The organism is Arthrobacter sp. E44, assembly GCF_041877125.1.
Lineage (GTDB): Bacteria > Actinomycetota > Actinomycetes > Actinomycetales > Micrococcaceae > Arthrobacter.
In genome coordinates, this window is record NZ_JBHDJA010000003.1 from 55336 (window position 1) to 113006 (window position 57671).

General features: G+C 66.7%; 54 protein-coding genes, 3 tRNA genes and 1 pseudogene (1 of these 58 running past the window's edge). 28 read left to right on the top strand and 30 right to left on the bottom strand.

What is annotated here, in order from left to right; translation table 11 throughout:
• From nusG to ACETK3_RS04040, 3 genes are all read right to left on the bottom strand, one after another.
• Entirely contained in the window at positions 1-813 is an 813-nt protein-coding gene (gene nusG / locus ACETK3_RS04030; RefSeq protein WP_373992564.1) for a transcription termination/antitermination protein NusG, read from the bottom strand.
• 112 nt (positions 814-925) lie between these two features.
• Complete coding sequence (gene secE / locus ACETK3_RS04035; RefSeq protein ID WP_237428652.1) at positions 926-1210, bottom strand: preprotein translocase subunit SecE; 285 nt, start codon at positions 1208-1210, stop codon at positions 926-928.
• A gap of 82 nt (positions 1211-1292) precedes the next feature.
• Positions 1293-1365 (bottom strand) — tRNA-Trp (locus ACETK3_RS04040).
• Positions 1366-1641: 276 nt separating this feature from the next.
• Here ACETK3_RS04040 and ACETK3_RS04045 point away from each other — a divergent pair.
• Positions 1642-2859: a pyridoxal phosphate-dependent aminotransferase gene (locus tag ACETK3_RS04045; RefSeq protein WP_306968863.1), complete on the top strand. Its 1218-nt coding sequence runs from the start codon at positions 1642-1644 to the stop codon at positions 2857-2859.
• 172 nt (positions 2860-3031) lie between these two features.
• Here ACETK3_RS04045 and ACETK3_RS04050 read toward each other — a convergent pair whose 3' ends face one another.
• Both ACETK3_RS04050 and ACETK3_RS04055 read right to left on the bottom strand, forming a co-directional pair.
• Positions 3032-3721, bottom strand: a complete 690-nt coding sequence (locus tag ACETK3_RS04050) for a LuxR C-terminal-related transcriptional regulator (protein ID WP_373992565.1) — start codon at positions 3719-3721, stop codon at positions 3032-3034.
• Positions 3718-5082 (bottom strand): PspC domain-containing protein, encoded by a 1365-nt coding sequence (locus ACETK3_RS04055; RefSeq protein WP_373992566.1) that lies wholly within the window; start codon positions 5080-5082, stop codon positions 3718-3720. The genes ACETK3_RS04050 and ACETK3_RS04055 overlap by 4 nt, the downstream gene beginning before the upstream one ends.
• 125 nt (positions 5083-5207) lie before the next feature.
• On the opposite strand from ACETK3_RS04055, the gene ACETK3_RS04060 reads away from it, so the two are divergent.
• The 5 genes from ACETK3_RS04060 to ACETK3_RS04080 all read left to right on the top strand — a co-directional run bounded on the left by ACETK3_RS04060 (position 5208) and on the right by ACETK3_RS04080 (position 9489).
• Positions 5208-6968, top strand: coding sequence for a PspC domain-containing protein (locus tag ACETK3_RS04060; protein ID WP_373992567.1), 1761 nt, complete (start codon positions 5208-5210; stop codon positions 6966-6968).
• A 1-nt stretch (position 6969) separates the two neighbouring features.
• Entirely contained in the window at positions 6970-7224 is a 255-nt protein-coding gene (locus ACETK3_RS04065; protein ID WP_306968869.1) for a hypothetical protein, read from the top strand.
• Positions 7225-7227: 3 nt separating this feature from the next.
• Positions 7228-7485: a PspC domain-containing protein gene (locus ACETK3_RS04070; RefSeq protein WP_142133071.1), complete on the top strand. Its 258-nt coding sequence runs from the start codon at positions 7228-7230 to the stop codon at positions 7483-7485.
• A 215-nt stretch (positions 7486-7700) separates the two neighbouring features.
• Positions 7701-8726, top strand: coding sequence for an ATP-dependent 6-phosphofructokinase (locus tag ACETK3_RS04075; RefSeq protein WP_236799129.1), 1026 nt, complete (start codon positions 7701-7703; stop codon positions 8724-8726).
• A gap of 46 nt (positions 8727-8772) precedes the next feature.
• Entirely contained in the window at positions 8773-9489 is a 717-nt protein-coding gene (locus ACETK3_RS04080; protein WP_373992568.1) for a GNAT family N-acetyltransferase, read from the top strand.
• On the opposite strand, the gene ACETK3_RS04085 is transcribed toward ACETK3_RS04080, so the two are convergent.
• The 5 genes from ACETK3_RS04085 to ACETK3_RS04105 form a co-directional block, all read right to left on the bottom strand.
• Entirely contained in the window at positions 9451-11001 is a 1551-nt protein-coding gene (locus ACETK3_RS04085; RefSeq protein WP_236799131.1) for a DHA2 family efflux MFS transporter permease subunit, read from the bottom strand. The two genes, ACETK3_RS04080 and ACETK3_RS04085, sit on opposite strands and share 39 nt — an antisense overlap.
• Positions 11002-11051: 50 nt before the next feature.
• Complete coding sequence (locus tag ACETK3_RS04090) at positions 11052-11477, bottom strand: ankyrin repeat domain-containing protein (RefSeq protein WP_236799132.1); 426 nt, start codon at positions 11475-11477, stop codon at positions 11052-11054.
• Positions 11477-12559 carry a folate-binding protein YgfZ gene (locus tag ACETK3_RS04095; protein WP_236799133.1) on the bottom strand — a complete coding sequence of 361 codons (1083 nt, stop codon included), beginning with the start codon at positions 12557-12559 and terminating at the stop codon, positions 11477-11479. Before ACETK3_RS04095 ends, ACETK3_RS04090 begins: the two co-directional genes overlap by 1 nt.
• Positions 12560-12623: 64 nt before the next feature.
• The gene (locus tag ACETK3_RS04100; protein WP_142133067.1) at positions 12624-13232 is read right to left on the bottom strand and encodes an FABP family protein; all 609 of its coding nucleotides are present in this window, start codon (positions 13230-13232) and stop codon (positions 12624-12626) included.
• Between the two features lie 173 nt (positions 13233-13405).
• Positions 13406-14173 (bottom strand): permease, encoded by a 768-nt coding sequence (locus ACETK3_RS04105; protein WP_236820186.1) that lies wholly within the window; start codon positions 14171-14173, stop codon positions 13406-13408.
• A 341-nt stretch (positions 14174-14514) separates the two neighbouring features.
• Between ACETK3_RS04105 and ACETK3_RS04110 the strand changes: the two genes are divergently transcribed.
• The 12 genes from ACETK3_RS04110 to asd all read left to right on the top strand — a co-directional run bounded on the left by ACETK3_RS04110 (position 14515) and on the right by asd (position 26360).
• Positions 14515-15213: a response regulator transcription factor gene (locus ACETK3_RS04110; RefSeq protein ID WP_236799136.1), complete on the top strand. Its 699-nt coding sequence runs from the start codon at positions 14515-14517 to the stop codon at positions 15211-15213.
• Between the two features lie 33 nt (positions 15214-15246).
• Positions 15247-16215, top strand: coding sequence for a mycothiol synthase (mshD, locus tag ACETK3_RS04115; protein WP_236799137.1), 969 nt, complete (start codon positions 15247-15249; stop codon positions 16213-16215).
• Positions 16216-16345: 130 nt separating this feature from the next.
• Positions 16346-18595: an RNA degradosome polyphosphate kinase gene (locus tag ACETK3_RS04120; protein WP_236799138.1), complete on the top strand. Its 2250-nt coding sequence runs from the start codon at positions 16346-16348 to the stop codon at positions 18593-18595.
• An 8-nt stretch (positions 18596-18603) separates the two neighbouring features.
• Complete coding sequence (locus tag ACETK3_RS04125) at positions 18604-19572, top strand: NUDIX hydrolase (protein ID WP_236820187.1); 969 nt, start codon at positions 18604-18606, stop codon at positions 19570-19572.
• A 74-nt stretch (positions 19573-19646) separates the two neighbouring features.
• Entirely contained in the window at positions 19647-21290 is a 1644-nt protein-coding gene (locus ACETK3_RS04130; RefSeq protein ID WP_306968878.1) for a hypothetical protein, read from the top strand.
• Positions 21268-22071: a thymidylate synthase gene (locus ACETK3_RS04135; RefSeq protein ID WP_306968880.1), complete on the top strand. Its 804-nt coding sequence runs from the start codon at positions 21268-21270 to the stop codon at positions 22069-22071. Before ACETK3_RS04130 ends, ACETK3_RS04135 begins: the two co-directional genes overlap by 23 nt.
• Positions 22068-22652: a dihydrofolate reductase gene (locus tag ACETK3_RS04140; protein ID WP_236799142.1), complete on the top strand. Its 585-nt coding sequence runs from the start codon at positions 22068-22070 to the stop codon at positions 22650-22652. Before ACETK3_RS04135 ends, ACETK3_RS04140 begins: the two co-directional genes overlap by 4 nt.
• A 4-nt stretch (positions 22653-22656) precedes the next feature.
• Positions 22657-22875, top strand: coding sequence for an NF038396 family protein (locus ACETK3_RS04145; RefSeq protein WP_018760496.1), 219 nt, complete (start codon positions 22657-22659; stop codon positions 22873-22875).
• A 113-nt stretch (positions 22876-22988) separates the two neighbouring features.
• Positions 22989-23978, top strand: coding sequence for a hypothetical protein (locus ACETK3_RS04150; protein WP_237428662.1), 990 nt, complete (start codon positions 22989-22991; stop codon positions 23976-23978).
• Positions 23979-24001: 23 nt separating this feature from the next.
• Complete coding sequence (locus ACETK3_RS04155) at positions 24002-24640, top strand: hypothetical protein (RefSeq protein ID WP_237428663.1); 639 nt, start codon at positions 24002-24004, stop codon at positions 24638-24640.
• Between the two features lie 2 nt (positions 24641-24642).
• Positions 24643-25059: a COX15/CtaA family protein gene (locus ACETK3_RS04160; RefSeq protein WP_236820191.1), complete on the top strand. Its 417-nt coding sequence runs from the start codon at positions 24643-24645 to the stop codon at positions 25057-25059.
• Between the two features lie 170 nt (positions 25060-25229).
• Positions 25230-26360 (top strand): aspartate-semialdehyde dehydrogenase, encoded by a 1131-nt coding sequence (asd, locus tag ACETK3_RS04165; protein ID WP_236799146.1) that lies wholly within the window; start codon positions 25230-25232, stop codon positions 26358-26360.
• 60 nt (positions 26361-26420) lie between these two features.
• Here the strand turns inward: asd and ACETK3_RS04170 are convergent, their stop codons facing one another.
• The 11 genes from ACETK3_RS04170 to ACETK3_RS04220 form a co-directional block, all read right to left on the bottom strand.
• Positions 26421-26795 carry a hypothetical protein gene (locus ACETK3_RS04170; RefSeq protein WP_373992569.1) on the bottom strand — a complete coding sequence of 125 codons (375 nt, stop codon included), beginning with the start codon at positions 26793-26795 and terminating at the stop codon, positions 26421-26423.
• 234 nt (positions 26796-27029) lie between these two features.
• Positions 27030-28133, bottom strand: a complete 1104-nt coding sequence (locus ACETK3_RS04175; protein WP_237428665.1) for a winged helix DNA-binding domain-containing protein — start codon at positions 28131-28133, stop codon at positions 27030-27032.
• Between the two features lie 46 nt (positions 28134-28179).
• Positions 28180-29247, bottom strand: coding sequence for a UDP-N-acetylmuramate dehydrogenase (locus ACETK3_RS04180; protein ID WP_237428666.1), 1068 nt, complete (start codon positions 29245-29247; stop codon positions 28180-28182).
• 59 nt (positions 29248-29306) lie between these two features.
• Positions 29307-30581 (bottom strand): MFS transporter, encoded by a 1275-nt coding sequence (locus tag ACETK3_RS04185; RefSeq protein WP_236820195.1) that lies wholly within the window; start codon positions 30579-30581, stop codon positions 29307-29309.
• 10 nt (positions 30582-30591) lie between these two features.
• Entirely contained in the window at positions 30592-31029 is a 438-nt protein-coding gene (locus ACETK3_RS04190; RefSeq protein WP_236820196.1) for a MaoC family dehydratase, read from the bottom strand.
• 2 nt (positions 31030-31031) lie between these two features.
• Positions 31032-31493 (bottom strand): MaoC family dehydratase N-terminal domain-containing protein, encoded by a 462-nt coding sequence (locus tag ACETK3_RS04195; RefSeq protein WP_236799152.1) that lies wholly within the window; start codon positions 31491-31493, stop codon positions 31032-31034.
• Between the two features lie 64 nt (positions 31494-31557).
• Positions 31558-31782 carry a DUF3188 domain-containing protein gene (locus ACETK3_RS04200; RefSeq protein WP_236799153.1) on the bottom strand — a complete coding sequence of 75 codons (225 nt, stop codon included), beginning with the start codon at positions 31780-31782 and terminating at the stop codon, positions 31558-31560.
• A gap of 40 nt (positions 31783-31822) precedes the next feature.
• Positions 31823-32797, bottom strand: a complete 975-nt coding sequence (locus ACETK3_RS04205; protein ID WP_237428667.1) for a DUF2797 domain-containing protein — start codon at positions 32795-32797, stop codon at positions 31823-31825.
• 27 nt (positions 32798-32824) lie between these two features.
• The gene (locus ACETK3_RS04210) at positions 32825-33688 is read right to left on the bottom strand and encodes a CoA ester lyase (protein ID WP_141942759.1); all 864 of its coding nucleotides are present in this window, start codon (positions 33686-33688) and stop codon (positions 32825-32827) included.
• A 167-nt stretch (positions 33689-33855) separates the two neighbouring features.
• Entirely contained in the window at positions 33856-34797 is a 942-nt protein-coding gene (locus ACETK3_RS04215) for an aldo/keto reductase family oxidoreductase (RefSeq protein ID WP_237428668.1), read from the bottom strand.
• Positions 34797-36512, bottom strand: a complete 1716-nt coding sequence (locus tag ACETK3_RS04220) for a glycoside hydrolase family 13 protein (RefSeq protein ID WP_306968896.1) — start codon at positions 36510-36512, stop codon at positions 34797-34799. The genes ACETK3_RS04215 and ACETK3_RS04220 overlap by 1 nt, the downstream gene beginning before the upstream one ends.
• Before the next feature lie 96 nt (positions 36513-36608).
• Between ACETK3_RS04220 and ACETK3_RS04225 the strand changes: the two genes are divergently transcribed.
• A complete protein-coding gene (locus ACETK3_RS04225; protein WP_373992570.1) occupies positions 36609-37808 on the top strand; it encodes an ROK family protein in 1200 nt (399 codons plus the stop codon).
• A 4-nt stretch (positions 37809-37812) separates the two neighbouring features.
• On the opposite strand, the gene ACETK3_RS04230 is transcribed toward ACETK3_RS04225, so the two are convergent.
• Entirely contained in the window at positions 37813-38469 is a 657-nt protein-coding gene (locus tag ACETK3_RS04230) for an NAD(P)H-binding protein (protein WP_236820202.1), read from the bottom strand.
• 104 nt (positions 38470-38573) lie between these two features.
• Here ACETK3_RS04230 and ACETK3_RS04235 point away from each other — a divergent pair, with 104 nt between their 5' ends.
• From ACETK3_RS04235 to ACETK3_RS04255, 5 genes are read left to right on the top strand one after another with little or no spacing between them, the layout of a single operon-like run.
• Positions 38574-42284 (top strand): nitrate reductase subunit alpha, encoded by a 3711-nt coding sequence (locus ACETK3_RS04235; RefSeq protein ID WP_237428672.1) that lies wholly within the window; start codon positions 38574-38576, stop codon positions 42282-42284.
• Entirely contained in the window at positions 42284-43978 is a 1695-nt protein-coding gene (gene narH / locus ACETK3_RS04240) for a nitrate reductase subunit beta (RefSeq protein WP_236820203.1), read from the top strand. The genes ACETK3_RS04235 and narH overlap by 1 nt, the downstream gene beginning before the upstream one ends.
• Positions 43975-44595 (top strand): nitrate reductase molybdenum cofactor assembly chaperone, encoded by a 621-nt coding sequence (gene narJ / locus ACETK3_RS04245; RefSeq protein ID WP_236799161.1) that lies wholly within the window; start codon positions 43975-43977, stop codon positions 44593-44595. Before narH ends, narJ begins: the two co-directional genes overlap by 4 nt.
• 2 nt (positions 44596-44597) lie before the next feature.
• Positions 44598-45395: a respiratory nitrate reductase subunit gamma gene (gene narI, locus ACETK3_RS04250; protein WP_373992571.1), complete on the top strand. Its 798-nt coding sequence runs from the start codon at positions 44598-44600 to the stop codon at positions 45393-45395.
• 39 nt (positions 45396-45434) lie between these two features.
• On the top strand, positions 45435-46655 hold the full coding sequence (locus tag ACETK3_RS04255; RefSeq protein ID WP_236799163.1) for a nitrate/nitrite transporter: 1221 nt from the start codon (positions 45435-45437) through the stop codon (positions 46653-46655).
• A gap of 1 nt (position 46656) precedes the next feature.
• On the opposite strand, the gene ACETK3_RS04260 is transcribed toward ACETK3_RS04255, so the two are convergent.
• The 6 genes from ACETK3_RS04260 to ACETK3_RS04285 form a co-directional block, all read right to left on the bottom strand.
• Positions 46657-47211, bottom strand: a complete 555-nt coding sequence (locus ACETK3_RS04260) for a dihydrofolate reductase family protein (protein ID WP_236820204.1) — start codon at positions 47209-47211, stop codon at positions 46657-46659.
• Positions 47212-47233: 22 nt separating this feature from the next.
• Entirely contained in the window at positions 47234-48037 is an 804-nt protein-coding gene (gene yidC / locus ACETK3_RS04265; protein ID WP_236799165.1) for a membrane protein insertase YidC, read from the bottom strand.
• A gap of 92 nt (positions 48038-48129) precedes the next feature.
• Positions 48130-48203: transfer RNA gene (locus ACETK3_RS04270), tRNA-Met, on the bottom strand.
• Positions 48204-48263: 60 nt separating this feature from the next.
• A tRNA-Thr gene (locus tag ACETK3_RS04275) sits at positions 48264-48335 on the bottom strand.
• 243 nt (positions 48336-48578) lie between these two features.
• On the bottom strand, positions 48579-50603 hold the full coding sequence (locus ACETK3_RS04280) for a DEAD/DEAH box helicase (RefSeq protein WP_236820205.1): 2025 nt from the start codon (positions 50601-50603) through the stop codon (positions 48579-48581).
• A 406-nt stretch (positions 50604-51009) separates the two neighbouring features.
• Positions 51010-51663 carry an MOSC domain-containing protein gene (locus ACETK3_RS04285; RefSeq protein ID WP_236820206.1) on the bottom strand — a complete coding sequence of 218 codons (654 nt, stop codon included), beginning with the start codon at positions 51661-51663 and terminating at the stop codon, positions 51010-51012.
• Positions 51664-51840: 177 nt separating this feature from the next.
• Here ACETK3_RS04285 and ACETK3_RS04290 point away from each other — a divergent pair, with 177 nt between their 5' ends.
• From ACETK3_RS04290 to ACETK3_RS04305, 4 genes and pseudogenes are all read left to right on the top strand, one after another.
• Complete coding sequence (locus ACETK3_RS04290) at positions 51841-52461, top strand: Tat pathway signal protein (protein WP_373992572.1); 621 nt, start codon at positions 51841-51843, stop codon at positions 52459-52461.
• Positions 52462-52464: 3 nt separating this feature from the next.
• Positions 52465-53676: a glutathionylspermidine synthase family protein gene (locus ACETK3_RS04295; RefSeq protein WP_237428677.1), complete on the top strand. Its 1212-nt coding sequence runs from the start codon at positions 52465-52467 to the stop codon at positions 53674-53676.
• Positions 53673-55168 (top strand): annotated as a pseudogene (locus tag ACETK3_RS04300) (APC family permease). Before ACETK3_RS04295 ends, ACETK3_RS04300 begins: the two are co-directional and overlap by 4 nt.
• A gap of 10 nt (positions 55169-55178) precedes the next feature.
• Positions 55179-56384 carry an acyl-CoA dehydrogenase family protein gene (locus ACETK3_RS04305; protein WP_237428678.1) on the top strand — a complete coding sequence of 402 codons (1206 nt, stop codon included), beginning with the start codon at positions 55179-55181 and terminating at the stop codon, positions 56382-56384.
• Between the two features lie 108 nt (positions 56385-56492).
• Here the strand turns inward: ACETK3_RS04305 and ACETK3_RS04310 are convergent, their stop codons facing one another.
• The gene (locus ACETK3_RS04310) at positions 56493-57170 is read right to left on the bottom strand and encodes an SDR family oxidoreductase (protein WP_373992631.1); all 678 of its coding nucleotides are present in this window, start codon (positions 57168-57170) and stop codon (positions 56493-56495) included.
• On the bottom strand, positions 57061-57671 hold the end of the coding sequence (locus ACETK3_RS04315) for an MFS transporter (protein ID WP_373992573.1). Its footprint extends 847 nt past the window's final position; only the last 611 of its 1458 coding nucleotides appear in the window; the start codon falls outside the window, past its right edge — the gene reads right to left on this strand; its stop codon occupies positions 57061-57063. The genes ACETK3_RS04310 and ACETK3_RS04315 overlap by 110 nt, the downstream gene beginning before the upstream one ends.

Consider the following 57671-nt stretch of genomic DNA (forward strand, 5'->3'; position numbering starts at 1 on the left):
TCAGATCTTGGTGACCTGGTTGAACGCCAGGGTGACGGGCGTTTCGCGCTCGAAGATGGAGACCAGCACCACAAGGGTCTGGGACTCGGGCTTGATCTCGGAGATCGTGGCGGGAAGGGTCTCGAACGGGCCTTCCTTGACGATGACGGACTCGCCGACCTCGAAGTCCACGGCCACGGGAGCCTGGTTCTGCTTGTTGACCGGCTTGCCCTTCTCGGCCTGTTCCTCTTCGAAGACGGGAGCGAGCATGGAGAAGACCTCGTCCAGGCGCAGCGGGACCGGGTTGTGGGCGTTGCCCACGAAGCCGGTGACGCCGGGGGTGTGGCGGACGGCGCCCCAGGAGGCGTCGGTCAGGTCCATGCGGACCAGGACGTAGCCGGGGATGCGGACGCGGTTGATCACCTTGCGCTGGGCGTTCTTGATCTCCACGACTTCTTCCATGGGCACCTGGATTTCGAAGATGTAATCTTCCATGTCCAGGGTCTGGATGCGGGTTTCAAGGTTGGCCTTCACGCGGTTTTCGTAACCGGCGTAGGAGTGGATGACGTACCAGTCACCTTCCTGGCGGCGCAGCTTGGCCTTGAATTCCTCGGCCGGGTCCGCAGCTGCAGTGGCTGCCGCGGCGGCAAGGGCGTCGGTCTCTTCGTCGCCGGCTTCTGCAGCGTCGGCAGCGTCTGCGTCGGCAACATCGGAGGCGGCGTCGTCGGATTCGGGCGCGGAGGACTCAACCTCGGACTCTTCGCCGGCTTCTGCCGTGACGTCCGGGGATTCTTCCAGCCCAGTCTCGGTTACCTCGAGCTCCTGCTCAGACACTTGGTCTCCTGCTTCCTCATTGCCTAACATGCCTATTTAAATGGCTCAATTCCGCACACCGGTGCATCCTTCCGGTTTCCCGGCGGAACACGCGGCCTGCGGACCCTGCAGCCTAGCTGTCCTTGGGACCGGTGCCGCCAAAGATCCAGCTGACAGCGGTTCCGAAACCTATGTCCAGCAGGCTGACGACGACCATCATGATGGCCACGAACACCAGCACCACGAGCGTGTAGTTGATCAGTTCCTTGCGGGTGGGGGCAACAACCTTCTTCAGTTCGCCGATGATCTGGCGGACAAAGAGTGCAATGCGGGCGAAGAAGTTCGCCTTGGCTTCCTTCTTAGCTGGGCGGCCCTTGGAGCTGCTGGCAGCTGTTTCGGTCACCTGGTCCTCGCTCATCTTTGCAATGGTGGATTACCCGGCCCTGATCAGAACCATGGTTGCTGCGCCTGCCCCGGGCTTTCGCCCGGAACAGCTTGCGCAGGGCAGACAGGACTCGAACCTGCAACCTGCGGTTTTGGAGACCGCTGCGCTACCAATTGCGCCACTACCCTATGGAGTGAATTGCACTCTGTGACGACCCAACACCAGCTTGAACTGGGGCACACGTCATCATCCGTGTTTCAACACCGGTGAACCAGTCTACGCAAGAACTTCGCGTAGGTAAAACCGGCCCGTTCCGGCCCATCCGTCGCCGGGTCTGAAACCTGCTGCGCGGGGCAGTCATAAATCAAAACCGGCACCCCGGAGGGTCCGGTGAACAGCATAGAGTAGAACTCGTCGAATCCCACATTCCAGCCTCCCGGCTGCAAGCGAAGAACGGACCTGCCATGTCTGCCGCCCGCGTTTCCCAACGCATTTCCGCAATTGCCGAATCCGCAACCCTGGCCGTTGATGCCAAGGCCAAGGCGCTGAAGGCAGCTGGCCGGCCGGTTATTGGCTTCGGCGCGGGCGAACCCGACTTCCCCACCCCGGACTACATCGTCCAGGCGGCCGTTGAGGCTGCGGGCCAGCCCAGGTTTCACCGCTACTCCCCCGCCGGCGGTCTGCCCGAGCTGAAGAAGGCCATCGCGGAGAAGACCCTGCGCGATTCGGGCTACAAAGTGGACCCCTCGCAGGTACTGGTGACCAACGGCGGCAAGCAGGCCGTGTACAACACGTTCGCCACCCTGGTGGACCCGGGCGACGAAGTCCTCGTGCCCGCCCCGTTCTGGACCACCTACCCGGAGGCCATCCGGCTGGCCGGCGGCGTCCCCGTGGAGGTCTTCGCCGGTCCGGAGCAGGACTACCTGGTGACCGTCGACCAGCTCGAAGCAGCCGTCACGGACCGCACCAAGATCCTGCTGTTCGTCTCGCCGTCGAACCCCACCGGCGCTGTCTACTCCCCGGAGCAGGTGGCGGAGATCGGCAAGTGGGCCGCCGCCAAGGGCCTGTGGGTGGTCACGGACGAGATCTACGAGCACCTGACCTACGACGGCGTCCCCTTCACCTCCATCGCCACGGCCGCCCCGGAACTGGGCGACAAGGTGGTCATCCTCAACGGCGTCGCCAAGACCTACGCCATGACCGGCTGGCGCGTGGGCTGGATGATCGGCCCCGCCGACGTCATCAAGGCGGCCACCAACCTGCAGTCGCACGCCACCTCCAACGTCTCCAACATCATGCAGATCGCGGCCCTCGCCGCCGTTTCCGGCCCGCTGACCGCCGTCGACGAGATGAAGGTGGCCTTTGACCGCCGCCGCAAGGCCATCGTGGCTGGGCTGAACGCGATCGACGGAGTGGAATGCCCGACGCCGAAGGGCGCCTTCTACGTGTATGCGGACGTCCGTGCGCTGCTGGGCAAGGAATTTCCGACGGCGTCCGGCACCGCCACGCCGCAGACCTCCGCCGAGCTCGCCTCGCTGATCCTCGACGAGGTTGAGGTGGCAGTGGTTCCGGGCGAGGCATTCGGTCCCTCCGGCTTCCTGCGCCTGTCCTACGCCCTGGGCGACGACGACCTCGCCACCGGCGTGCAGCGCCTGCAGGACTTCCTGGGCAAGGCCCAGTAGGACGCCCGCTCACTTTTCACAGGCAAAACCCAAACGCCCGCTCACTTCCTTAAGGAAAGTGAGCGGGCGTTTGGGTTTAAGCGACCAAAGGTGAGCGGGCGTTGGCGCCTAAGCCGCCAAAGGTGATGGGGCGTTGAGGGAACGGTTGCCAAAAGTGAGCGGGTGTTCGTCGCTAGAGGAGGCGGCGCTCCGCGGCCCACTTGGTTAGTTCATGGCGGCTGGAGAGCTGGAGCTTGCGCAGCACTGCCGACACGTGGGTTTCCACGGTCTTGATGCTGATGAAGAGCTCCTTGGCCACCTCCTTGTAGCTGTAGCCGCGGGCGATCAGGCGCATGACCTCGAGTTCGCGGGCGGAGAGTTTGTCCAGTTCGTCGTCGGCGATGTCCGCGGGAGCGGTGCCGAAGGCATCCAGGACGAACCCGGCAAGGCGGGGCGAAAAGACTGCGTCACCGCCGGCCACGCGGAACACGGCGTCCGTGATTTCGGCGCCGGAGATGGTCTTGGTGACATAGCCGCGGGCGCCGGCTCGGATCACGGCCACCACGTCCTCGGCGGCGTCAGAGACGCTCAGGGCCAGGAAGCGCGTGGTGGACAGCAACGCGGCGGAACCGGCGATGACCTCGCGGCCGCCGCCGCCAAGGCCGCCGGGCAGGTGTACGTCCAAAAGGACGACGTCAGGCCGCTGCTCTGCGATGACGGCGATGGCCTGCTCCACCGTGGCAGCCTCCCCCACCACCTGGATGCTGGCGTCGAGGTCGGCTTTCAGTCCGGACCGGAAGATGGCGTGATCGTCGACGATGACCACCCGCACCGAGTTGGCCGGCCGGGCGCTTCCGGCACCTGTCGCCTGCGTCGTGTTCATGATTTCCCTTCCGCATGTTCTGCTGTAGCCGGCAGTCGAAGCCGGACCTCGGTGCCGTCCCCGGTGCTGAGGATGGCAGCCGAGCCGCCGTGGCGTTTCATCCTGCCGATGATCGATTCCCGTACACCCAACCGGTCCGCCGGTACATCGCCCAGTTCAAAGCCCGGCCCCCTGTCCTTGATGAAGATCTCTGCCTGTCCATCCGATGCCTCGAGGTAGACCGAGACCGTCCCGCCGCCGTAGCGTGATGCGTTGAGCATGGCCTCACGGCTGGCCTGGACCAGGGCTTCGCGTGCCTCGGTCATGGCGGCATCGCCAACGGTGACCACCTCCACGGCATGGCCCAAGAGGTCCTCCACCTCAGCGGCGACGGCCTTGATCCGGTCCGACAGTTGTCCGCTTTCGCGGCCCGCGTCCTGGAACAGCCAGCCCCTCAGCTCACGTTCCTGGGCACGCGCCAGGCGGACGACGTCGTGCTCGTTGCCTGCCCGCCGTTGGATCAGGGCGAGCGTCTGCAGCACGGAATCGTGGAGATGGGCGGCAATCTCCGCCCTTTCCGTCTCCCGGATCCTGCCGGCGCGCTCAGCTTCCAGGTCCCGCCAGAATTTCAGTGCCCACGGCAGCAGGACCAGCACCACACCGCCCAGCACGGCCACGGAGGCAAGCAGCGCAAGCCACGTCTGCTCCCACGATCCTGAGCCGGAGACCATCACCAGGACGCCGGCCACCACCAGGGCCAGTCCGGCGGCGAGCCTGCCCCACCCGCCGGCCTGGTCGGCCTTGGTCTTGTCCACCAGCCCGGCTCTGCGGGTTTCGTCCAGCTGCATCCACGCGATGGAGGCACCGCCCAGGACGGCGGCGGCGGGGATCAGCGTGCCGAGGGAGACGTCCACGCCCAGCAGTTGGGCGATCATGATGCCGGCCACCAGCAGGAGCCCACAGCCCAGGAGGATTTCCTTGCCGTACCGCATACCGCGCGCCCGGAACCATGGTGGGGCAGCGGACGCCCGGCCGTCCGCAACCGAACCGGCGGCACCCGAATGAGGTCCGCCGTCGGGCGCTGCTCCCTGCGCCGGATCACCCGGAGTGCCCTGGCCCTGCACTGGATGGCTTACGGCGGGGGCAATGGGCGACGCCGGCCGGCGGGCATTGCGGCGGGCGGCCTCATCCGCCGTGGGAACCATGATCCACAGCCACGCGTAGAAGACCAGGCCTGCCCCGCCCGCGAAGGAGGCGAGGACCATGGCCAGCCGGACGTTCTTCACCGGCCAGCCCAGGTGTGCGGCGAGGCCCGAGCACACCCCGGCGATGACACGGTCGCTGCTCCGTGCCAGGGGCGGGCGCGCCGGGAGGGTTGTCATGGATCAATCCAAGCACGGATCAGGGTGGCCCGGACCGCATCCGGCCGGTTCCCGGGGACAGCTCAGGGACGGTTCAGGGTTTCCCCCAGTAGAGCGTGAACCCGGCCGGGCGGGAGGATCGAGGTATGAACTCGCAGACCCCCTCCCCCGACGACGAACACCCTGCCGAACCCCTCCCTGAAGGGCCGCACGGCACGGGCAGCGAGCAGCCCACCGAGCCACTGCCGTCTTCCGATTCAATACCTTCGGCCGGCGCGACGGATCCCTCCACCGCGCCCTCCGGGGGCCGCCCAATCGGGGCTTCAGACCCCATCGATCCAATGGCTCCGGACTATCCCTCCGCTGGCGGCCAGGCAGCCGGCCCGGGCAGCGGTGCTGCTCCGGGTTCGAGCGCTGGTCCGGGCCCTGGTGCCGGCTCCGGCCCTGACTACGCCTTCCACAACAACCCAGCTCCGGCTCCCTCCACGGACTTCTTTGGCTGGATCAGGAGCAATGGCATCTACCGGGGCAACGACCGGTGGATCGGCGGCGTGTGCAGCGGCATCGCCCACCGGCTGAATGTAGATCCCATCATCATCCGCGGGGTCTTCATCGTCCTGACCCTCCTGGCCGGTATCGGCGTGCTGCTCTACGGCCTGGCATGGGCCTTCCTCCCGGAACCCGACGGCAGGATCCACGTCCAGGAAGCCGGCGCCGGGCGCTGGTCCAGCGGCATGACGGGCTCCCTGATCGCCACGGTCCTGGGACTGACGGGCCTGGGCGGAGGCTTCTGGGGGTGGAGCCACAACGGCCTGAGCGGCCTGCTGTGGACCGTGTTCTGGGTGGGAGGTGCGATCTACCTGGTCTACTACCTTTCCCAGCGCAACAAGGCCCACCCCACCATGGCCGGGCACGGATCAGTCCACGGAACAACCCAACCCTCGGGGCACTCAGGCACGGGATACACGTCGTCGTTCTCCACCGGCACGGCTTCAGCGCCGGCACCTGGGCAATCTTCGGTGCCTACGTCCGGCAGCGGGGCTCCCACCTATGGCAGTGGGCCCACGTATCCCAGTGGCACGGGGTCCAGCGCCTACGGCCAGGGCGGCTACGGCAGCGCAGGCATGGGCACCGGCAGCGGGTATGGCGGCACGTTTCCCACTGGCGCGGTCCCTGGCGCGGGTGTGCCCGGCGGCAGCACACCAGGCGGACCCGGCAGCGGTGTCCCCGGCGGAGGCAGCTACCCGGCGCCCTGGGTCCCGCCGCGGCCGCCTAAGCCCCGCCCGTCCGGTCCCGGCGCCCCGGCCGTGGCCATCGCAACCGGCTGTGCCCTGCTGGTGGGCGGTGGGCTCAAAGCGCTGGACGCCGCCAACCTCATCAGCCTGGGCGGTTCTGCCAACGCCATTGTGTGGGCCAGCGCAGCCGTAGTCCTCGGCCTGGGCATCCTGATAGCGGGGCTGCGGGGCCGGAGCGCGGGCATCCTGAGCCTCTTCGCCGTGATCGCCCTTGTCACCGGGGGCGTCTACAACACCGTGGATGACGGCCGGATGCGTTTCCAGCAGGTGGACTGGAACCCGGCAAGCATTGAGGAGGCGCGCGGGGGCATCGACATCACCGCCGGCCGGGGAACCGTGGACCTCACGGACCTGTCCCCCAGCGCCCCCCTGACCTCCGACGTCGTGGTTCCCCTGGACGTCACCGCCAGCAACGTCACCGTGGTCATCCCGCACAACCTGCCCGTGGACATCAAGGCGGACATGACCATGGGGAACCTGAACGAGGTAAGCGGCCAGCGCGGCGGTACCACCACCCGCGAAAGCAGCTACAACACGGACAGGCCCGGCAACCACCTGGTGGTGCAGATCGACGGCACCTTCAGCAACGTCACGATCCAGGAAGGCAACTGACATGGACAGCAGCAACATTCCGACGGCGGAACCGGACACCGGGGGCCCGGCAACTGCCAGGGTGGGAACGGTGGTGTGGGGACTGATCGTCCTGGCGCTGGCCGTGCTGATCCTCGTGGCGCAGCTGGGAATCATCACCCTCAACGGCACCTACGTCCTGATCGGCCTCATGATCGGAGCGGGCGTGGCCCTGGTGGTCGGCGGCCTGCTCTCCGCCCGGAAACGTGACAACGAACCAACTACAGGGAAGTCTTGAACCATGGATAAGTTCTTCAGCATTGTCAGGGGCTTTGGCCTGAAGCGCGGCCCGCAGCGCTGGCTCGGCGGAGTGCTGGGAGGCATCGCAGCACAGCTCAACGTGGACGTGGCCTACGTGCGCATCGCGTTCCTGCTGTTCTGCCTCCTCCCCGGACCCGCCGTGATCTTCTACCTCCTGGCCTGGATCATCATTCCCGACCAGCGCAACGAGATCCTGCTCCAGACGTTCCTGGACCGCCGCTCGCTCAACCGGCCCTGAACGCTCGCTGAAACGGACCCGGCTTCCACCCGCCGGCCAAGGCCCCTGCCACCGCGAATGCTTCGCCAGGCAGGGGCCTTTTGCTGTTCTCCGCTCCCGGACAGCGGGCCCTAATGTAACCGGTTTGTGTCGTACCCCACACACCCCACTACACTTCTAGGTGAGCTCAGCGTGGCGCTCTGCCTGTAAACCTTCTCCCAGGATTTGAGCCGAACATGAAAATTGGAATCCTCACCAGCGGTGGCGACTGCCCCGGATTGAACGCCGTCATCCGCGGCGCCGTGCTGAAAGGCATCGCCGTCCACGGCCAGGAATTCGTCGGATTCCGTGACGGTTGGCGCGGCGTGGTGGAGGGCGACATCATCGACATTCCCCGCACCATGGTCCGTGGCATCGCAAAGCAGGGCGGCACCATCCTGGGCACCTCCCGCACCAACCCGTTCGAAAACGGCGGCGGCCCCGAGGCGATCAAGGCCCACATGGACCGGCTGGGCATCGATGCCATCATCGCCATCGGCGGTGAGGGAACCCTTGCTGCGGCCAAGCGCCTGACCGACGCCGGACTGAAGATCGTCGGCGTCCCCAAGACGGTGGACAACGACCTTGACGCCACCGACTACACCTTCGGTTTCGACACCGCAGTGCAGATTGCCACCGAGGCCATCGACCGGCTCCGGACTACCGGTGAATCCCACCACCGCTGCATGATCGCCGAAGTGATGGGCCGGCACGTGGGCTGGATCGCCCTGCACGCCGGCATGGCCGCCGGCGCCCACGCCATTCTCATCCCCGAGCAAAAAGTCAGCATTGAGCAGATCACCGAGTGGGTCAAGGAAGCCCAGCACCGTGGCCGTGCGCCCCTGGTGGTGGTGGCCGAAGGGTTCGTGCCGGAGCACATGGAAAGCCCGCACTCCGAGCGCGGCCTGGACACCTTCGGCCGGCCTCGCCTGGGCGGCATCGCCGACCAGCTCGCCCCCGAGCTCGAAGCCCGGACCGGCATCGAAACCCGAGCCACGATCCTGGGCCACATCCAGCGCGGCGGCGTCCCCTCCGCCTTCGACCGCGTCCTGGCCACCCGGCTGGGCATGGCCGCCATCGACTCCGTGGTGGAGGGCTACTGGGGCACCATGGTGGCGCTGAAGGGCACGGACATCCGCCACGTTGCATTCGAGGAAGCCCTGGGCCAGCTCAAGACCGTCCCGCAAAACCGGTACGACGAGGCCGCGGTCCTGTTCGGTTAGGCCTGTCCTGTTCGGCTAAGCCTCCGGTCCGCCCTAGGCTGGGACCATGACACTCGATCCCGGCTCTGCGGCCATCATCCAGCTTGCGTGGGCGCGCCGGCTGGGCCTTGACGACGACGCTTTCGGCGATGCACTCGCGTCCGGGAACCGGATTGTCCGCGCCGACGAATCATGCCGCACGGTGGAGTTCGTGCGGCTGTTCGGGAGTTCGGCGCTGGTGAGCCCGCAGAGCGTCATCGATGCCGCTGAGGACATTCCTGATGAGGAGATGGCCCACCACGTCACGCTCCTGAAACTGACCAGGGACCGTGGCGGCCATGGGCTGGGGTCGGCGGCTCTGTTCTTCGCGGACGACTTGCCGCTGCAACAACCGTCCGAGGAACTGACCGTCTCGCACGGCAACCCGGAGGCGATCGAGCTGGAGGGGCGCTGCCCGCCGGACGACGTCAACGAAGTGGGCCTTTCCGACCTGGAGAACCGCTTCACCATCGTGCACCAGCTGGACGGCAGGCGCGTTCCCCTGGCCTGCGGTGCCTACGGGGAATGGGAAGGCCTGCTGGCCAATATGGGCGTGCTGGTGGATCCCGAGTGGCGCCGGCAGGGCCTGGGCTCGCTCGCCGGATCCATAGCGGCCCACGAGGCACTCGCCGCCGGACTGACCCTGCAGTGGCGCGCCGACGTCAGCAACACCGGGTGCCTGGCACTGGCCCGAAAACTTGGACTCTCAGCCGGCGGAATCCAGACCAGCGTCCACCTTCGCTGACGCTTGGCCGCCCTGGCCGTGGCTCTCCCCGCCGTGCTGGCCCTGGGTGCTCCAGCCCTGGACCGGCTGGGGCTTGGCGAAGAACAGTGCCACCGCCGCCCCCACCAGGATTACCCCGGCGGGCAGCAGCATGGACTGGCCCATCGCCGTCGAGAATCCACTGTGGAGTAACTCGGGCAGCGGGCCGCCCATGGCAAGGCCTTCGCCCGCGGCCCCGCCGGGACCACCCGACGGAAGTTCGGCGGCAAGCCGGGACTGGATCAGCACAGCGATGGCGGCGCTGCCCAGGACCGCGCCGATCTGGCGGGTGGTGTTGTAGACACCCGACCCGGCACCGGCCTGGCGCGGGGGCAGGTTCCGGGTGGCCGTGGTGCTCAGCGGGGCCCAGATGCCGGCGTTGGCAAAGCCCAGCACCGCGCTGGGGAGCAGGAACATCAGGATGGGCGTGTCGGGCTGCATCAGTGAGGAGTTCCAGAGCAGCGCGACTGCCATGAGCACCAGGCCGGTGGCCGTAATGAATTTCGGGTTGACCCGGTCCACCAGCTTGCCCACCACGGGTGCAAGGCCGCCGGAAATCAGCGCCATGGGCACCATCATGAGGGCCGACTGCGTGGGGGTGAGGCCCCGGACCAGCTGGTAGTAGAAGATCAGCGGCAGGCTGAAGGCAGTCACGGTGAAGCCCACGGTGGTGATGCCGATGTTGGCGAGCGAGAAGTTCCGGTCCCGGAAGAGTCCCAGCGGCAGCAGCGGCTCGCCCTTGTTGAACCGCTGCCAGAGGACGAAAGCGGCCAGCACCACGATGCCGGCTATGATCAGGCCCCACACGCTGATGGGTCCAACGATGGTGCCCCAGTTGTAGGTCTCCCCCTCCTGGATGCCGAACACCAGCAGGAAGAGGCCGACGGCACTGAGCAGCACGCCGGGAATGTCGAACCGGTGCGGGTGCGTGCTGAGGGCTGGAACGTTGCGCAGCGCCAGGATGAAGCCCACGACGCCGATGGGCACGTTGATGAAGAAGATCCACTCCCAGCCAAGGCCGTCCACCAGGACGCCGCCGAGGATGGGGCCCACCAGGGTGGCCATGCCGGCAGTTGCACCCCAGACAGCCATGGCTGAACCGCGGCGGTCCGGCGGGAAGATGCGGGTGATCACGGCCATGGTCTGCGGGGTCATCATGGCCGCGCCAAGGCCCTGGAGGACGCGGGCGGCAATCAGGATCCGGACGTCACCGGACAGGCCGCACCACAGCGACGCGAGGGTGAAGACCACCAGGCCGGTGAGGTAGAGCTTCTTGGGCCCGAACCTGTCACCCAGGCGGCCGGTGATCAGCAGCGGGACGGCGTAGGCCAGCAGGTAGGCGCTGGTCACCCAGATCACCGAGTTAATGTCGGCGTGCAGGCCTTCCATGATCCGGGGGTTGGCCACGGACACGATGGTGGTGTCGATCAGGATCATGAAGAACCCGATCACCAGGGACCACAGGGCCGGCCAGGGCTTTTCTACGTTTTCCACTCGGTCATCCTTTTGAAGTTATGGCCGTGCCGCGCGGGCACTTGGTAAGGCTAGCCCAGCAGGTCCAGGATCTCCGTGCGGGCAAACATTTGCGCCGCGGCGCGCGCCGATGGCGCACCGGCGTCCGGATCCGCGCCGGCGCGCAGCAGGACCCGGGCCACGTCCGTGTAGCCCTTGAATGCCGCTCCGGCGAGGGGCGTCTGTCCCCGGTCATTGGCGGTGTTTGCGTCGGCCCCGTGCTGCAGGAGCAGCTCGACGGTGCCGGCGTGGCCATGGTATGCGGCCAGCATCAGCAGGGAGTCCCCCGCAGCGTTCGTCATGGTGGCGGGGGCGCCGGCGTCCAGGTAGGCACCAAGCAGTGCGTTGTTTCCTTCACGCGCAGCCTGGAAGAGCGCATGCGCCAAAGCCAGCGCGTCGTCGTCGTGTCCTTCCGCTGCTTCCGCCCCAATGTGGACGGGCGTGGTGTTCTCGGTCATCAGCGTGGCCCCCTCAGGAATCCGGTCTGGCGCCCCACAACCTGGCCGGCGTCGGGGGCGACAATGAGTTCCTGGGCGGCCGGATACGGCTCGTCGCCGTCCAGGACGGTCAGTATTTCATCTGGGGCAACGGAACGCTTTATGACCGCCAGGGCCACGGGCCCCATCTCGTAGTGCTGTGCCACGGAGGTCACCGCTCCCACTTTTCGCTCTCCCGCCAGGACCGGGCTGCCGGCGGCGGGCAGGGTGTGCTGCGAGCCGTCCAGCTGCAGGAACACCAGCCGGCGCGGCGGATGGCCCAGGTTGTGGACGCGGGCGATGGTTTCCTGCCCCTTGTAGCAACCCTTCGCCAGGTGCACGGCCGTGCGCAGCAGGTCCAGTTCGTGCGGGATGGTCTTGTCATCGGTTTCGGCGCCGATCCGGGGACGCCAGGCAGCGATGCGCAGGGCTTCCGCGGCGAGCACGCCTGCCAGCGCGCGTCCGCTGACAGCTTCCTCCAGCTCGGCGGCGGGGACGAGGTACTCGAACCAGGGACGCTCCACGCCCGGATGGTGCTCCTCCGAGACGGTGGCGTAGGAGTAACCCCCGGCTCCCACGTGCGGCCACGGATCCTGCCAGGCAAGGTAGCCGGACCATTCGGGAACTGCCCGGGTGCTCCCCACCACGGCCCAGTCCGCGGAGACGTCGGCGATCTCCACCCGCAGCATGAACTTCATCCGGTTGAGGTACTCAGCAAGGGGCGCGGCCTCCGCTGCCTCCACGATCAGCCAGGTGGTCCCGCCGTCGTCAACCACCCGGGCATCGAAGTCGATGCGGCCCTGGACGCTCAGGAGCAGCAGCTCGCTGGACTCGCCGGGCTTGAGGGCTGCCACCTGCTGCGAGGACAGGGTGTTGAGCCAGCTCAGCCGGTCCGGCCCGGTGACGGTGACCACGCCGCGGTGGGAAAGGTCGACGACGGCGGTTCCGGCTGCGAGGGCGCGCTGCTCGCGCAGCGGCTCACCGTAGTGGGCGGCGACACCGGCGTCAGGGCCGGCGGCCTCTACGGCGCCGGGGCGCGACAACAAAGGGCTGGGCGTAGTCATATGAAGTAGAAGTCCTTGGCGGTCAGCGGTATTCCGGATTTCCGGAATCGGGGTGAAACCCTGCTCAGGAGACCCGGTGCAGGAACGCGGAGGCGTGGGCCTCAAGTCCCTTGCCGGCTTCTCCGCCGGTGGCTACGTCCCACCGCCACAGCAGGTTGCCGTCCACCAGCCCGAAGATCCGGGTGGCGGCGCTGTAGTCCTTGGAGTGGCTGCCGCGCATCACCATGTCGGTGGTGAGCTGGATCTGCGGGCCCTTGATCTGGCCGTAGTACAGCTCCGAGATTCCGCCCGGATGCGAGATGGACACGGAGATGTCGAAGCCTCCGTCCTTGTTGCGCAGCGCTTCCACCTCGTCGGCGCTCTTCAATACCGGCACGATGTCTGCCGGCACCAGGCCGGGACCGCCGTCGGCATCCAGCTGCTTGCGCTCCAGCGCCCAGAACCCTGTCTCGACGGTGAGCGGCCGCAGCCGCGTCCCTTCGTCGTCGGTCAGCCAGCTCTCCGCACGGTACTGAAGGTACGGCAGGCCGTTGTGGGTGAAGGAGACGTGCTGCAGGAAGTGTTCGGAATCCTCGTCGCCGCTGCCGAGCCGGCCGCGGCCCTCCCACTCACCAATGAGCCAGGAAAGCGGGACGAGTTCAGGCGTCAGGTCTGTAGGAATCTCAATGGGCATTGGTCTTACCTCCAGATGCGGCTGGCTCCGGAAAAGGGGTGGCTACTTCTGGCCCTTGAAGAGGCGGTAGACCACGAAACCGGCGAACCAGGCCATGGACAGGCTCGCGATGCCGAGCAGGACAAGGAAGAAGATTTCAAAAGCAAGTACGGACATGGTGCCATCCTAACCCGTTAGTAGATGAGTAGTTTGTCTATGAAGTAGGCGAGGGATCCCACAGCCGACACCGGGGCAAGGCCCATGCCCAGTGCGGCGGGGATGTTCAGTGGGGCGCCGCGAAGCGTCGCAAGACGGCGGAAGCTGGCCAGGACCGCGCCCACCACCACGCCGAAGATCGCGGCCGGCAGGACTGCGATATCGGACAGGACCAGTCCCGCGAGCGGCCCTGCCAGTCCCGCAAGCACCACTCCCAGCGGGGCAACGATGCTGTCCGGCCAGCGGATGAGCCCCGCAAGCAGGGCCACTGCCGCGCTGATGGCCGCCACCAGGAGCATCTCGCGGACCCCGTTGAAGCGGGCGCCGGCAATCCAGCCGGCGCCGAGGCAGGACAGCAGCACGCCCGCGCAGCATCCGAGGGTGGATTCCAGCCGCTGCGCCTGGCCGGTGCCGCGGATCAGCTGCACCACGAAGACAGCCATCATCCCCAGCGCCACAAATGTCGGCGTCCAGTCCAGGTACCCCGGGGCCGGGGCCAGGGCGGCGGCCACTGCCGAGGCTGCACCGGGCAGGGCGATGACGGCGGCGAGGGTCTTCTTGGCGGGGATGCGCAGGAAGTGTGGCCACCCAATGCCCACAGCCGCGGCGATTACGATGCCGACGGCGACGAGCGCCTCCGGTGAGGCGTAGACCCCGGCGATGATGGCGATGAGGCCGGCGATCCCGACGACTCCGACGCTCCAGGATCCAAGCGAACGCACGGGCGCCTGCAATTCGGCCGTCATGTGCGGCCCGGCCTGAGGTTCGTCCGTGCACTCACTGCGCTGCTTTCCCATCCTGGCGTTCGGCCGGAAGGCTGGTCCGCCCCCTCATGGCAGGGCCGGTCAGCCCTGGTTCAATCCTGCCTTATATGAACCGCATATGTCGCAAATCGAGCCTCTCCACGGCCGCAATCTGTGGCCGGGAGGGACCTGCCGGGTATACTCAAGGTTCAGCTACGCTCCCTGCTGAGGTGGCTGGCCGGCGGCGCGCTGACGGTCTACAAACCTCCTGCAGGCAGCCAGTACCGGCCGGTGAGAATCCGGTTCAGTCGCCCAATGATGCGCGGACGGCCCTTGGAGGAACAATGTCGCACATCCTGTTACTGACCAACAGCACCGGTTCTTCGGTGGACATCCTGCCTGCCCTCGAGTTGCTGAACCACCGGGTCCATATCCTGCCCGCCGAACCCACGGCCCTGCTGGAAACGGACCCCTGCGACGTCGTCCTGCTGGACGCCCGCAAGGACCTGGTGGGCGCCCGTTCCCTTACCCAGCTCCTCAAAGCCACCGGCCTCAGCGCCCCGCTGGTGCTGATCCTGACCGAAGGCGGCATGGCCGCAGTCTCGTCGGCCTGGGCTGTTGACGATATCGTCCTTGATTCCGCCGGCCCCGCCGAGGTGGAGGCCCGCATCCGGCTCTCCGTCGCCCGTGCCGTCCCGGAGCAGGAAGACGCGCCGACCGAAATCCGCGCCGCCGGCGTCATCATCGACGAAGCCAGCTATACGGCCCGGGTAAACGGTGCGCCGCTGAACCTGACCTTCAAGGAGTTCGAGCTCCTCAAGTACCTGGCTCAGCACCCCGGGCGTGTCTTCACCCGCCAGCAGCTGCTCACCGAGGTCTGGGGGTACGACTACTACGGCGGCACCCGCACCGTGGACGTCCACGTCCGGCGCCTGCGGGCCAAGCTTGGGGCGGACCACGAGAACCTCATCAGCACGGTCAGGAACGTTGGCTACCGCCTCACCCTGGTCCGGCAGCAGGAAGACGAACTCACCGAAGCCTGAGCCCCGTCCGCCGTCGACGTATAGCCTTGGCTCATGACTCCAGCGCATCCGCAGAAGTGGCCCGTCCATGTCGTCCGTGGCGGAGTTGACCAGCAACTCCTGAAAGACTGCCGGGACCTCCTGGCCGCCGCCGAGGAATCGGACGGCAACCCGTCCATTTCCGAGCAGACCCTGGTGACCATGCGTGCCGGGGACTCCGCGGAGCACACGCTGCTGACACTGGCGCTGTACGCGCCGGACGAGGACTCCGATCCCGCCACCGCCCAGGACCTGGCAGGCTTCGCCGTGGTTGTTGAAGAGCCCGACGGCAACGGCGTCCTGGAAATCGCGGTCCATCCCTCCTACCGGAACCAGGGCGTGGCGGACCGGCTGGTCGGAGCGCTCAAGGAAGTCCGCGGCTTCGACGGGCTGAAGGCCTGGTCCCACGGGAACCACGAGGCCGCTGCCGACCTTGCCGCACGCTACGGCTACGCGCCCATGCGCGAGCTGTGGAAAATGCGGATGACGACAGCGGGCGCGGACCTGCCCGACGCCGGCCTCCCGGACGGGGTGGCCATCCGCACCTTCGTGCCGGGCAAGGACGAGGATTCCTGGCTGGCTGCCAACCGCGCGGCGTTTGCCCACCACCCGGAACAGGGCAACCTGACCAGGGCCGACCTCGAGGCGCGCATGGCGGAAGACTGGTTTGATCCTGCCGGATTCTTCCTGGCCGAGGACCGGGACGGCCGGCTGCTGGGCTACCACTGGACCAAGGTCCACCCGCGGCATGGTGCGCACCCCGCCATCGGCGAGGTGTATGTGGTGGGAGTGACGCCCCAGGCGCAGGGCATGGGCCTGGGCAAGGCCCTGACGATTGCGGGCATCAAGCACCTCCGTGACGCAGGGTTGAGCGCCGTCATGCTTTACGTCGACGCCGACAACAGCGCAGCGGTGGCCCTGTACCGGCGGCTGGGTTTCACCCGGTGGGACATGGACGTCATGTATGGGCCGGCTGCGGGCTGAACAGGGCGACCCAGCGAACGCCGTCAGCGCGTAAAACAAGGGCCGTGCCCTCGGTGAATGCTTGTAAGGTTGAGAAGGAACCGCGCGGGGCGGAAGCGCCGGCACCAGAGCGCCAGCAAAAGGAGCAGCCATGAACCCGGAACCTTCCGGAACAGCCACGTCCCAGGATGTTGCGGTGCCCGTCAGGGCACGCTTCGGCTCCTCCGAGGTACCGGCATCCAGGGCTACCCAGGACCGCATCGACATCCCGGAGTTCGCACCGAACCTGCAGCCGGAAGGCGACATCCGCCCCGACCGGTTCCTGGACCGCGAGCTGAGCTGGCTCGCCTTCAATTCCCGGGTGCTGGAGCTGGCCGAGGACCCCACCCTGCAACTTCTGGAGCGCGTCAACTTCCTGTCCATCTTCGCCTCCAACCTGGACGAGTTCTTCATGGTCCGCGTGGCCGGCCTCAAGCGCCGCATCGCCACGGGCCTGGCGGTCCCCTCACCCGCCGGGCTGAGCCCCGTCGAGGTGCTGGAGAGCATCAGCGAGGAAGCCCACCGGCTCCAGGCGCGGCACGCCCAGGTGTACGCTGACCAGATCCGGCCGGCGCTGGCGTACGAGCACATCCACCTCATGCAGTGGGATGAACTGGACGACACAGCCCAGCAGCAGCTCAGCGTCATGTTCGCGGAAAAAGTCTTCCCCATCCTGACTCCGCTCGCCGTTGACCCGGCGCATCCCTTCCCGTACATTTCCGGTCTGTCGCTGAACCTCGCCGTGGTGGTGAGGAACCCCGTCAGCGACAAGGAACTTTTCGCCCGCGTCAAGGTCCCGGACCAGTTGCCGCGGCTGATCTCCATCGACGGTCCCCGTGCCGGCGCGGTGCCGGGCCGGGTTGCCCGGTTCATCGCGCTTGAGGAAGTCATCGCCGTCCACCTGGACAAACTGTTCCCGGGCATGGAGGTCCTGGAGCACCACACGTTCCGCGTCACCCGCAACGAGGACGTGGAGGTGGAGGAGGACGACGCCGAGAACCTCTTGCAGGCCCTTGAGAAGGAACTCCTGCGCCGCCGGTTCGGCCCGCCCGTCAGGCTTGAAGTCACCAACGACATCAACCCCAACATCCGTGCGCTCCTCATCCGCGAGCTGGGTGTGGAGGAATCCGAGGTGTACTCGGTGCCGGCTCCGCTGGACCTCCGGGGCCTCTCAGTCATTGCCGGCATCGACCGGGCCGACCTGCACTACCCCAAGCATGTTCCGCACACCTCCAGGTACCTGAACGAGTCCGAGACCTCCAAGGCTGCGAACGTGTTCGCCGCCATGCGGCGCCGGGACATCCTGCTGCACCACCCGTATGACTCGTTTTCCACTTCAGTCCAGGCGTTCCTGGAACAGGCTGCGGCGGACCCGAAGGTCCAGGCCATCAAGCAGACCCTGTACCGCACGTCCGGCGACTCCCCCATCGTTGATGCCCTGATCGACGCTGCCGAGGCCGGCAAGCAGGTCCTGGCCCTGGTGGAGATCAAGGCGCGCTTCGATGAGCAGGCCAACATCTCCTGGGCACGTAAGTTGGAGCAGGCCGGCGTGCACGTTGTCTACGGCATCGTTGGCCTGAAGACGCACTGCAAGCTTTCGCTGGTGGTCCGGCAGGAAGTGGACGGGCTGCGCCGCTACTGCCACATTGGCACCGGCAACTATCACCCCCGCACGGCGCGCTACTACGAGGACCTGGGCCTGCTGACCGCCAACGAGCAGGTGGGCGAGGACCTCTCCAAGCTGTTCAACCAGCTCTCCGGCTACGCACCGAAGTCCACCTTCAAACGGCTCCTGGTAGCCCCCCGCTCCGTCCGGTCGGGACTCATCGACCGGATCGAGACCGAGATCCGCAACGCCCGGGCGGGAGTGCCGGGGCATGTCCAGATCAAGGTCAACTCCATGGTGGACGAGGCAATTATCGACTCGCTCTACCGCGCGTCCCAGGCGGGGGTCAAGGTGGACGTGGTGGTCCGTGGCATCTGCTCGCTGCGTCCCGGCGTTCCAGGCCTGAGCGACAACATCACCGTCCGTTCCATCCTTGGCCGGTTCCTGGAGCACTCGCGGGTGTTCGCTTTCGCCAACGGCGGCGATCCCGTGGTGTACATCGGTTCCGCGGACATGATGCACCGGAACCTGGACCGCCGGGTGGAGGCCCTGGTCCAGCTGGCCAGCGCGGACGACATTACCTACGTCCTTGACCTCATGCGCCGCTACATGGCGCCGGAAACCTCCAGCTGGCACCTGGACAACGCGGGCCACTGGACCCGGCACCACCTGTCCGAGGACGGCAAGCCGCTTGAAGACGTCCAGTCCTGGCTGCTGGCATCCCGGCCGCGGCAACGCAGCCTGAGCCGGCGATAGGCAGCCGCGTGTCGAGCGATGCACTCGTAGCTGACCAGACTGACCACCCAGGGGAACCCGTAGCGGTCACCGCTGCGGGTGCCATCCCGTGGCGGATCAACAAGGACAGCCTTGAAGTCCTGCTGATCCACCGGCCCCGTTACGACGATTGGTCCTGGCCCAAGGGAAAGATCGACGCCGGCGAGACGGTCCCCGAGTGCGCTGTCCGTGAGGTATGGGAGGAGATCGGCCTGCGAGCGCCGCTGGGCATACCGCTGCCGCCCATCCACTACCACGTGACGTCGGGCCTGAAGGTGGTCCACTACTGGGCGGTCAAGGTCAACGGCACCACCTTGGTGCCGGACGGCAAGGAGGTGGACAGCGTCATGTGGTGCGCCCCTGAAAAGGCCGCCCGCCTGCTGTCCAATCCGTCCGACGTCGTACCCCTTGAATACCTGCGGGACGCGCACGAACGGGGTGCGCTGGACACTTGGCCGCTGCTGGTGTTGCGCCATGCCAAGGCCAAGCCGCGCTCCTCCTGGAGCAAGGCCGAGGGCGAACGACCGCTGGCAGCCACCGGCACCCGGCAGGCGCAGGCTGTCGGCCGGCTCCTGCAGGCGTGGAAGCCGATGCGCATCGTCACCAGCCCGTGGCTGCGCTGCGTGGCTACCGTTGCTCCGTACGCGCGGGCCACGGGGGCCAAGGTGAAGCTCGCTGAAGGCCTCACCGAGCACAAGCACCAGCGCAGCCCCAAGAAGACGGCCGCCGTCATCGAGTCCCTGTTCGACAAGCAGAAGCCTGTGGTTGTCTGCACGCACCGGCCCGCCCTGCCGACGGTGCTGAAGCAGCTGGCGGAGCACATGCCATCACACCTTGCGAAGCTGCTGCCGGCGCGCGAGCCATACCTGTCACCCGGGGAAGTGGTGGTCTGCCACGTGGCCGTGGGCGGCAGGAAACGGGTCGTGGCGGTGGAGCAGTTCAAACCCTTCGATGACTAGGTTTTGCCTTCCGGCTTGACCCAGTGGATCCGGCAGCTTTGACTTAGGGGACGACGCACGCTTTTGGGGGAAAAGTGCTGGCTGCCACGATCGCTGTTGCCCATGACGTTCCGCCTGCAGTCATCCTGTGGTCCCTGCTGCTGGCAGCCGCCGTTTATCTCCTGTTGCGGTCGATACTGCGGACAGGCGGCAGGAGAGACGTTGCAGCGGCAGCTGCCCGGCACGCATTGTGGGTTGGGATCATCGGCTGGATGGGGAGTTCGCTGCTCCCAGCGACCAACGCAGGGATACTCCCCGTACCTGGAACCGCAAACCGACCTGTTGAGATTCTGCCGGCCCTCGCCTGGCCTGTTTTCGGCTGCCTGGCTGCACACGTCCTGGGCCAACTGAGCTACTTCGGATCCCGGCCGATGCCCGCTGGGCCGCGAGATACCCGTCGCATCCGGGAGTTCCTGCCCCGCCGCCTGTCCTGGACCGTCGCTGTGGTCTTCCTGCTTTCTGCCGCGCAAATCATATGGACATCCACTCTGCCCGGCTTGTCCCCGCTCCCGTACGAGTCGTGGCCCGACGGCACTGGCAGTTTTGTCCCCAGGGGCGGCGAAGGCCGGATTCCCGGCGTCGAACTCGCGGCATACCTTGGCGGTGCTTTGCTCGTCCTGGTACTTGGATCGCTGCTGGTGCTGGTGCTGGTGGCCCACCGCCCACCGCTTCCTGAGCTGAGCACAGATGCTGATGGCCTGTTGAGGACCATTACCACGAACCGCTTTCTCCGCACGGTTGCAACCGTAGCCTCAGGGCTGGCGGCCATCGCAGGCAACCACGCAGCCCGCCCCGATCCGACCACCGGGCCGGCCAGCTGGCTTAACCCGGCCGGTGCCTTGAACCTGGCCGTCCTGCTGCTGATGCTTCTCTGGGCCCCACCCAGGCTTCCCGGGAGGTCACCGGCCCGCTGGAATGGCGGTGCCGGCCCGCAACCGGTCACCAGGCTGGTGGTGTCTATCGGCGCGGTCATGGGTCTGGCCGCATTTGCGCCTGTTCCTGCAGCAATATTCGCCCCGGGTGCGGTTACCGGGAGCCCCGCGCTCTTCGTGGCCGCATCAGCCGCCGCCGTCCTGGCGGTTGTTGCGCTCGGAGAGCTGCTGGTCCACCGGAATTACGGGGCCGCGGACCAGCCCTGCCACTGGCCGCGCCAGACCGTCCCGCCCGCCATGGCCGGCACCCTTGTGGTGGCGGCGGCCGTTCTTGTGGCGGTCGTCGTCGTTGTCGCGTGGCGGCAGGTGGAGTTGGAAGTGGAACAGACGTGGCCGGTGACTGCCTGGACCAGCGCCGGACTCGTGCTCGTTTCCGGTGTTCCCCTTGCATTTACCCGAAGACGGAGCAGCGTCGCGGCGACGGTCCCGGGGCTCGATACCGCACTCCGCGCCATTACCGTGCACCGCGTCATCCGTACCCTCGCCGCTTTCCTCGCTGCGGAGGCAGGAGTGCTGCTGATGAGCGCAGGACCAAAGCTGCACCGGACATCCCCCACTCTGGACCCGGACCACTGGGGCAACGTGTGGGAGGCGGCGCCCGCCGTCGGGGCTCTGCTGGCGGCGGCCGCAGTGGTGGTCGCGGTGATTCCCGTTGCCGGCCACACGACGCGAGCGCGAGCAGCAGCACCGCCAGTCCATGACCCCCAGCCAGTAGACTTGGGGCGTGAGCATCCCAACGCCTTATGAAGACCTCCTGCGCGATGTCCTGGCCAACGGCACGCATAAATCGGACCGTACGGGCACCGGAACCACCAGTGTTTTCGGGCGCCAGATCCGCTTTGACCTCTCCAAGAGCTTTCCCTTGATCACTACCAAGCGGGTCCACTTCAAGTCCGTGGCCGTGGAACTCCTGTGGTTCCTGCGCGGCGAGACCAACATCAAGTGGATGACCGACCAGGGGGTCACCATCTGGAACGAATGGGCGGATGAAGACGGCGACCTTGGCCCGGTCTACGGCGTGCAGTGGCGCAGCTGGCCGACCCCCGACGGCGGCCACATCGACCAGATCGCTGAGCTCATCGAGAACCTGAAGTCGAACCCCGACTCCCGCCGGCACATCGTGTCTGCCTGGAATGTCTCCGAGCTCAACGACATGGCGCTGCCGCCCTGCCACGCGTTCTTCCAGTTCTATATGGCCAACGGAAAGCTGTCCTGCCAGCTCTACCAGCGCTCCGCTGACATGTTCCTGGGTGTTCCGTTCAACATCGCCTCCTACGCGCTGCTCACGTGCATGGTGGCGCAGCAGGTGGGGCTGGAGCCGGGCGAATTCATTTGGACTGGCGGGGACGTCCACATCTACGAGAACCATATGGACCAGGTCCTCAAGCAGCTGGAACGCGAGCCATACGAGTACCCGCAGCTGAAGATCAACCGGAAGCCGGCGTCGATCTTCGACTACACCCTGGAGGACTTCGACGTGATTGGCTACAAGCACCACCCCACGATCAAGGCACCGATAGCGGTATGAGCACCGAAAACTTCACGGATCCGCAGTCCTTCACGGAGGAACTGGCCGCCTCAATCACCGGCGTCGGGCTGGTCTGGGCGCAGACCTCCGACGGCGTGATCGGCAAGGACGGGGACATGCCCTGGCACCTGCCCGAGGACCTTAAGCACTTCACCCGGCTCACCACCGGGCATCCCGTCATCATGGGCCGCAAGACATGGCTGTCCTTCCCGGACAAGTACCGTCCCCTGCCCGGCCGCACCAACATCGTGATCACCCGGCAGAAGAGCTGGGCCGACACACCTGAGGCGGAGGGCGCCGTCGTGGTTCCCTCCCTTGATGATGCGCTCCTTGAGTCGCAGTTTGTCGACGGCGGCGAAACGGTGTGGATCCTGGGCGGCGGCGAGGTTTTCCGCCAGTCCACCGAGCTGGCCAACGTCGCGGTGGTCACCACCATCGATGTGAAGGCCGACGGCGACACGTTCGCTCCCGAGCTTGGCCCCGGTTGGGAGGCCACCGCCTCCGTCCCGCCCGACGGGTGGCTGACGGGGGCCAACGGCACGCGCTACCGATTCACCAAATGGTCACGGACAGAGGGCTAGGAACATGCTGAAGAAACCGGAAACCTTGTTCGTCCTGGGCTACATGCTGCTGCCCCTCCTAGCGCTGCTCTCCGCAATCGTGGGGCTGACGATGATCCTGGGCGGCAACAAGATCGCCGGAGCCATCGTGCTGGTGGTGGTCACGCAGGTCTTCACCTTCGGTGCGTTCTTTGCGCTCCGCGCGCGGAAAGCAGCGGTGCTGGAGCAGTCGGACCAAAGCTAGCGCTTACGGCGGCGGCATGGGGAGGCCACCCCATCGCGGCCGGCCTGCTCCTGCCCTAGGCTGGGGCACGCAGCACTCTGGGGGCTGTTGAATGAATATTGGGGGGAATCCTGGTGGCAGGAACTTTGTGGGGCGCGGACGTCGAGCAACTGCGCACCCTCGCGCAGCAGTTCAGCAAGACGGCGGACCTGCTGCAGCAGCAATCGACGCAGCTGAGCAGCCAGATCAACAACAACCCGGCCTGGAAGGGCGCAGACGCCCAGCGATTCCGGTCTGACTGGAACACCAACCACCGGACGCTTCTGCAACAGACCGTCTCGCGGCTGCAGCAGGAATCAAAGGTGCTGCTCAAGAACGCCGATGAGCAGGAGAAGGCCAGCACCAACGGCTCGGGCTCCGGTGGAGAACCTGGCACCGGTTCGACCGCCGGCAACAACGGTCCCCGCCCGGTAATTCCGGGGCAAGGCAGTAACGATCCTTGGGGACCGGACTGGCTGACCGATCCGGACTCCCCGTTCCGCAGCGGCTGGGACATCTACAACCTCACCAAAGCGTTGCCGAATCTCCGGGCAGGACTGTTCGATCTTCCCCATTTCATCAGCAAGGCAGACAACCTCGGCGAGTTCCTCTTCTCTGGAGACTTCCGGAGCGTTGCAAAGGCCTTCCAGGACTCGAACATGCTGAGCCAGTATTTCAACACCTCTTCTGAGTTGTTCGACGGCAGGTGGGACACCGCCCTGAACCTCGCCGAGGGCGGCAAGGCGGCCAAGTTTTTCGAGTTCGGAGGTAAAGCCTTGGGCGGCATCGGAGTTGGCCTTGATGCCCTTGACGCTCTCAACAACTTCAGCAATGGCAATCCTGACGACAACGGCCAAGCCTGGTATTCGGTGGTCAAGGCAGGGTTGGGCGCAGCCGGCTTCATCCCGCCCCCCGTTGGGACCGCTGCAATGGTAGCGTCCGGCGCATTGGCCATCTACGACAATGTTCCGGTAGTCAAGGAAACAGTCAATGCCGTCGGCGCGTCCATCGCTGATGGTGCCAAGGAAGCCTGGAAAGGCGCCGGGGATGCGGCCGAAAAAGTCGGGGACTTCTTTGGATTCTGAGCCCACAACGAGAGGTATTGACGATGACTGAGACAACTGCGGAAGCCATCCCCGACGCCATCGGATATGGCTTTGCCGAGATGGTTACCCTCGCACGTCTGAAGGGCGGGGACGCTGCCGTGCTCAGCGCTGAAGCACTGAGGGTTGACGGCTATCTGAACAACACGGACATGGTGAGCGCAGGCGCGTCCTCACTGGTGGCCCGTGGCCTGGCCAAGGCCGAAAATGACGGGCTCCTCTCCGTATCAGGACCCACTGCCGCCGTGGCTGCCCTTCTCTCCTCCGCCACCCGCCGCATTGAGATCTCGCTGCTGACGGCCGAAGGGGGCGACAGCGTCGTCTTCATGGAAAGCGATGACATCCATCTGCTGTTCCAGCCCCGCGCCTACTTCACGTGGTGGGCAATGGCTCAACGACCGGATGTTACCGCCGCCGAGGCCAACCTCATGGTTATCAAGCAGCACCTGGACAACAACCCAGAGGGCGGCGCCACTCTCCGCCGCCGCGAGGATCCCACCGGACAGACCCTTTACGTGAAGAAGGGCGGCGATGGGGCATGGACCACCGGTACGGCCGACTCGCAGCAAAAGAACATTATTGAAACCATGGGCGTGGATGAAGCTTCCCTTCTTGAACAGATCCGCACCATCCGTAAGGACTGACTGTGAACTTCGACCGCGACCGTGAACGCCGCAACGACGAAGTGTATGCCGAGCACAAGGCAGCGCTTGCACGGGGTGAGAAACGCGTTCTGCGCAGGACCAATACGGGCGAGCTGCACAGCTATCCCGGGGACGAGATCGGCTTTTCCCCGGGCCGAGGCCAGGCACAGGTCCGGACCTGGTGGGGCATGGGAATAGTGTCTGCCTTTCTGGGGCTCATGTTCCTTGGCTCTTCAGTTCTGTTCCTTGCTTCGTTCGGGCACACCGCAGGGCCCGAGTGGGGCGCGTTGTTCGCCATCGCTTTAGGGGGATTCGGCGCTTGGTACACCTTCGGCTTGGCGAGGGACGAGTACCGGGCCAAGAAGCTGCGTAAGGAACGGCACGCACCGGAACCAGGAGCAGGACATGTCAGCGAGTGACCAGCAGGCAAGCTCCGAATGCAAAGCGGAAAAGCTGCCCAAGGGCAGGAACCTCCCGCGACCGCTCGAATGAATGCCTCAGGTGTCTGCCGCCGTCGTACGTTTCCAAGCCGCCCACGGCGTGACGTAACCGACTGCGCCGTGCCGGATACGAAGTCTAAACTGGACCAATGACTACAGCAGCTACCCCTTCCGTCGGCCTGGTCGGATGGCGCGGCATGGTCGGTTCCGTCCTGATGCAGCGCATGCAGGACGAGGGCGACTTCGCCAACATCAACCCGGTGTTCTTCTCCACCTCCAACGCGGGAGGTGCCGCGCCGTCCTTCGCTGACGGCGCCGGCAAGCTCGAGAACGCGTTCGACCTCGACACCCTGGCCAAGCTGCCCATTATCGTCACCGCCCAGGGCGGCGACTACACCAAGCAGGTCCACGGCGAGCTGCGCAGCCGCGGCTGGGACGGCCTCTGGATCGACGCCGCCTCCACCCTGCGCATGAACGACGACTCGATCATCGTGCTGGACCCCATCAACCGCGACGTCATCGACAAGGGCCTGGTCAACGGCACCAAGGACTTCATCGGCGGCAACTGCACCGTGTCCTGCATGCTCATGGGCCTCGGCGGCCTGTTCAAGAACGGCCTGGTGGAGTGGGGAACCTCCATGACCTACCAGGCAGCCTCAGGCGGCGGCGCGCGGCACATGCGTGAGCTGCTCAGCCAGTTCGGCACGCTCAACGCCGAGGTCAGCACGGAACTGGACGACCCCGCATCGGCCATCCTGGACATTGACCGCAAGGTCCTTGCCCACCAGCGCTCTGACATCGACGCCACCCAGTTCGGCGTCCCCCTGGCCGGCTCCCTGATCCCCTGGATCGACGCCGACCTGGGCAACGGGCAGTCAAAGGAAGAGTGGAAGGCCGGTGTTGAGACCAACAAGATCCTGGGCACCTCCGAGGAAAACCGGGTGATCATGGACGGCCTCTGCGTCCGGATCGGCGCCATGCGCTCCCACTCCCAGGCCCTGACCCTGAAGCTCCGCGAGGACCTGTCCGTCGCCGAGATCGAAAAGCTCCTGGACGAGGACAACCAGTGGGCCAAGGTGGTTCCCAACACCAAGGAAGCCTCGATGGCCGAGCTGACCCCCGTGGCTGCCTCCGGCACCCTGGACATTCCCGTGGGGCGCATCCGCAAGATGGAGATGGGGCCGCAGTACATCAGCGCGTTCACCGTTGGCGACCAGCTCCTCTGGGGCGCCGCCGAGCCGCTGCGCCGCATGCTCAACATCGCCACCGGTAACCTGTAACGCCTACAGATTGCTGTCAGAGCGGCCCTTGCCCGCATGACCGTTGCGGCCCAGCGACGGTCATGCGGGCAAGGGCCGCTTTTGCGTTCCGGGGTGCCGCGCCAGAAACGTGAACAGCCTTTGGCGCAGCTCCCCCGGCCGGTCCAGGTGCTTCCAGTTGATTCGGAAGAACGCCCATCCCAACTCCTGCAATGCGTTCTCCCGGCGGCGCTCCGCAATCAGGACCTCTTCGGCGGGACGGTAATCGTTGTACTTGGCGGCGCCGTCGAACTCGATGATCACCCGGGCCTCGGGATCGGCAAAATCAGCCCGGAAAAGACCCTCACGTGTGGGGATCTCTACCTGCAGGGTGAAGTTGTGCAGGCCGAACGCATGGAGCAGCAACCGCGTCCACGTCTCCCCCGCCGATTCCGACCGCCCGTCCAGCACGTCCAAAAGACCCAAGGCCCTCCTGCTGCCACGTTTGGTCTGGCTTTCGCCGAGCAGCCGGCGCCTGGGCTTTCTGCCGGCACCCTTTCGAAGCGCGTGGTCGCTGATCACCGCGGCTTCCTCCAGGGGGCGGATTCGAGCGCAGTCCAGGACCATCCGGTCGAGGCTGATGGTGAGAAGTTCCGTTGCTGCCCGAGGCCGGTCATGCGTGCAAGAGCCGGTTATGCGGGCAGGGGCCGGTCAGGTGGCCAGGAATGTTGTGTAGCGCTGCGCGGCTTTGGCGAGGGCGCCCTGGGCGGCAGGACCCAGCGGCTGGGCTCCGTCGAAGAATTCGGGTACGACGACGGCACCCGGCCCCGTGCCCTGCAGTCCCCAGGTGCCAATCACCTTCCCCGCGGCGACCACTGTCTTCTTGAAGACCCCGTTCCCGCCCGGCACGATCAGGTCGGAATGCCCGGGGTCCAAGACGTGCGTCCGGTCCGTGTAGCCGAGGACAAATTCGTCGAAACCGGGCAGCAGGTGCACGGACCGCGCGCCCGGAAGGCCGGTGTCCAGGAGGGCGGCCACGTCGGGTGAGAGCCAGTAGCTGGTGCCCTCAACCTCCAGTTCCGCCAGCTTTTGGCGGACGATCTCAAAGGCGGCACGTACCTCGGTCAGCGGCAACTGCGTCCACCAGGCGAAGTCGCGAAGCGTGGCCGGGCCGTGGCTGCGGAAGTAGCGCAGCAGGAACTCAGCGAGGGCCTCCTCCCGCTCCAGGCTGCGGGACGCCGGAATCCACTGATCGAAGGCCGCGACCAGCTGCTGGTTTCCGGCAAGCGGCCCCAGAACCAGCCACCCGTGGCGGCACAGCGAACCGAGGAGGTGGATTCCCCGCTGGCCGTGCGTCGGCTGGCCTCCGGCGTCGAACACCTTGAACAGCTCAGAACGGCTGATGGGGCTGCCACCCAGGATGCGGTCCAGCGCCAGGTCGCGTGCCTTCTCGATGTCGGACCACGCAATGTCCAGCTGCCGGTGCCGCGCCGCGATGCTCCTGGTGAGCCGTTCGGCCGTGAGCTCCAGCATCCAGCGCAGGTCCTCGGGAGCCACCAGATGAAGCGTTCCGCGCATGGGCCAGGACCGGACCACTTCGCCGTTGTTGATGGCAGCCCTGACGTCGGCGCTGCCCACCGCGGGCACCCTGGCACCTACGGCCCACAGGGCTGCCGGCAGGTCCTGCGCCTGCATGGCGGTCATCCACCGGACCGCCTCCGCAGCGGAGGTGGCAGCATCCCCGGCAAGGCGCTGGGATGCAAGCCTCAGCCGCCCCATCATCCTGCGGTCGCGGAGCGCACCCTGTGCAGCCATGCGCCCATCCTAGGCCCGCCTGCGGCAGGCGGACAGCGGGGAACGCTTAGAGCTCCAGGCCGATCAGCAGCGGCTCCGGGTGCAGCGAGATGCCGAAGCGGTGTTCGACGCCGGCGCGCACCTCCCGCGCGACGGCCACCATGTCGGCGGCGCTGGCGGAGCCGCGGTTGGTGATGGCCAGGGTGTGCTTAGTGGAGAGCGAGGCACGTCCGCCGGCCACGCCTTCCGGCTCCAGGCCAAAGCCCTTGCCGAACCCTGCCTGGTCGATCAGCCACGCTGCCGAGAGTTTCACCAGCCCGTCCTGGCCGGCCGGGTAGCGTGGCGCCGCTTCCGGCAGCCTGTCTGCCACGTCGGCGGAAACGATGGGGTTGGTGAAGAACGAGCCGGTGGAGTAGGTGTCCCTGTCCGCGGCGTCCCACACCATGCCCTTGGAGCCGCGCAGCCGGAGCACCTCACGGCGGACATCGTTGGCGTACGCGCGTTTGCCCACCTCCACACCGAGGGCGCGCGCCAATTCGGCGTACCGGATGGGGGCGCTCATCCGCCCCAGCGGCAGCTGGAATTCAACGGTGAGCACCACGTACCGGGGCGAGCCGTTGACAGTGGTCTGCTTAAGGATGGAGTCCCGGTAGCCGAACTTCAGTTCCGAGTTCGTGAAGGTCTGCACGGCATTCCGCTGCCGGTCCCAAGTGCGGACAGCGGCAATGGTCTGCGAAACTTCCGCACCGTAGGCGCCCACGTTCTGGACGGGAGTGGCGCCGGTTGAGCCGGGAATGCCGGAGAGGGCCTCGATGCCGGACCAGGCATGGCGGACGGCGTGCTCCACCAGCTTGTCCCAGTTATGGCCTGCCTGCACCACCACGGCAACGCCCCCACAGGAGTCCTCGGCGTTGACCGTGAACCCCTCCGAGGCGATTTTGATGACGGTCCCGGGGAACCCTTCGTCAGACACCAGGAGGTTGGACCCGCCGCTGATGATCAGCACCTGCTCACCGGCCGCATCCGCGGAACGGACGGCGTCGATGATCTCCGCCTCAGTCCGCGCCTCGATGAACGTACCGGCGGGGCCGCCGACGGCGGACGTGGTCAGGGACGAAAGCAGGGTGGGAGTCACCGATCCACAGTACTTGAAGATACTCGATTGCGCGCTTCCGGAAGAGTAGAACTGAGTACTTATGCAGCCTTCCGGGCCACCGGCGACAGCACGAAGCTCACAGCGAGCATTACCATCACGGCCAGGAGTGAATGCAGGATGCCCACGTGTTCGGCCAGCAGGCCAAGCAGCGGCGGCCCGCACAGGAACGCCCCGTACCCGATGGTGGATACCACCGATACCCGGGCGGCGGCTTTGGCGGGATCGTCGGCCGCAGCGGACATGCCCACTGGAAAGCCCAGGGAGGCGCCCAGGCCCCAGGCCGCCAGCCCAACGTAGGCGAGCCACGGCGCCGGGGCGAAGACGAAGATGCCAAGGCCCACCACGGCCATCGCGGCGCACCACCGCATCACCGGGACCCTGCCGAACTTATCGAGCAGCACCGTCCCGGCAAAGCGCCCGATGGTCATGAACGTGACAAAGAGGCCATAACCGGCAGCACCGGCGGCATCGCTCTGCCCGTGGCCGTCCGCCAGCCCCAGGGCCACCCAGTCCCCCGCGGCGCCTTCAGCCAGTGCAAGGCCCAGCACCAGGACCCCGAGCAGCAGGGTCCGCCGCTCCCGCCAGGCCTGGGCGATCCTGCGCTTGTTGTCCAGCGGTGCCTCCGCCGTGCCCGCGGCAGGAATCACGGGGATGGGTCCTGTAGTGGGGTCCTCGAAATTGTCCGGGGAGTAGCTGCGCTCGCCCGGCACCGGCGTAGTATCGGCACGGAACCAGGACGCAGCCGTCGCCACCGAAACAGCCACCACCGCCCCTGCCGCTGCCAAGTGCCAGAACACGGGCAGGGACACGGCCGCAGCCAGCGCACCCAGCCCCGCCCCGGCTACCGTTCCCAGGCTGAACGCCCCATGGAGCCGGGGCATGATGTGCCTCCCCACGGCCCGTTCCACCGCCGCGCCCTCCACATTGGAGGCAGTGTTCCAGCTCCCGGTACCCAGGCCGATGATGGCCAGGCCGACGGCTGTGGCCACCGGGTTTGCCAGCACAGTTGTGCCAAAACCGGTGGTCAGCAGCCCGGCACCCACCACAATGCTGCCGGTGCGGATGGTCCGCTTGGAGCCCAGCCGCAGCACGATCAGCCCCGACATGGACACGGAAGCGAACGAGCCCAGCGTCATGCACAGCAGGATGATGCCCACGTTGCCAGGGCTGAGGTCCAGCGCGTCCCGGATGGCCGGCAACCGGGAGACCCAGGAGGCAAAGGCCAGGCCGCTGGCCCCGTAGGCAATGACGACGGCGTTGCGCCAGGCGGTGACTTGCGCGGCGGTGGCGGTGGTTCCTGCAGGAGTGGTCAAAAGGTGCAGCTTAGGACAGCTTGACGAGGGCCTGGGCCTTCATCAGGACTTTCTGCCCGGCGGAGACCACTGTGAGGTCGATACGCGCCGTGTTGGCTTCAGCGTCGAGCTTCCCGATGATGCCGCTGACCTCGATGCTGGCTCCGGGCTGGTCGGTCCCGGTGGTGTCCGTGACCAGGACGGGCTTGGTGAAGCGGGTCTGGAAATCGACGACGGCGGCGGGGTCGCCTGCCCAGTCAGTCACCAGCTGGACGGCTGAGCCCATGGTGAACATGCCGTGGGCGATCACGCCCGGCAGTTCCACGCTGGTGGCGAAGGCTTCGTTCCAGTGGATGGGGTTGAAGTCACCGGAAGCGCCGGCGTACTTCACCAGGTCTGTACGGGTCACCTCGATGGTACGGCTGCCGATCTCCTGGCCGGGGCTGAGTTCGTGGATGCTGAGGCTCATGGCTACTGTCCCTCTCCGCGGACCAGGATGGATGACGTGGTGGTGGTGACGGGTTCCCGGGAGTCGCCGGAACCCAGGGCGAAGATCTCCGAGCGGGTGGTGATCATGGCACCGCCGCCCATGGCCCGGACGCCGTCCACGTGGAGTTCCGCCACCAGGCGGTCGCCGGCAATGATGGGCCGGTGGTGGGTGAAGCGCTGGTCTGCGTGGACCACGCGGGAGAAGTCGATACCCGCTTCCGGATCCTGGATGAGCTGGGCGTCGGCGCGCTGGGCGATGATGATGGCGAAGGTGGGGGGCGCCACCAGGTCGCTGTGGCCCAGCGCCTTGGCTGCGTCGATGTCGAAATGTGCAGGGTGGGTGGCCTTCACGGCGCGGGCGAACTCGCGGATTTTCTCGCGGCCAACGTCGTACACCTCTGCGGCAGGGTAGCTTCGGCCCTGCAGATCCGGATTGATAGTCATGGATTCCAGCCTATCGTCCGCGTCTTGGCCGTTAGAAAAGGCCCGCCGCGGTTTTTGGCGCCCGCTACCGGCGGAGGTTCCGGCGGATGGCCTGGCCGCGGACCACGAGGCCGACGACATGCAGGACCAGGCCCAGCCCGATCAGCGGCAGGGACGCCATGGCAAGTCCCTGGTTGCCACCAGTGTTGCCGATGAGGTTGAGAATGATACCGACGGCGATCAGGCCCATCGCGCTGAAAACCAGGACTTTGTAGCGGGTCGGCGCAGTGGCCCAAAATTCGTTCAGCACCGTCCAAGTCTACCGGCCGTGTCCGGAGGCCCGGGCTGAGTCAGAACAGGGCTTCCTGCACTGCGGGCACCTCCGAAACAAAGTCACCCAGGACAATCGTGCGGGCGGCCAGTTGGGTCAGGTTAACCACAAAATCCGCGTCCGAGCCGTCCAACCGGGCCAAGGCGTTCGCGCCGCTCAAGGCAGCAATGCCGAACCCGTGCTGCCCCGCCTCCAGGGCGTGCGGGTATGCATGGCGGAGCTTGTTTCCAAAGATGGCATCCCCATACAGGGCATCAGCATGCGCGGGCCTGCTCCACTGCTCATCGACAGGTTCGAAACCGTCGACGGCGGTGCGCGCCAGGAGTGCTCGAACGTCACCGACGGCACGGGCATTGACGGCGTCCAACGCCGTGGCTGGGAGCGGCTGCAGCAGTGCTTCGGCTTTGGCCGCGGACCGCACCTGCTGCGTCAGCCCGACGTCGGCCGTCACCAGGTCCTCAAGGATCCGCACCACCCGGCCGTCCTGCGCCCGGGCCACATAGCGCGCAACCGCGGCCCCCTGCTCCGCGAGCCGGTTCCACTTCCGCGGGCCGGACGCCGTCCCCACCTTGGTGGCGCCGCCGCCAAAGGTTGCCACGTAGAGCCAGTGTTCCTGCATCAGGTAGTCCCGCAGGCCGGGAGTGACGCGGCCGCCGCGGTGGAAGTCGTGCATCAGCCGCGACTCGTCCAGTATGAAGCACCGCTCGCACTGCTTTCCCCGGATGGCCGGAGCAGCGGAGGCACAGAGAACGTGGCTGCGCGAGCCGGCCTGTCGCATCTGCACATGGCCCAGGCAGAACCTGCCGGGCTCCGCCACCTGGAAGCCGAGCCGGTGTCCCCGGCGCAGGGCGATCTCCCGGAACTCCCCCTCCGGTGACTGGAGGCGCAGAACCGGGCCGCCGCCGTCGTCCGCTGTCTTATCGGGTTCCGCGGGCTGGACAGCCGGCGGGCCCTCCCAAAAGACCCCGTGGACCAGATAGCGTGTATCGGTCAACGGGGTCTCCTGATGTATGTGGGGGTGTTACAGCGCGGGCTGCACCCCAAAGGCTACCGCGAGCTTCATGATCTTCTCGGCGCGGCCCAGGCGGGGCAGGTCGGAGCCATCACGGATGACGCGGCCGTTGGCCTCGAAGTCGTTCATGAAGTCGGTGGCCCAGGCGACGTCGGACGGCGTGGGGCTGATGACCTCGTTGATGACCGGGGTCTGGTCGATCGCCAGGCAGAGCTTGCCGGTCATGCCCATCATCACGGTGATGCCGGTCTGCTCGCGCAGGATGGGGTGGTTGGTGCCGACGGTAGGGCCGTCGATGGGGCCCGGCAGGTTGCCGACGCGGCTGGCGACCACGAGCTTGGCGCGGGGGTAGGCCATGGCTTCCGGGGTGGCGGCCATGCCGGTGTCCCGGCGGAAGTCGCCGGAGCCGAAGGCAAGTCGGAACGCGCCCTGGGCCTTGGCGATGTGGTTGGCTTCCTCGATGCCGAGGGCGGATTCCACGAGCGGGATGACGGGCGTCTTGCCGTCCATGCGGTGGTAGCTCTCGGTCACCTGGTCCGCGGATTCGGTCTTGGCGAGCATGACGCCCAGCAGCCCTGGGGTGCCGCGCAGTCCGGCGAGGTCATCAGCCCAGAACGGGCTGGTGGCGTCGTTGATCCGGACCCAGGCCTTGCCGCCGGCGGTAAGCCAGTCGATGACGTTGTTCCGGGCCTGGTCCTTCTGCGAGGGGTCCACGGCGTCTTCAATATCCAGGATGATCGAGTCCGCGCGGGAAACGGCCGACTGGTCGAAGAGTTCCGGCTTCATGGCATTGACCAGCAGCCAGGAGCGGGCGATCTCGGCGGGGATATTGCGTTCCGGCCTAACGGTTTCGGCGGCGATGGTAGACGTCATGCTTTCTACAGTATCCGGCCCGGAAGCGGCACGGCGAAGAAAACGGCCCGCTTGTGAGGTTCAATACGAACTAAACGGGATATGACTGGGCGGGAGGGGAAAGCAACTGGCAGTAGTTGTCGTTTTGGAGCTCCAAAACGACAACTACTGCCAGTCAGTTGGGAGGGTCAGGGGATGTTGCTCCCGCGGGCCGTGACCCAGAGTTTGTACCAGTCAGCCCGGGTCAGGGCCTGGGCCACCCTCGCTGCGTCGCTGCAGGCCCGGATCCGGTCGGGGTTGACCGTGCCGATCACCGGCGCGATTCCGGCGGGATGCTTCATCAGCCACCCCAGGAGAATAGCCTCGCCGGTGGCGCCGTACTCCCCCGCCAGCTGGGCCACCAGTTCCGCGGTGGCCGCCTCGGCTGAGCCGGGGTTCTCCGGCTCAGCTCCCGTGTAGGCGCCGCGGGCCAGCGCACCATAGGCCTGCAGGCTGATGTTGTTGCGGGTGCAGTATTCCACGGTGCCGTGCGGGAAGCTGTAGTCCAGGTGTTCCGGGTGGTTGACCAGCACCTGGCTTTCCAGCCAGGCCCGCTTGAGCAGGCTCATTTCCAGCTGGTTGGCCACCACGGGCGTCTCCAGCCGGTCCTGCAGCACCTCGATCTGCACCGCGGACATGTTGGACACGCCCAATTGCCGGACCTTGCCTTCAGCCATGAGCTGCCCGACGGCGGACGCCACCTCCGCCGGGTCCGCCAGGGGGTCCGGGCGGTGCAGCAGGAGGATATCCACGTAGTCGGTCCGGAGCCGTTTAAGGCTGCCGTTGACCCGCTCCAGGATGGCGTCCCGGCTCAGGTCGTAGTGGGTCTGCAGGCCGCGTTCGTTCAGCCGGATGCCGCACTTGGTCTGCAGCCGGATGCGCTCCCGCAGGCCCGGCGTGCCGGCCAGAACCTCACCAAACACCGCCTCGGACTTTCCGCTGCGGTAGATATCAGCGTGGTCGAACAGGGTGATGCCTGCGTCCAGGGCGGCCTGGACGGCAGCGGCGGCCTGGTCCACATGGCGAGCTTCATGCGGTTCCCCAGACCAGCTGCCGCCCAGGCCCATGCAGCCGTAAATGACTTCCTGCATCAGTCCCGCAGCCAGGCGGTGGTGTTGGCCGGCAGCTTGCCGTCCTCCAGCGGAGCGCTGCTGACCAGGACGGTCCCGGCGGGAAGGTCCACGGCGGTGGTGCCGAAGTTGGTCACCGACTGCCAGCCGTTGGGGCGCTTGAAGTGCAGGACGTCCGGGCCGCCGTTTTCAACCCATTCGAGGTCCTCGTCCGTCAGCAGCTCCCGGCGGAGCTTCAGGGCCTTGCGGTAGAGCTCCAGGGTGGAGCCTTCCGTTCCGTCCTGGGCCTCCACGGCGTACTTGCTGAACCAATCCGGCTGGGGCAGGTGGGAGCCGCCGTCGCCGAAGCCGAAGGAGGTGCCTTCCACCTTCCAGGGCAGCGGCACGCGGCAGCCGTCGCGGCCGATCTCCACGCCCTTGTTGCGGAAGAAGGACGGGTCCTGCCGCTCCGATTCGGGAATATCGGCAACTTCCTGCAGGCCCAGTTCCTCTCCCTGGTACAGGTAGGCGGATCCGGGCACGGCGAGCATCAGGAGGGTGGCGGCGCGGGCGCGGCGTTCGCCGAGCTCAACGTCCAGCTGGTCTTTGGGGCCTCCGGCGAGGAGCCAGTCCTTGCCGTCCTGGCCCTTGGCGCCGGCCTTTTCCTTGGCCACCTGGGGCAGGCCATAGCGGGTGGCGTGGCGCACCACGTCGTGGTTGGAGAACACCCACGTGGAGGAGGCGCCGGTGGCAGCGGCCTCGGCAAGGTTGCGGGTGATGATTTCCCTGTATTCGGCGGCATCGAAGTCGGCCTGCAGCAGGTCGAAGTTGAAGGCCTGGCCCAGTCCCTGCGGGCTGGCGTAGCGGGCGCGGCGGGTGGCGTGCACCCAGGCTTCGGCAACGGCGGTGCGGGGCGGGTTGTATTCGTTGAACACCTCGCGCCATTCGGCGTAGATCTCGTGCACTTCGTCGCGGTCCCAGAAGGGGTGCGTGCCGTCGTCGAATCCGTCCACACCGGTGTTGGCGGCGCTCAGTTCCAGCTTGGACAGCAGCGGCTCGGTGAGGTCCTTGGTGAGGGCATGTGCCACGTCAACGCGGAAGCCGTCCACGCCCCGGTCCGACCAGAAACGCAGGGTCTTGAGGAAGTCGTCACGAATCTCGCGGTTGGACCAGTTCAGGTCCGGCTGTTCCTTCGCGAAGATGTGCATGTACCACTGGCCCGGGGTGCCGTCCGGTTCGGTGATGCGCTCCCAGGCCGGTCCGCCGAACACGGAGTCCCAGTCCGACGGCGGGAACTCGCCGTTGGGGCCCTTGCCGTCACGGAAGATGTAGCGGTCCCGGGCCGGGGAGCCCTTGGGCGAGGCCAGTGCTTCCTGGAACCACTGATGCCGGTTGGACGAATGGTTGGGGACGATGTCCGCGATGAGCTTGATGCCGGCGTCGTGCAGTGCCTTCGCCATCTCGTCGAAGTCGGCCAGCGTGCCCAGCTTGGGGTCGACGTCACGGTAGTCGTCAACGTCATAGCCGCCGTCGGCGAGCGCTGACGGGTAGAACGGGCTCAGCCAGACGGCGTCGATTCCCAGCGACTTCAGGTACGGGACCTTGGCGGTGATGCCCTTGAGGTCGCCGATGCCGTCTCCGTTGGAGTCGGCGAAGCTGCGGGGGTAGATCTGGTAGACGGAGGCCTGGCGCCACCAGTTGGGGTCGGCCAGACGGTCAGAGTCGGACAGGGTTGCCAGGGTGGCAGTGGTGGACAAGGACTAACCCTCTTCTTCAGTGCGGTTATATTTATATTGAGCCTAAATTTACTTCCTCAAGTATTATCTGGTGATTTGCACAGGAAGGTCAACAGCATGCCCGAACCAGTTCCGGCGACCCCCCAGTTGCTGCGGCGCGTCAGCGCCGGCGCGGTCCTGGAATTCATGCGGACGACGGCGGCAGTGACGGTCACGGATGTCATGGCCGCCACAGGACTCACCCGTGCCACCACCATTGCCGTCTGCGAGGACCTGGTGCGGCGCGGCTGGATCCTGGAGCTGGAGAACCAGCGCGAGTTCGGGGGGTACCAGAAGGGCCGTCCCGCCCGCCGGTTCGAACTCGACGGGCGGGCGGGCGTGGTCCTGGGCATGGACATCGGCTACTCCAAGGTCACCGTGGTGGTTTCCGATCTCCGGGGCATGACCCTTGGCCGCTCCAGCCGCCCCTTCCAAGCTGGTGACGTCGGCTCGAAGGAACGCATCGCCTTCATTGACGGCGTGGCCATGGCGGCGCTGCAGTCCGCGGGAACCGGGCCTGAACAGGTGCTGGCCGTGTGCGCCGGGGTGGCAGCACCGGTGGACCGGCACGGGGACGTGGTTGCCACGCAAAAGTTCTGGGGACTGTTCGACCTCGGGCTGCGGCCGGCCCTCAAGGAGACCCGCGGGTGGACGGTGCTGCTGGAAAACGACGCCAACCTTGCCACCCTTGGCGACCGCTGGCAGGGGGCGGCTGCCGGCGTCGACGACGTGGTGGTGATCCTGGCCAGCGAACGGCTGGGATCCGGCATCCTGGAAGGCGGCCGGCTGGTGCACGGAAGCCGCGGCAGTGCCGGCGAACTTGCCTACCTGAACCTGGTGGAAGGCGTGGGTGACACCTACGGCATCGCCCATCTGGCCAGGACCTGGGCAGCCGAGGCACTGGCCACGGACACGCCCACCGCCCTCCGCGACCTCCGGCCGGCGCGCGTGGAGGCCGAGCAGGTCTTCGCCGCAGCATCCCAAGGGGACTCCGTGGCCCTGGGCATCCTGGACCGGCTGGCGGACAGGATGGCACGGGTGGTGGGCACTGTGGCCACCATGCTTAACCCCGAACTGGTGGTGATTGGCGGGGGCGTGGCGGATTCGGCGGACGTCCTCCTGGCGCCCATCAGCGAGCGCCTGCACGAGTTCACCGCCACCCCTGCACGGGTGGCGGTGTCCCCGCTGGGTGATTCCATCGTGACGGTAGGCGCCGTGCGCTGCGCCCTGGACTACGTGGAAAGGAACTCGCTGGACCTGGAGCTTCGGACGCCTTAGGAGGCTAGGGGCGCGGTTCCAGGGCCGCGGCCACCGGCAGGGTGCCGTCGCGGAACTCGATGGTGCGGCCGGCGGTCTGCGGCAGGTCCAGCACTGCCGCCGCCACGATCGCCACGTTTGCCCGGGAAGTTTCCCGTTCCCCTTCCGGCGAGGGGTCGACGTCGATCCGTCCCGTTCCGGGGTTGTCCGTCAGTGCGCCGGGGCCAAGAATGGTCCAGGCCAGCTTGGTGCCGCGGAGGTACTCGTCAGCAGCCGCTTTCGCTTCGGCATACGCAAAGAAGCTGCTGTCCTCCGGCACCCCGTGGTCCCTGCCGGCGCCGAAGTAGGACACCATGACATACCGGTCCACCCCGGCCTGGGCGGCGGCGTCCATGGAGCGGATGGCCGCATCCCGATCCACCGCGTAGGTCCGCTCCGGGCTGCCGCCGCCGGCACCCGCGGACCAGACCACGGCGTCGTGCCCGGCGAGCGCGTCGGCGATGGCCGCCGTCGTGGAATTCTCCACGTCCAGGACCGACGGCGTGGCGCCGGTGGCTGTGACGTCGTCGGCATGGTCCGGGTTTCGGATGAACGAGGTCACGGAGTGGCCCTCGCCGGTGAGCAGTTCGGACAGGAGGAGGGCCACTTTCCCGTGGCCGCCAATGATGGCGATGCGTGTCATGCACCCATTCTGCCCGCAAGGCACCGGCATACAGAAGCGACGTGGTGCTGAACAGGGGCTTTGTGCCCTGTCCACGGTTTCCGGAAGCCACCTAGCTTGGGGGCATGGCTGCCGGACCCCATGCGGGGTTAGATGGACCCGCATCAGAAGCGATGTTGAAGCTGGGCCGTTTCTTCACGAGGTGGGAGCAGACGGATGACGGCAGGGCGGTGTTCCGCGAGGGCGGCCGCAAGGGCGACATCTTCTACCGCGACCGCTGGAGCCACGACAAGGTGGTGCGCTCCACGCATGGGGTGAACTGCACGGGTTCGTGCTCCTGGAAGGTGTACGTCAAGGACGGCATCATCACATGGGAGTCGCAGCAGACAGACTACCCCTCCGTAGGGGCCGACAGCCCGGAGTATGAGCCACGGGGCTGCCCGCGCGGGGCAGCCTTTTCCTGGTACACCTACTCCCCCACCCGGGTCCGTTTCCCCTACGCCCGGGGCGTCCTGGTGGAAATGTACCGGGAAGCCAAGTCCCGGCTGGGCGACCCCGTGCTGGCGTTCGCCGAAGTAGCCGCCGACCCGGAGCGGCGGCGCCGCTACCAGCAGGCCCGCGGCAAGGGTGGCCTGGTACGCGTGTCCTGGCAGGAGGCCATCGAGATCGCCGCCGCCGCCCACGTGAACACCATCAAGGCCTATGGGCCGGACCGGTGCGCCGGCTTTTCGCCCATCCCGGCCATGTCCATGGTCTCCCACGCCGTGGGCACCCGCTTCATCCAGCTCATCGGCGGGGTGATGACCTCCTTCTACGACTGGTACGCCGATCTTCCCGTCGCGAGCCCCCAGGTGTTCGGGGACCAGACCGACGTTCCCGAGTCCGGGGACTGGTGGGACGCCCGCTACCTGATGATGTGGGGCTCCAACGTTCCGGTGACGCGCACGCCGGATGCGCACTGGATGACCGAGGTCCGGTACCGCGGCACCAAGGTGGTCACGGTCAGTCCGGACTATGCGGACAACACCAAGTTCGCCGACGAATGGCTTCCCGCCCAGGCGGGGACGGACGCAGCACTGGCGATGGCCATGGGCCACGTGATGCTGAAGGAATTCTTCGTCGACCGGCAGGTGCCGTTCTTCGCCGACTACGTGAAGCAGTACACCGACCTTCCCTTCCTGGTCAGGCTGGAGAAGAACGACGACGGCGCCCTCACGCCGTCGAAATTCCTCACCGCCCTGGACGTCCCCAGTGAGTCGCTGGCCGAGGATGCAGCGTTCCGCACTGTCCTGTACGACAAGGCGGCGGCCCGGGCCGCCGTTCCCAACGGGTCCATGGGGTTCCGCTATTCGCCTAGCGGGGAGGGCAAGTGGAACCTGGACCTCGAAGGGATCGAGCCCGCCCTTTCCCTCAAGGAAGTGTCCACGCAGAGCGCCGAAATCCTGCTCCCCTGTTTCGAGGATGCAGGCGGCGGGGGCAGCATCCTGCGCCGGGGTGTCCCGGTCCTGGAGGTCGACGGCCATCTGGTCACCACGGTGTTCGACCTCATGCTGGCCCAGTACGGCGTGGGCCGTCAGGGCCTTCCCGGCACGTGGGCCGAGGGATACGACGACGCCGCCACCCCTTACACGCCTGCGTGGCAGGAGGAGATCACCAGCGTTCCGGCGCAGGCCTGCATCAGGGTAGCGCGTGAGTTCGCCCGCAATGCCGAGCAGTCGCAGGGCCGGTCCATGATCATTATGGGCGCGGGCATCTGCCAGTGGTTCCACGGCGACACGACCTATCGCGCCGTGCTGGCACTGGTGATGCTTACCGGCTGCATGGGGCGCAACGGCGGCGGCTGGGCGCACTATGTGGGCCAGGAAAAGACCCGCCCCGTCACTGGCTGGGTATCCCTGGCCAACGCGCTGGACTGGTCCCGGCCGCCGCGGACCATGATCGGCACCGGCTACTGGTACATGCACACCGACCAGTGGCGGCAGGACGGCTACTCGGCCGATGCCCTGAAGTCCCCGCTGTCCACGGGAAAGCTGGACGGCATGCATACGGCGGATGCCATCGCCCAGTCCGCCCGGCTTGGCTGGATGCCCTTCTACCCCCAGTTCGACCGTAGCCCGCTGGACGTGGCGGATGAGGCGGAGGCCGCCGTCGCCGCGGGCACCGCAGCTGATGCGCCGTCCTACATTGCCGATTCCCTCAAGAACCGCTCCCTCAACCCGGCCATCGAGGATGTGGACGCGCCGCGGAACTGGCCGCGCACCCTGGTGCTGTGGCGGTCCAATCTCTTCGGCTCATCCGCCAAGGGCAACGAGTACTTCCTCCGGAACCTGCTGGGAACCCACAACAACGTCCTGGGCCCGGACAGCGCGGAGGAGCTCAAGCCCCGGGAGGTGGCCTGGCATGGGACGGCACCGGAGGGAAAGCTGGATCTGTTGGTCTCCGCCGACTTCCGGATGACCTCCACCACGCTGCTGTCCGACGTCGTGTTCCCCGCCGCCACCTGGTACGAAAAGCATGACCTTTCCTCCACGGACATGCACCCGTTCGTGCATGCGTTCAGCCCTGCGATCGACCCGCCCTGGGAAACCAAGACCGACTTTGACACCTTCCACCTGCTGGCCAGGGAATTCTCCCGGCTCGCCAAGGCCCACCTGGGCGTCCGGAAAGACCTGGTCAGCGTGCCGCTGATGCACGACACTCCCGGCCAGCTGGCTCAACCCGGGGGGATCGTGCGGGACTGGCGTGACACGGACATTCCCGCCGTACCGGGCCAGAACATGCCCGCCTTTTCGGTGGTGGAGCGGGACTACACGGCCATCGCGGACAAGCTCGCCGCCGTCGGGCCCCTGGCCGACAAGCTCGGTTTCACCGTCAAGAACGTCACGTACAAACTCGCCGGCCCGTTGGAGCGGCTCAGCCGTTCCAACGGCGTGATGCTCGGCGGCGCAGCGGACGGGCGGCCGGCGATCGACACCGACGCGAAAATGGCCGAGGCCATCCTGGCCTTCTCCGGCACCACCAACGGTGCGCTGTCCGTGCAGGGCTTCAAAGACCTCGAAGTCCGCACCGGAAGGAAGCTGGCGGACCTGTCCGAGGGCTCCGAGGAAAAGTTCATCACCTTCGCCCAGACCCAGGCCGGACCGGTCCCCGTGATCACGTCGCCGGAATGGTCAGGCTCCGAAACGGGCGGCCGGCGCTACGCCCCGTTCACCATCAACATCGAACGGCTCAAGCCCTTCCATACCCTGACGGGGCGGATGCATTTCTTCCTGGACCACGACTGGATCACGGACATCGGCGAGGGGCTGCCCATCTACCGGCCGCCGCTGGACATGCACCGGCTCTTCGGCGAACCCAAACTGGGCCGGAATGGGGAGCTGGAAGTGGTGGTCCGGTACCTGACGCCGCATTCCAAGTGGTCCATCCACTCCGAATACCAGGACAACCTGCTCATGCTCTCGCTCTCCCGCGGCGGCCCCACTGTCTGGATGAGCCCCGCCGACGCCGAGGCGATCCAGGTCAAGGACAACGACTGGGTGGAGTGCCTGAACATCAACGGGGTCCTGGTGGCCCGGGCGATCGTCAGCCACCGGATGCCGGCCGGCGTGGTCTACGTCCACCACGCACAGGAACGCACCATCGACGTACCGAAGTCCGAAGCCACGGGACGGCGCGGCGGCATCCACAACTCGGTGACCCGGCTGCTGGTCAAGCCTTCGCACCTGATCGGCGGCTACGCCCAGCTGGCCTACGCGTTCAACTACCTCGGCCCCACCGGGAACCAGCGCGACATGGTTGCCACCGTCCGCCGTCGTTCCCAGGAGGTGCAGTACTGATGCGTGTCATGGCTCAAATGGGCATGGTGATGAACCTGGACAAATGCATCGGCTGCCACACCTGTTCCGTGACCTGCAAGCAGGCCTGGACCAACCGTGCGGGCACCGAGTACGTCTGGTTCAACAACGTGGAAACCCGGCCCGGGCAGGGGTATCCGCGCCGCTATGAGGACCAGGAGAGGTGGCACGGCGGCTGGGTGCTGAACAAGCGCGGCAAGCTGGTGCTGAAAGCCGGGGGCCGGGTGAAGAAGCTCCTGGGGATCTTCGCCAGCCCCGTCCAGCCCGAGCTCAAGGACTACTACGAGCCGTGGACCTACGACTACAAGACCCTCGTGGACGCGCCGCTGGGTGACGACTTCCCGGTGGCCCGGCCCAAGTCCCTGATCACCGGCAAAGACACGAAAATCACGTGGTCCGCGAACTGGGACGACGACCTGGGCGGCTCCGCCGAAAACGGCCACCTGGACCCGATCGTGGAGAAGGTGCGGCGCGAGTCCGAGGACAAGATCAAGTTCGCCTACGAGCAGACGTTCATGTTCTACCTGCCGCGGATCTGCGAGCACTGCCTGAACCCGTCCTGCATGGCGTCCTGCCCCTCCGGCGCGATCTACAAGCGGGTGGAGGACGGGATTGTGCTGGTGGACCAGGACAAGTGCCGTGGCTGGCGGCAGTGCGTCACCGGCTGCCCGTACAAGAAGATCTACTTCAACCACAAGACGGGCAAGGCCGAGAAGTGCACCTTCTGCTATCCAAGGGTGGAGGTGGGGCTGCCGACGGTCTGTTCGGAGACCTGCGTGGGCCGGCTGCGGTACCTGGGGTTGTTCCTGTACGACGCCGACGCCGTCACCGCGGCGGCCGCGGTCACCGACCCCAAGGAACTCTACGATGCCCAGATGGACGTGCTGCTGGACCCGAACGACCCCGCCGTCCAGGCCGAGGCCCGCGCCCAGGGGATCCCCGAGGACTGGATTGACGCCGCGCGGCGCTCGCCGGTCTACGCCCTGGCCAAGGTCTACAAAGTGGCACTCCCGCTGCACCCCGAGTACCGCACCATGCCGATGGTCTGGTACGTGCCGCCGCTCTCACCCGTTGTGGACCTGCTGCGGGACCAGGGGCACGACGGCGAGGACCACGGCAATCTCTTTGGCGCCATTGATGCGCTGCGCATCCCGGTGGAGTATCTCGCGGAACTGTTCACCGCAGGCGATGCGGACCGGGTCACGGCCGTACTGAAGAAGCTGGCCGCCATGCGTTCCTACATGCGCGGCATCAGCCTCGGCAACGACCCGGACGACTCGATCCCCGAGGCCGTGGGCATGGACGGCCAGACCATGTACGAGATGTACCGGCTGATGGCCATTGCCAAATACGACGAACGGTACGTCATTCCCAAGGCGCACGTGGAGCAGGCCCACGACCTGGAGGAGATGGGCTGCTCGCTGGATTTCGACGGCGGCCCTGGCATGCAGGATTCGGCACCCTTCGGGGAGGCGAGCGGCAGGCCCGTCCCGGTGGCCGTGGACACCTTCCACGCCCTGCGCGACCGGCAGACAAGTGACGAGGTCTCCGCGGGGACGGGCCTGAAGGGCAGGGTGAACCTGCTGAACTGGGACGGCCGCGGGGCGCCGCCCGGCCTGTTCCCGGACAAGGGGCACGAAGCGGATACCCTCGACGCTGCGGAGGACCAGCCGTGAACCGCCACGACCAGGTGGTGTACCTGGCAGCGGCCTGGTGCCTGTCCTATCCCGATGAGGACCTGGTGCAGCGGGTTCCCCTGGTCCGGGCAGCGCTGTCCGAGTTTCCCGGGGCTTTGCCGGCATTTGCGCCGGTACTGGACCTTCTCGAGGCCACCCCGCCCATGGAACTGCAGGCCCAATATGTCCGCGAGTTCGATCTCGGCCGGCGGCACGCGCTGCATTTGAGCTACTGGACCGATGGCGACACCCGGCGCCGCGGTGAGGTGCTGGGCTTCTTCAAGGAGGCCTACCGGCACAGCGGCGCCCTGGTGGACCTGGACGGGGAACTTCCCGACTACCTGCCCATGGTGCTGGAATTCGCTGCCCGGGTGGATTCCGCGGCCGGACGCACCCTGCTGAAGCGTTACCGGGCCAGCTTGGAGATGCTTCGGCTGGGGCTGCTTCGGGACAACCTGCCGCATGCCACGATGCTGGCGGCCATCTGCGCCACCTTGCCCGGGAAGTCACCCCAGGACGAGAAGGAAGTGATGCGCATGGCCGGATACGGTCCACCCTCCGAAAGCGTGGGACTGGATCCCTACGACCCGCGGCTTTTGCCGGTCAGGAGGGCCTGACCATGCCCGCACTCAAGGCGTCCACCGTGGCGGAGCCGGGACCCGCCGTCGTACTCAACGCCTGGGATACCGTCCTGTGGGGCGTCCTGCCCTATGTCATGGTGGTGGTGCTGGTGGGCGGGCTGGTGTGGCGCTACCGGTACGACCAGTTCGGCTGGACCACCCGGTCCTCCCAGCTTTACGAATCCCGGCTCCTGAGGATCGCCTCCCCGCTTTTCCACTTCGGGCTGCTTGCGGTCATCGCCGGGCACTTCTTCGGCCTGGTGATCCCGATGGCCTGGACGGCGGCGGCGGGCATGAGCCAGGAGTTCTACCACTTCAACGCCCTGCTGGTGGGCGGCATCGCCGGGGTGGGAACGCTGGGCGGGATCGCGCTGCTGATCTACCGGCGGCGCACCACCGGCCCGGTCTTCATGGCGACCACCAGGAACGACAAGACCATGTACGTGGTGCTGACCGCGGCCATCGTCTTTGGCCTGTGGACCACCCTGGCCAGTGTGTTCGAGGGAGAACACGGGCACAACTACCGGGAAACGGTGGCGCCGTGGTTCCGGTCGCTGTTCATCTTCCAGCCGGACATCGCGGCGATGGCCGCTGCGCCGTTAACCTTCCACCTGCACACCTTGGTGGGCATGGCGCTGTTCGTCATCTGGCCGTCCACGCGCCTGGTGCACGCATTCACGGCACCCCTGCACTACCTTTTCCGCCCGTACATCGTCTACCGCTCGCGGGACAGGGAAACGAAGGGCCGGGGCTGGTCCGCCGTTGGCACGCCGGACAGGGATACCCGCAACCGCTGACCGGCGGTGCGTCTTGGACAATCTCCTGAGGAGCTAGCAGTGGCCGGAACAACCCCAACGCCAGTTAGCGGAAGGGCGCTGAACCTTGCGCTCGCGACGGCGGCGTCCGTGGCAGGTTTCTGGGCGTGGAACTCCGTGGCCACCCTGGGTGCCTTCTACACCCAGAACCTGGCCCTGGCACCGGCCGCCACGGGGATCCTGGTGGCCATGCCGGTGTTCGTCGGTTCGCTGGGACGGATCGTGGTGGGCACCCTGACGGACAAATACGGTGGCAGGGCCATGTTCAGCTTTGTGCTGCTGGCCGCCATCCCTCCCATCCTCCTGGTGTCCATTGGCGGCCTTCTCAGTTCCTTCGCGCTGGTGCTGGGCGCCGGCCTGCTGCTGGGCGTGGCCGGGACGGTGTTCGCGGTCGGAATTCCGTTCGTCAGTTCCTGGTATGAGCCCGCCCGCCGCGGCTTCGCCACCGGCATCTTTGGTGCGGGCATGGGCGGGACGGCGCTGGCGGCCTTCCTGAATCCGCGGCTGGTGGCGGGAATCGGCTACTTTCCCACGCACCTGCTGATCGCCGGTGTCCTGGCCGTCATGGCCGCGCTGGTCTGGTTCCTCATGAAGGAATCCCCCGAATGGGCTCCGAACCACGCACCGGTGCTGCCCAAGCTGCTGGATGCTGCCAGGATTTCAGTCACCTGGAAGATGTGCTTCCTGTACGCCGTGGTCTTTGGCGGCTTTGTATCCTTCGCCACCTACCTGCCCACCTACCTGCGCGATGTCTACAGCTTCGACCCCGCCGGTGCGGGTGCCCGGACCGCCGGATTTGCCCTCGCCGCCGTCCTGGCCCGTCCGGTCGGTGGCGTCCTCGCGGACAAGCTGGGCCCCAAGCCCGTGGTCCTGGTGGCCCTTGGAGCCGTGGCCGTCCTGGGCTGGGTGGTGAACATGCGGCCCGACGGCGAGGTCCCGGCAGGTGCCACGTTCGTTGCCATGGCTGCGGCGCTGGGGCTGGGGACGGGCGGCGTGTTCGCCTGGGTGGGCGTCCTCTCACCGGCAGGGAAGGTAGGCAGCATCAGTGGCATCGTGAGCGCGGCGGGTGGCCTGGGCGGCTACTTTCCCCCACTCGTCATGGGGGCAACGTACGACGCCGCTACGCGCAGCTACTCGATAGGGCTGCTCCTGCTGGTGGTCACAGCCCTGGTGGCTTTGGTGTTCACCCTCTTCGCAGTCCAGCCCAGGGCCAGCGCCGCGGCGGTTCAGCGGGCCCGGTGATTCACACTGTCCGGTAACGCAGGTACACCACACCGTTGCTGAACCGGCGCTCTTCCAGCAGTTCCAGCTTCAGGTCCAAGCCGTCGGGCAGAAAGCGCAGGCCGCCGCCCACAGTTACAGGGTTGATGAACAACTGGCACTCATCCACCAGTCCCGCGTTGAGGGCATGCGCGGCAAGGGTGGGGCCGCCAATGCTGATGTTCCTGGCGCTGGTGGACTTCAGCTCCTGCACGGCGTCCGGGACGAACTGCCGCTCCAGCCGGGTCATTGGCGTGGAGACGGTGTCCAGCGACGTCGAATACACCACCTTGTCCGCTGCCGCCCACAAGCGGGCGTAGTCCTGGATCACCTCCGGGTCATCCTGCGTGCCCATGGTTTCCCAGACCGACATCACCTCATACATCCGGCGGCCCAGAAGATAGGTGCCCACATCCCGCTCCAGGTCATTGATGAAGGCGTGGATTTCCTCGTCCGGCGCCGACCAGGCGAAGTTCCCGTTTGGGTCTGCCGTGTAGCCGTCCAGGGACATGATTGCGGAGTAGATCAGCTGCGCCATGGGGACATTCTGCCGCTGGACATCAGTTCTGGATAGGCTCCCGGGACACCAGGAACTGTTGCCCCAGGGTCCAGAGGTTGGAGACCGTCCAATAGACCAGGACGCCGATGGGGAAGAAGATTCCGCCCAGGCCGAAGACCAGCGGCAGGACGTAGAGGAGGACCTTCTGCTGGCGCATCAGGGGGTTGTCGCTGTCCTGCCCGGCAAAGCTCCGGGAAGCCACGAGTTTCTGGGTGAGGAACTGGCAGGCAATCATCACCAGGATCATGGCGACGGCGAGCACGGCCACGGCGGCGGGGCCACCGCCGCCGCTGCCGTGCAGCAAAGAGGCGGACAGCGGCACACCAAAGATACTGGCGGATTCGAACTGGAGCACCTGGTCATGGCTTAGCGCCCCAATGCCTTCGCCCTGCCGCGACGCGTTGGAGATCCCGGACAGCACCTGGAACAGGGCAAGGAAGAACGGCGCCTGGATCAGCAGCGGCAGGCAGGCGGAGAACGGGTTGGTGCCGTGTTTCTTGTACAGCGCCATCTGCTCCTGGGCCATGGCCTGCCGGGACGCCTGGTCCGTCCGGCCCTTGTACCGGTCTTGGAGCTCCTTCAGCTCCGGCTGCAGGAGCCGCATCCTGCGCTGGGCACGGACCTGTGCCAGGAACACCGGGATCAGCGCGGCGCGGATGACCAGGACCAGCCCGATGATGGCCAGCGTCCACGTCCAGCCACCGGATGCCGGCATGCCTGCCGCAGCCAGTCCGTCATGGAAAGCCACCAGGATGGCAGACACCAGCCACCGGAACGGATCCATCACTGCCGTGAAAAAGTCCACCGAATCCCCCATCCGCAGCCTGCTGCAAAGCTACTGGGAATCAGGGAAACAAGAAAGCCCCCGGGATCATGCGATCCCGGGGGCTTAGCCTGTAGCGGTGGGGAGGCTCGATCTCCCGACCTCACGATTATGAGTCGTGCGCTCTAACCAACTGAGCTACACCGCCACGAATGAGAAAAACCTGCGTCAAGCCGGTCAAACCGCCTTGACGCAGGCCCTCATTCAGAGCCCCCCACCGGAATCGATCCGGTGACCTCGTTCTTACCAAGAACGCGCTCTACCACTGAGCTAGGGGGGCAACGAGTAAATACTCTACCGGAAGATTTCCGCACCAACAAATCGGCGCGGCCGGCGAACCCGGACCCCCAAAATCCCCGCCAGATCAGGGATGTAGCGGTACCCGAGGCCTCCGCAGCGACGGCGGCGGGACCCCTCCGGACCCGGATGTGACGAAGACTACTTAGCGCAAAGAGTCTGAACAAAAAGGACGGGCCGGCTCGCGATGAGCCGGCCCGTCCGGGTGTTGCTTAGCTAAACGTGGTTACCACTTGTTGCGGGGCTTGAAGCCGCCCTCGGTCCGCGGCTTGCGGTCACCGAAGGAACGCTCGGAACGCTCGCTGTACGAACGTCCGCCGCGGTCAGCGGAGGTGCGCTCGCCGTCGTTCTTCCGGAATTCCTTCTTGAACCCGCCATTGCCCTTGAAGTTGCCTCCACGGTCGCCACCGCGGTTGCCCTGGTAGGCGCCGCGGTCACCGGACGGCTTGCGGCCGTTGTCCAGCTCCAGGTGGATCAGCTCGCCGCCGATCCGGGTGCGGGACAGTGCGCGCAGCTGCTCAGGGCTGAGGTCCGCGGGCAGCTCCACCAGGGAGTGGTCGGAGCGGATGTCGATGCCGCCGATCTGGGCGGAGGAGATGCCACCCTCGTTGGCGATGGCGCCCACGATCGAGCCGGGCATGACCCGCTGACGCCGGCCCACCGCGATACGGTAGGTGGCGTTGCCCTCGGTCAGTGCACGGGTCGGCCCACGGGAGCCGAAGCCGTCCTTGGACCGCTCGCGCTTCTGGAATTCAGGAGCAGCGGGCAGTTCCTTGACCAGGAGCGGCTGGCCGCCCTGGGCCATGACGGCCAGTGCCGCAGCGATTTCTGCTGCCGGCACCTTGTGCTCTTCCTCGTAGGAGGCGATGAGGTCACGGAACGCGGAGACGTCCTCGGAGGCGAGGGTCTCGGTGATGCGCTCGGCGAACTTGCCCAGGCGCAGCGTGTTCACGGTTTCCGCTGTGGGCAGGTGCATCTGCTCCACCGGCTGGCGGGTGGCCTTTTCAATGGAGCGCAGCAGGTACTTCTCCCGCGGCGTCATGAACAGGATGGCGTCACCGGAACGGCCTGCACGGCCGGTGCGGCCAATGCGGTGCACGTAGGACTCGGTGTCGTGCGGGATGTCGTAGTTGATGACGTGGCTGATGCGCTCCACGTCCAGGCCGCGGGCAGCGACGTCGGTAGCAACGAGGATATCGATGCGGCCTTCCTTCAGCGCGTCGACGGTGCGCTCACGCTGCTGCTGGGGGATGTCGCCGTTGATGGCGGCAGCCTGGAAGCCGCGCGACTTCAGCTTGTCAGCCAGGTCCTCGGTGGCCATCTTGGTGCGGACGAAGGCGATGACGCCGTCGAACTCTTCCACCTCAAGGATGCGGGTCATCGCGTCCAGCTTGTGCGGGCCCATGACCTGCAGGTAGCGCTGGCGGGTGTTGGCACCGGTGGTGGTCTTGGACTTGACGGAGATCTCGGCCGGATCATTCAGGTACTGCTTGGACATGCGCCGGATCTGGCTGGGCATGGTGGCGGAGAACAGTGCCACCTGGCGGTCCGACGGCGTCTGCTGGAAGATCTGCTCCACGTCTTCGGCGAAGCCCATGCGCAGCATCTCGTCAGCCTCGTCCAGTACCAGGTACTGCAGCTCGGACAGGTCCAGGGAACCCTTGGAGATGTGGTCAATCACGCGGCCGGGGGTACCCACAACCACCTGGGCGCCGCGGCGCAGGCCGGCCAGCTGGGGACCGTAGGCGGAGCCGCCGTAGACGGGCAGCACGGTGAAGTCATCGATGTGCTTGGCGTAGGAGGTGAACGCCTCGGCAACCTGGAGTGCCAGCTCGCGGGTGGGGGCCAGGACCAGGGCCTGGGTCTTGCGGGACGGGCCGTTGAGGTCGTGGAGTTCGGCCAGGCGGGACAGTGCCGGCACTGCGAATGCTGCAGTCTTGCCGGTACCGGTCTGTGCCAGGCCCACCACGTCGCGGCCTTCGAGCAGCAGCGGGATGGTGGCTGCCTGGATGGGGGACGGCTTCTCGTACCCGACATCCTGGAGGGCGGCAAGGACGCGGGCGTCGATGCCGAGGTCGGCGAACTTGACGCCTTCTTCCTCGTCGGATTCCGGCGCCTTGGCGGCGGGGGCTTCGGCAGGGGCCGCGACGGCCTCAGCGGCAGGAACCTCAGCTGCGGGGGCAGCGGGCTCGGTGAATTCGATGCTGGCAGTTGCTGCTTCAGCGGTGGTTTCGTTCTGGTTTTCGGGCATAGGGATATTCCTCATCCATAGGGGGCCAGGCGGCACTACCCAAGGTGAGCGGAGCCGCAGTACACGTGCCGATGGTGCCGGGCAAACGTTGACCGGCCGGTCACAGAAGTCCGGCGCTTTCGCAATCCCATGGCAGGACTTCGCGCTGCATCTCTTGGCTGCTATCCCAGCAGTCTGTACAGCGTTTCTCTTTAGCCGGCTCTCCCTATGAAAATGCCCGCATCGCTTGTGCGGGCCCCAACACTTGCCAGTCCTGCCTCAAAAATTGGGCAGGAATAAGGGATTTCCGGAGTGGGGGATGTTTCAAGTGTAGGGCACGCAGGCGCCGCGGCGCTAATCGAGCGGGCGACGGCGGCGGTGAGCTTGCGCACACAGCACGCCGTGGGCGGCACTCGGGCAAGACGGGCTACCGCGCCAGCCGCCGCAGCAGTACCTCAAACCTGACGTGGTACTCGTCCTGGAGCCGGATCTCGCCGTCGGCCTCTGCACCGCGCAGGGCCGCAATGACCTCCGCGTCCGGTTCACTGAACCACCTGCCGATGGTGATGCCGTGGCGCGGGACGAAGGTCCGCTCGATGGTGTCGCCGGCCCGGATGCTGCCGGTGCGGATGACGCGCAGGTATGTCCCCACCCTCCCCTCGTCGGTGAACCGCTTCACCCACTGCGGCTCCTTCATCCGGCGCTGGAACGTTGCACAGGGGGTGCGTGGGGAGGTGACTTCAAGTTCGACGCCGGACCCCACCTTCCAGCGCTCCCCGATCACCGCGTGCGTGGCTTCGATGCCGGATACCCGCAGGTTCTCACCGAAGACGCCCGGCGGCAGCTCACGGCCCAGTGCGCCGGCCCAGTAATCGGCGTCGGCCTGGGAGTAGGCGTAGACGGCCTGGTCCTCCCCGCCATGGTGTGCCCTGTTGGCCTGGATGTCCCCGCGGAGGCCCAGCTTGTGGACCTTGACGGGCCCATCGGCCGGGCGCTTGTCGATGGCGGTGACGCCCACGCTGCCCTGGTCTCCCAGGAGCTGGTGGACGCGGCAGACAGCAAGGACAGAACCTGATTCCATGGCATCAGTCTAGGGTCCCCTTGGGATCCACCCCCGCCTGCCGGCCATGGGCAGTTCTCCCCTGCTGCCGCACTGCGTTCCTACTCGCAGGCGGCACCGGCAGGGACTACGCTGAGTCGAGACTTGCATTGGGGGCAGTGCTGCGCCCAAATCGTGCGGATAACTGAGGGGGACGCCGTGGACTCGAACCAGAAGATCCCGCAAGGGGACCCGGAGGAAGGGCCGCCGAGCGGGGCTAACAACATCCCGGGAACCAGCGGCGCGGGCAGCGCCGCCAAGCCGCCGCCGTGGCAGGTGCCCAAGCCTGAGCTGCGTCCTGATCTCCTCAACGAACCCGTCACCCCCGTGGACCCGTTTGCGCGCGAGCGGGAAAAGCAGCTCGACAATGCTGCGGCGCGGAAGAAGCGCTCCCAGCGCCGCGCAGTGGTGGTGGGCCTCGGCGTCACCGCCCTCCTGGCCGGCACCATCACGGCCGTGGTGGCCAGCAACGAGGACGATCCCGAGTACGCCCAGGTGTGCTTCAACGATGAGACCGGCGAGCGCGTGGAGGACAGGAGCTGCGACAGCTCAGCAGGCCGCGGCGGCGGCATCTACGCCTGGTACTTCTACTCGCGCGGAGCCAGCGTTCCGGCCATCGGCCAGAACCGGTCCACAGCGCCCAACTACACGCGGACCGTTCCCAGCGGGGCCAAGGCCTCCACGGGCTACAGCAGCAAGGGCGGCACGGTCAGCCGCGGCGGTTTCGGGTCAAGCGCCAAGAGCGGTTCGAGCGGCGGCGGCAAGGTTTCGGGGGGCTGACGGATGAAGAGAATGTTGTCTGAGCCCCGGCCGGGCTGGAAGCAAAAGATCGAAGAACAGGGCCTGGTCTTCTCCACCACCACCACGGATGACGGGCGCCGCATTGAGTACTGGAACGAATCGGCGTACTACGAATTCACCATGGACGAGGTGGAGGCCCTCGAAGTGGTGGCCGAAGACATGCACCGGATGTGCCTGGAGGCCGCCAAGTTCCTGGCCACCGGCGCCATGGGCAGCATCGGCATCGGTCCGCAGGCCCTGGAACTGGCGGCGGAATCCCTGCAGGCGGGCGACGTGGACGTCTACGGCAGGTTCGACTTCATCTATGACGGCCAGGGCGGGCCGGCAAAGATGCTCGAATACAACGCCGACACCCCCACCGGGCTGATCGAAGCCGCTGTGGCCCAGTGGTTCTGGCTGCAGGACGTCCACCCGGAGAAGGACCAGTGGAACGGTATCCACGAGGCCCTGATCCGGCAGTGGAAGAAATTCCAGTACCGCACGGGAATGAGCACTTTGCACGTTGCCCATTCGGAAGTTAAGGAGTCCGGCGAGGACTGGATGACTGCCGCGTACATGCGCGATGTTGCCAGCCAGGCCGGCTGGACCACCATCGGCATCAATATGTCCGATATCGGGTGGGACCCCAACCTGAACCGCTTCGTGGACCTGGACAACTTCCTGATCAGCACCATCTTTAAGCTCTATCCCTGGGAGCTGATGATGAAGGAGGAGTTCGGCCCGCGGCTGCTGGAGCGTGCCCACAACCCGCGCTGGGTGGAACCTGCCTGGAAGATGCTGCTCTCCAACAAGGCCCTGCTGGCCGCGCTGTGGCACCTTTACCCCAACCACCCCAACCTGCTGCCGGCGTACCTCACCGATCCGGGACCGCTGAAGGAATGGGTGGCCAAGCCGCTGCACGGCCGCGAAGGCGACAACATCCGCATCCACGCGGACGGCATCAACCTGGAGCAGCCCGGCGGGTACGGCCGCGAGGGTTGGTGCTACCAGCAATACCACCCGCTGCCGGATTTCGACGGCAACCGTCCCGTCCTGGGGCTCTGGGTGGTGGACGGCGAGTCCGTGGGCTGCGGCATCCGCGAATCCGACGGACCGGTCACGGACTACTTCTGCCGCTTCGTCCCCAACACGATTGATGCACCGGCGCCGCTTTCAGCGGTGGCCGACTCCACCAAGGCAGGTATCACCCTATGAGTACGGACATGACGACGACGGGCGCCTCCGGAGGCGGACCGGGCACCCCGGTGCCGGCCAAGGGGCTGCGGGCCGGGATCCTGGACTTGGGCGACTCGGTGATGCTGGGACTGGCCTCCACCGCGCCGGTGTACTCACTGGCCGCCACCCTGGGCCTGATCGTTGCGGTCAACGGCAACTACACTCCCCTGATCCTCCTGCTGGGCTTCGTCCCGGTCCTGTTCATCGCCTACGCCTTCCGCGAGCTCAACAGCGCCATCCCGGACTGCGGCACCACGTTCACCTGGTCCCGCCAGGCCTTCGGCCCCTGGGCCGGCTGGCTGGGCGGCTGGGGTGTCGCGCTCGCCGGGATCGTGGTCCTGGCCAACCTGGCCCAGGTGGCCGGGCAATACCTGTGGCTGCTGGTGGGCGACGGGTCCTTGGCGCAGAACAAGGTTCTGGTCACCGGGACGGGGTTGCTCTGTTCATCGTGCTGATGACCGTGGTGAACTACCGCGGGATCCGGCTGGGCGAGCATGTGCAGCGCGTCCTGACCTACGTCCAGTACATTGCCCTGGGCATTTTCGCGCTGGCCATTGTGGTGCGGATCGTTGGGGGTGCCCCAGAAGGCCAGGCCTTCGACTTTGAGTGGTTCAACCCCGTGGGCGCCTTCACCGACCCCGGCGCCGTGGTGCACGGGGCGCTGTTGGCCCTGTTCATCTATTGGGGCTGGGATACCTGCCTGGCCGTGAACGAGGAAACCGAGGACCCCTCCAAGACCCCCGGCCGCGGCGCCGTGATCTCGGCCTTCGTGCTGGTGGCCATCTACGTTTCCGTGGCGCTCCTGGTGATGATGTACGCCACGGTGGGCTCCGAGGGCATCGGGCTGGGCAACGAGGCGAACAAGGACGACGTGTTCCTGGCCATGAAGGACGTGGTGCTGGGGCCGTGGGGCTGGCTGATCGTCGTCGCGGTCCTGGCCTCGGTGCTGTCCTCCACCCAGACCACCATCCTGCCCACCGCCCGCGGCACCCTGTCCATGGGCGTCCACGGAGCCCTTCCGGCCAAGTTCGCAGAGGTGCACCCGCGCAACCAGACCCCCGGGTTCTCCACCCAGGTGATGGGCGGTGCTGCGGCAGCCTACTACGTGGCCATGAGCTTCCTGAGCGAAAACCTGCTGGCGGACTCCATCAGCGCCATCAGCCTGTTCATCGCCTTCTACTACGCCCTTACCGGCTTCGCCTGCTTCTGGTACTTCCGCGGAACCCTGCGGGAATCGGCCCGCAACCTCTGGTTCCGCGGCATCCTCCCCCTGGTGGGCGCGCTGCTGCTGACCGCCGCGTTCTTCATCTCGGCAGTGCAGATGTGGGACCCGGCGTACGGCGATACGCAGATCTTCGGCGTCGGCGGCGCGTTTGTGAGCGGAGTGGTGCTGCTGGCGCTGGGCGTGGTGCTGGCCGCCGCCTGCCGGTTCCTGCCCGCCACCCGCGGCTACTTCCTGGTTGAGAAATGACGGTGACCGAATGACGGGCGAAGAATTGACTGCTGAAGCCGCGGCGGCCGGCCTGTCAGACGTCCTGAACCTCGATTCACTGCTGTCAGCGGAGGAACTGGAACTCCGGCAAAAGGTCCGGGATTTCACCAGCCAGCGCATCAAGCCGGAGATAGCCCGCTGGTATGAGGACGCCGTCTTCCCCCTGGAGCTGGCTACGGAACTGGGTGAGTTGGGCGTGCTGGGGATGCACCTGGAAGGCTACGGCTGCCCCGGCCGCTCCGCCGTCGAATATGGCCTTGCCGCGATGGAGCTGGAAGCCGGCGATTCCGGGATCCGCACGTTCGTGTCCGTCCAGGGTTCGCTGGCCATGACAGCCATCCACACGTGGGGCTCGGAAGAACAGAAGCAGGAGTGGCTGCCCCGGATGGCAGCCGGCGAGGTCATTGGGTGTTTTGCCCTGACCGAGCCCACGGCGGGTTCGGACCCGGCGTCCATGGCCACAGTTGCGCAGCGCGACGGCACCGGAGACGACGCCGGTTGGGTCCTGAACGGGACCAAGCGCTGGATCGGGCTGGCGTCAGTTGCGGGCGTCATGGTGGTCTGGGCCATGACGGACGACGGCGTGCACGGTTTCCTGGTGCCGGCCGGAACCCCCGGCGTGACCGCCAGGGCCATCACGCAGAAGCTGTCCATGCGCGCCTCCATCCAGTGCGACGTGGTGTTCAACGACGTCCGGCTGGGTCCCGAGGCCCTGCTGCCGGGAGCGCGGGGACTGCGCGGCCCGTTCACCTGCCTGAATGAGGCCCGGTACGGCATTGCGTGGGGCGCCATGGGCGCGGCCCGCGATTCCTATGAGGCGGCCTTGGCCTACTCGCAGGACCGGCTCCAGTTCGGCAAGCCGCTGGCCGGCTACCAGCTTACGCAGGAGAAGCTGGTGAACATGCTGGTGGAAATCCAGAAGGGCACGCTGCTGGCCCTGCACCTGGGACGCCTCAAGGACGCGGGTACCATCAGGCCCGAGCAGATCTCGCTGGGCAAGCTCAACAACGTGCGCGAGGCCATTGCCGTGGCACGGGAGGCGCGGTCCATCCTGGGCGGCAACGGCATCACCACCGACTACTCACCCCTGCGGCATGCCGCCAACCTCGAATCAGTACGGACCTATGAGGGCACCGACGAGGTGCACACCCTGATCCTGGGCCGGCACATCACCGGCCTGGGCGCCTTCCACTAACCCCTCCCCCAACTGACTCGCAGTTGTTGCCGTTTTGGCGACGCATAACGACAACAACTGCGAGCTAGTTGGGGACCCGGGACGTGGGCCGACGTCCGGCCCGGCCAGTCAGGCCGAGAAGCCGCCGTCGGCCTTGATCAGCTGGCCCGACACCCAGCGGCCTGCCGGTGAGAGCAGGAACGCAACGGTCCCGGCGACGTCGGCAGGGGTGCCCAGGCGGCCGGTGGGCTGCTGCGCGGTGAGCTCTTCATGGACGTCGGGGGTCATCCACCCGGTATCAACCGGACCCGGGTTCAGCACGTTTGCCGAGATCCCCTGCGGACCCAGTTCACGTGCGGCGGCAATCACGATCCGGTCCAAGGCACCCTTTGAGGCACCGTAGGGAAGGTTGAACGCTGTGTGGTCGCTGGTCAGCGCAACGATCGCGCCGCCGTCGTCCGTTGCCTGGCGTGCGAAGGCGGCAATCAACTGCCAGCTGGCGCGGGTGTTCACGGCGAAGTGCCGGTCAAAGGATTCAATGGTGGTGTCCAGCAGCCCGGAATCCACGGATTCCGCGTGGCTCAGCACCAGGCCCTGCAGTGGCCCGGCCAGCTGTGCAGCTTCCGCCACCAGCCGGTCCGGGACGCCGGGGTCCTGCAGGTCGGCCGACAGGACGTGCACTTTGGCGCCGATGGCCTCAAGCTCGGCGGTAAGCCTGACAACGTCCTCGGGTTCGCTCCCCCAGGGCATGCGGGCGTCGTAGTCGGCCCAGTAGGAGAGGACCAGGTCCCAGCCGTCCGCGGCCAGCTGCCGGGCAATACCGGCGCCGATACTGGCCAGGCGCCCCACGCCGGTGACCAGGGCGACGGGGCGGGCGGGGACGGATGATTGGGATTCCATCCGACCAGCCTAGCGGCGGCTGGCGGCGGGGACTGTCCTGTGCCGCACTGCTCACAGGTCCCACACTGCTCAGGCCGCTGCCGGCTCCGCCGCTGCCGTCCGCACCGAACGTCTCCCGGCAGATGGCAGCCGTGGGCGGAACAGTGGCCACCCAGTCCAGGCCGTAAATTACCACGAACACGATCATGCTGGGCTGCACCTCGGCGTTCAGCAGCAGCGGAAGCACCAGCAGGCCGATGCCGCGGAACTGGTAGTAGACGGCCAACAGGATGCGGGGGTTGAAGCGGTCGGTCAGCCAGCCGGAGGCGATGGTTCCGATGATGTCGAAAATCCCGACGACGGCAAGCAGCCCCGCTGCCGTGGTTTCCGGCATGCCGTGGTCGTGGGCGGAGGGGATGAAGTGGGTGC

Bases quoted from the DNA above. Each gene is read 5' to 3' on its own strand.
- secE (WP_237428652.1), bottom strand. From the start codon at position 1,210: ATGAGCGAGGACCAGGTGACCGAAACAGCTGCCAGCAGCTCCAAGGGC.
- ACETK3_RS04045 (WP_306968863.1), top strand. From the start codon at position 1,642: ATGTCTGCCGCCCGCGTTTCCCAACGCATTTCCGCAATTGCCGAATCC.
- ACETK3_RS04050 (WP_373992565.1), bottom strand. From the start codon at position 3,721: ATGAACACGACGCAGGCGACAGGTGCCGGAAGCGCCCGGCCGGCCAAC.
- ACETK3_RS04055 (WP_373992566.1), bottom strand. From the start codon at position 5,082: ATGACAACCCTCCCGGCGCGCCCGCCCCTGGCACGGAGCAGCGACCGT.
- ACETK3_RS04060 (WP_373992567.1), top strand. From the start codon at position 5,208: ATGAACTCGCAGACCCCCTCCCCCGACGACGAACACCCTGCCGAACCC.
- ACETK3_RS04065 (WP_306968869.1), top strand. From the start codon at position 6,970: ATGGACAGCAGCAACATTCCGACGGCGGAACCGGACACCGGGGGCCCG.
- ACETK3_RS04070 (WP_142133071.1), top strand. From the start codon at position 7,228: ATGGATAAGTTCTTCAGCATTGTCAGGGGCTTTGGCCTGAAGCGCGGC.
- ACETK3_RS04075 (WP_236799129.1), top strand. From the start codon at position 7,701: ATGAAAATTGGAATCCTCACCAGCGGTGGCGACTGCCCCGGATTGAAC.
- ACETK3_RS04080 (WP_373992568.1), top strand. From the start codon at position 8,773: ATGACACTCGATCCCGGCTCTGCGGCCATCATCCAGCTTGCGTGGGCG.
- ACETK3_RS04090 (WP_236799132.1), bottom strand. From the start codon at position 11,477: ATGACCGAGAACACCACGCCCGTCCACATTGGGGCGGAAGCAGCGGAA.
- ACETK3_RS04095 (WP_236799133.1), bottom strand. From the start codon at position 12,559: ATGACTACGCCCAGCCCTTTGTTGTCGCGCCCCGGCGCCGTAGAGGCC.
- ACETK3_RS04100 (WP_142133067.1), bottom strand. From the start codon at position 13,232: ATGCCCATTGAGATTCCTACAGACCTGACGCCTGAACTCGTCCCGCTT.
- ACETK3_RS04105 (WP_236820186.1), bottom strand. From the start codon at position 14,173: ATGACGGCCGAATTGCAGGCGCCCGTGCGTTCGCTTGGATCCTGGAGC.
- ACETK3_RS04110 (WP_236799136.1), top strand. From the start codon at position 14,515: ATGTCGCACATCCTGTTACTGACCAACAGCACCGGTTCTTCGGTGGAC.
- mshD (WP_236799137.1), top strand. From the start codon at position 15,247: ATGACTCCAGCGCATCCGCAGAAGTGGCCCGTCCATGTCGTCCGTGGC.
- ACETK3_RS04120 (WP_236799138.1), top strand. From the start codon at position 16,346: ATGAACCCGGAACCTTCCGGAACAGCCACGTCCCAGGATGTTGCGGTG.
- ACETK3_RS04140 (WP_236799142.1), top strand. From the start codon at position 22,068: ATGAGCACCGAAAACTTCACGGATCCGCAGTCCTTCACGGAGGAACTG.
- ACETK3_RS04145 (WP_018760496.1), top strand. From the start codon at position 22,657: ATGCTGAAGAAACCGGAAACCTTGTTCGTCCTGGGCTACATGCTGCTG.
- ACETK3_RS04155 (WP_237428663.1), top strand. From the start codon at position 24,002: ATGACTGAGACAACTGCGGAAGCCATCCCCGACGCCATCGGATATGGC.
- asd (WP_236799146.1), top strand. From the start codon at position 25,230: ATGACTACAGCAGCTACCCCTTCCGTCGGCCTGGTCGGATGGCGCGGC.
- ACETK3_RS04175 (WP_237428665.1), bottom strand. From the start codon at position 28,133: ATGGCTGCACAGGGTGCGCTCCGCGACCGCAGGATGATGGGGCGGCTG.
- ACETK3_RS04190 (WP_236820196.1), bottom strand. From the start codon at position 31,029: ATGAGCCTCAGCATCCACGAACTCAGCCCCGGCCAGGAGATCGGCAGC.
- ACETK3_RS04195 (WP_236799152.1), bottom strand. From the start codon at position 31,493: ATGACTATCAATCCGGATCTGCAGGGCCGAAGCTACCCTGCCGCAGAG.
- ACETK3_RS04210 (WP_141942759.1), bottom strand. From the start codon at position 33,688: ATGACGTCTACCATCGCCGCCGAAACCGTTAGGCCGGAACGCAATATC.
- ACETK3_RS04215 (WP_237428668.1), bottom strand. From the start codon at position 34,797: ATGCAGGAAGTCATTTACGGCTGCATGGGCCTGGGCGGCAGCTGGTCT.
- ACETK3_RS04225 (WP_373992570.1), top strand. From the start codon at position 36,609: ATGCCCGAACCAGTTCCGGCGACCCCCCAGTTGCTGCGGCGCGTCAGC.
- ACETK3_RS04230 (WP_236820202.1), bottom strand. From the start codon at position 38,469: ATGACACGCATCGCCATCATTGGCGGCCACGGGAAAGTGGCCCTCCTC.
- ACETK3_RS04235 (WP_237428672.1), top strand. From the start codon at position 38,574: ATGGCTGCCGGACCCCATGCGGGGTTAGATGGACCCGCATCAGAAGCG.
- narH (WP_236820203.1), top strand. From the start codon at position 42,284: ATGCGTGTCATGGCTCAAATGGGCATGGTGATGAACCTGGACAAATGC.
- narI (WP_373992571.1), top strand. From the start codon at position 44,598: ATGCCCGCACTCAAGGCGTCCACCGTGGCGGAGCCGGGACCCGCCGTC.
- ACETK3_RS04260 (WP_236820204.1), bottom strand. From the start codon at position 47,211: ATGGCGCAGCTGATCTACTCCGCAATCATGTCCCTGGACGGCTACACG.
- ACETK3_RS04280 (WP_236820205.1), bottom strand. From the start codon at position 50,603: ATGCCCGAAAACCAGAACGAAACCACCGCTGAAGCAGCAACTGCCAGC.
- ACETK3_RS04285 (WP_236820206.1), bottom strand. From the start codon at position 51,663: ATGGAATCAGGTTCTGTCCTTGCTGTCTGCCGCGTCCACCAGCTCCTG.
- ACETK3_RS04295 (WP_237428677.1), top strand. From the start codon at position 52,465: ATGAAGAGAATGTTGTCTGAGCCCCGGCCGGGCTGGAAGCAAAAGATC.
- ACETK3_RS04305 (WP_237428678.1), top strand. From the start codon at position 55,179: ATGACGGGCGAAGAATTGACTGCTGAAGCCGCGGCGGCCGGCCTGTCA.